This window comes from Thalassospira sp. A3_1 (assembly GCF_017744215.1).
Classification (GTDB): domain Bacteria; phylum Pseudomonadota; class Alphaproteobacteria; order Rhodospirillales; family Thalassospiraceae; genus Thalassospira; species Thalassospira lucentensis_A.
The window spans coordinates 977832-1035502 of sequence record NZ_JAGHQQ010000002.1; the positions used below are offsets into that span (position 1 = coordinate 977832).

Annotated in this window: 57 protein-coding genes, 2 tRNA genes and 1 riboswitch (2 of these 60 cut by a window edge); of the genes, 31 read left to right on the plus strand and 28 right to left on the minus strand. The window is 54.8% G+C overall.

The features are described from left to right. Positions 1–699: the 3' portion of a phytanoyl-CoA dioxygenase family protein gene (locus J7395_RS11595; RefSeq protein WP_209221579.1), read on the plus strand. 186 nt of this gene lie to the left of the window's left edge; only the last 699 of its 885 coding nucleotides appear in the window; its start codon lies beyond the left edge, outside the window; its stop codon occupies positions 697–699. 79 nt (positions 700–778) lie between these two features. Continuing rightward, the gene (locus J7395_RS11600) at positions 779–3214 is read left to right on the plus strand and encodes an ATP-binding protein (protein ID WP_209221580.1); all 2436 of its coding nucleotides are present in this window, start codon (positions 779–781) and stop codon (positions 3212–3214) included. 67 nt (positions 3215–3281) lie between these two features. Here the strand turns inward: J7395_RS11600 and J7395_RS11605 are convergent, their stop codons facing one another. Next, positions 3282–4433, minus strand: coding sequence for a Xaa-Pro peptidase family protein (locus tag J7395_RS11605; RefSeq protein WP_209221581.1), 1152 nt, complete (start codon positions 4431–4433; stop codon positions 3282–3284). A gap of 300 nt (positions 4434–4733) precedes the next feature. Between J7395_RS11605 and J7395_RS11610 the strand changes: the two genes are divergently transcribed. From J7395_RS11610 to J7395_RS11625, 4 genes are all read left to right on the plus strand, one after another. Beyond that, entirely contained in the window at positions 4734–4919 is a 186-nt protein-coding gene (locus J7395_RS11610; protein ID WP_082824839.1) for a hypothetical protein, read from the plus strand. Positions 4920–5108: 189 nt separating this feature from the next. Further along, positions 5109–5852: a glycerophosphodiester phosphodiesterase family protein gene (locus J7395_RS11615; RefSeq protein ID WP_062952625.1), complete on the plus strand. Its 744-nt coding sequence runs from the start codon at positions 5109–5111 to the stop codon at positions 5850–5852. Positions 5853–5984: 132 nt separating this feature from the next. Continuing rightward, complete coding sequence (locus J7395_RS11620) at positions 5985–7112, plus strand: ABC transporter substrate-binding protein (RefSeq protein ID WP_209221582.1); 1128 nt, start codon at positions 5985–5987, stop codon at positions 7110–7112. Between the two features lie 50 nt (positions 7113–7162). Next, complete coding sequence (locus tag J7395_RS11625) at positions 7163–8611, plus strand: GGDEF domain-containing protein (RefSeq protein ID WP_209221583.1); 1449 nt, start codon at positions 7163–7165, stop codon at positions 8609–8611. Between the two features lie 13 nt (positions 8612–8624). Here J7395_RS11625 and rodA read toward each other — a convergent pair whose 3' ends face one another. From rodA to J7395_RS11660, 7 genes are all read right to left on the minus strand, one after another. Further along, positions 8625–9788, minus strand: a complete 1164-nt coding sequence (rodA, locus tag J7395_RS11630; RefSeq protein ID WP_062952623.1) for a rod shape-determining protein RodA — start codon at positions 9786–9788, stop codon at positions 8625–8627. 4 nt (positions 9789–9792) lie between these two features. Further along, on the minus strand, positions 9793–11682 hold the full coding sequence (gene mrdA, locus J7395_RS11635) for a penicillin-binding protein 2 (protein WP_247742095.1): 1890 nt from the start codon (positions 11680–11682) through the stop codon (positions 9793–9795). Positions 11683–11864: 182 nt separating this feature from the next. Beyond that, on the minus strand, positions 11865–12380 hold the full coding sequence (mreD, locus tag J7395_RS11640) for a rod shape-determining protein MreD (protein ID WP_062952621.1): 516 nt from the start codon (positions 12378–12380) through the stop codon (positions 11865–11867). Further along, a complete protein-coding gene (gene mreC, locus J7395_RS11645) occupies positions 12377–13360 on the minus strand; it encodes a rod shape-determining protein MreC (RefSeq protein WP_209221585.1) in 984 nt (327 codons plus the stop codon). Before mreC ends, mreD begins: the two co-directional genes overlap by 4 nt. A gap of 124 nt (positions 13361–13484) precedes the next feature. After that, on the minus strand, positions 13485–14525 hold the full coding sequence (locus J7395_RS11650) for a rod shape-determining protein (RefSeq protein WP_007090779.1): 1041 nt from the start codon (positions 14523–14525) through the stop codon (positions 13485–13487). Positions 14526–14707: 182 nt separating this feature from the next. Then, positions 14708–15613, minus strand: a complete 906-nt coding sequence (locus J7395_RS11655; protein ID WP_247742096.1) for an alpha/beta hydrolase — start codon at positions 15611–15613, stop codon at positions 14708–14710. A gap of 113 nt (positions 15614–15726) precedes the next feature. Then, a complete protein-coding gene (locus tag J7395_RS11660) occupies positions 15727–17277 on the minus strand; it encodes a 2-isopropylmalate synthase (RefSeq protein WP_209221586.1) in 1551 nt (516 codons plus the stop codon). 627 nt (positions 17278–17904) lie between these two features. On the opposite strand from J7395_RS11660, the gene J7395_RS11665 reads away from it, so the two are divergent. Together J7395_RS11665 and J7395_RS11670 are read left to right on the plus strand one after the other, a co-directional pair. Next, a complete protein-coding gene (locus J7395_RS11665; protein WP_209221587.1) occupies positions 17905–18528 on the plus strand; it encodes a LysE family translocator in 624 nt (207 codons plus the stop codon). Positions 18529–18613: 85 nt separating this feature from the next. Next, positions 18614–18931 (plus strand): hypothetical protein, encoded by a 318-nt coding sequence (locus J7395_RS11670; protein ID WP_062952617.1) that lies wholly within the window; start codon positions 18614–18616, stop codon positions 18929–18931. Between the two features lie 85 nt (positions 18932–19016). Here the strand turns inward: J7395_RS11670 and J7395_RS11675 are convergent, their stop codons facing one another. Continuing rightward, complete coding sequence (locus J7395_RS11675; RefSeq protein ID WP_062952616.1) at positions 19017–20051, minus strand: hypothetical protein; 1035 nt, start codon at positions 20049–20051, stop codon at positions 19017–19019. Positions 20052–20226: 175 nt separating this feature from the next. Next, entirely contained in the window at positions 20227–21255 is a 1029-nt protein-coding gene (locus J7395_RS11680) for a GGDEF domain-containing protein (RefSeq protein WP_062952615.1), read from the minus strand. Positions 21256–21754: 499 nt separating this feature from the next. Here J7395_RS11680 and J7395_RS11685 point away from each other — a divergent pair, with 499 nt between their 5' ends. From J7395_RS11685 to J7395_RS11695, 3 genes are all read left to right on the plus strand, one after another. Next, positions 21755–22483, plus strand: a complete 729-nt coding sequence (locus J7395_RS11685; RefSeq protein ID WP_209221588.1) for a hypothetical protein — start codon at positions 21755–21757, stop codon at positions 22481–22483. A 683-nt stretch (positions 22484–23166) separates the two neighbouring features. Further along, the gene (locus J7395_RS11690) at positions 23167–23373 is read left to right on the plus strand and encodes a cold-shock protein (RefSeq protein ID WP_007090786.1); all 207 of its coding nucleotides are present in this window, start codon (positions 23167–23169) and stop codon (positions 23371–23373) included. A gap of 134 nt (positions 23374–23507) precedes the next feature. Beyond that, on the plus strand, positions 23508–24182 hold the full coding sequence (locus J7395_RS11695; RefSeq protein ID WP_209221589.1) for a 5-formyltetrahydrofolate cyclo-ligase: 675 nt from the start codon (positions 23508–23510) through the stop codon (positions 24180–24182). A gap of 5 nt (positions 24183–24187) precedes the next feature. On the opposite strand, the gene thpD is transcribed toward J7395_RS11695, so the two are convergent. The 3 genes from thpD to J7395_RS11710 all read right to left on the minus strand — a co-directional run bounded on the left by thpD (position 24188) and on the right by J7395_RS11710 (position 25560). Next, positions 24188–25099, minus strand: coding sequence for an ectoine hydroxylase (gene thpD, locus J7395_RS11700; protein WP_209221590.1), 912 nt, complete (start codon positions 25097–25099; stop codon positions 24188–24190). Positions 25100–25328: 229 nt separating this feature from the next. Then, positions 25329–25402 (minus strand) — tRNA-Gln (locus tag J7395_RS11705). An 84-nt stretch (positions 25403–25486) separates the two neighbouring features. Beyond that, positions 25487–25560 (minus strand) — tRNA-Gln (locus tag J7395_RS11710). 240 nt (positions 25561–25800) lie between these two features. Here J7395_RS11710 and J7395_RS11715 point away from each other — a divergent pair. The 6 genes from J7395_RS11715 to J7395_RS11740 all read left to right on the plus strand — a co-directional run bounded on the left by J7395_RS11715 (position 25801) and on the right by J7395_RS11740 (position 33198). After that, on the plus strand, positions 25801–26979 hold the full coding sequence (locus J7395_RS11715; RefSeq protein WP_231858315.1) for a Ppx/GppA phosphatase family protein: 1179 nt from the start codon (positions 25801–25803) through the stop codon (positions 26977–26979). 59 nt (positions 26980–27038) lie between these two features. After that, on the plus strand, positions 27039–27845 hold the full coding sequence (locus J7395_RS11720) for an RlmE family RNA methyltransferase (protein WP_062952610.1): 807 nt from the start codon (positions 27039–27041) through the stop codon (positions 27843–27845). Positions 27846–28123: 278 nt separating this feature from the next. Further along, on the plus strand, positions 28124–28648 hold the full coding sequence (locus tag J7395_RS11725) for a PAS domain-containing protein (RefSeq protein WP_062952609.1): 525 nt from the start codon (positions 28124–28126) through the stop codon (positions 28646–28648). Then, complete coding sequence (locus tag J7395_RS11730) at positions 28623–29951, plus strand: methyl-accepting chemotaxis protein (RefSeq protein WP_209221591.1); 1329 nt, start codon at positions 28623–28625, stop codon at positions 29949–29951. Before J7395_RS11725 ends, J7395_RS11730 begins: the two co-directional genes overlap by 26 nt. 243 nt (positions 29952–30194) lie before the next feature. After that, a complete protein-coding gene (guaB, locus tag J7395_RS11735) occupies positions 30195–31661 on the plus strand; it encodes an IMP dehydrogenase (protein ID WP_062952607.1) in 1467 nt (488 codons plus the stop codon). Positions 31662–31860: 199 nt separating this feature from the next. Beyond that, a complete protein-coding gene (locus J7395_RS11740; protein WP_209221592.1) occupies positions 31861–33198 on the plus strand; it encodes an RsmB/NOP family class I SAM-dependent RNA methyltransferase in 1338 nt (445 codons plus the stop codon). Between the two features lie 194 nt (positions 33199–33392). Here the strand turns inward: J7395_RS11740 and J7395_RS11745 are convergent, their stop codons facing one another. After that, on the minus strand, positions 33393–33740 hold the full coding sequence (locus J7395_RS11745; protein ID WP_209221593.1) for a hypothetical protein: 348 nt from the start codon (positions 33738–33740) through the stop codon (positions 33393–33395). Positions 33741–34042: 302 nt separating this feature from the next. Between J7395_RS11745 and guaA the strand changes: the two genes are divergently transcribed. Next, positions 34043–35596, plus strand: a complete 1554-nt coding sequence (gene guaA, locus J7395_RS11750) for a glutamine-hydrolyzing GMP synthase (RefSeq protein ID WP_114094949.1) — start codon at positions 34043–34045, stop codon at positions 35594–35596. A 66-nt stretch (positions 35597–35662) separates the two neighbouring features. On the opposite strand, the gene J7395_RS11755 is transcribed toward guaA, so the two are convergent. The 8 genes from J7395_RS11755 to J7395_RS11790 all read right to left on the minus strand — a co-directional run bounded on the left by J7395_RS11755 (position 35663) and on the right by J7395_RS11790 (position 39429). Next, positions 35663–35812 carry a hypothetical protein gene (locus J7395_RS11755; protein ID WP_209221594.1) on the minus strand — a complete coding sequence of 50 codons (150 nt, stop codon included), beginning with the start codon at positions 35810–35812 and terminating at the stop codon, positions 35663–35665. A gap of 109 nt (positions 35813–35921) precedes the next feature. Further along, complete coding sequence (locus tag J7395_RS11760; RefSeq protein ID WP_209221595.1) at positions 35922–36257, minus strand: zinc ribbon domain-containing protein YjdM; 336 nt, start codon at positions 36255–36257, stop codon at positions 35922–35924. Between the two features lie 103 nt (positions 36258–36360). Next, the gene (locus J7395_RS11765) at positions 36361–36771 is read right to left on the minus strand and encodes an MAPEG family protein (protein ID WP_209221596.1); all 411 of its coding nucleotides are present in this window, start codon (positions 36769–36771) and stop codon (positions 36361–36363) included. 116 nt (positions 36772–36887) lie between these two features. Further along, a complete protein-coding gene (locus J7395_RS11770; protein WP_209221597.1) occupies positions 36888–37652 on the minus strand; it encodes an SDR family NAD(P)-dependent oxidoreductase in 765 nt (254 codons plus the stop codon). 93 nt (positions 37653–37745) lie between these two features. Continuing rightward, positions 37746–37958, minus strand: coding sequence for a helix-turn-helix transcriptional regulator (locus tag J7395_RS11775; RefSeq protein WP_209221598.1), 213 nt, complete (start codon positions 37956–37958; stop codon positions 37746–37748). Next, positions 37958–38497, minus strand: a complete 540-nt coding sequence (locus tag J7395_RS11780; RefSeq protein ID WP_209221599.1) for a DUF2975 domain-containing protein — start codon at positions 38495–38497, stop codon at positions 37958–37960. Before J7395_RS11780 ends, J7395_RS11775 begins: the two co-directional genes overlap by 1 nt. 280 nt (positions 38498–38777) lie before the next feature. Beyond that, a complete protein-coding gene (locus J7395_RS11785; protein WP_209221600.1) occupies positions 38778–39050 on the minus strand; it encodes a hypothetical protein in 273 nt (90 codons plus the stop codon). Between the two features lie 115 nt (positions 39051–39165). Next, positions 39166–39429, minus strand: coding sequence for a hypothetical protein (locus tag J7395_RS11790; protein WP_209221601.1), 264 nt, complete (start codon positions 39427–39429; stop codon positions 39166–39168). Between the two features lie 133 nt (positions 39430–39562). Between J7395_RS11790 and J7395_RS11795 the strand changes: the two genes are divergently transcribed. The 4 genes from J7395_RS11795 (at position 39563) to J7395_RS11810 (ending at position 41843) form a co-directional block, all read left to right on the plus strand. Then, on the plus strand, positions 39563–40024 hold the full coding sequence (locus J7395_RS11795; RefSeq protein ID WP_062952596.1) for a metalloregulator ArsR/SmtB family transcription factor: 462 nt from the start codon (positions 39563–39565) through the stop codon (positions 40022–40024). 92 nt (positions 40025–40116) lie between these two features. After that, positions 40117–40333: riboswitch (cobalamin riboswitch) on the plus strand. A 31-nt stretch (positions 40334–40364) separates the two neighbouring features. After that, positions 40365–40538 carry a CbtB domain-containing protein gene (locus J7395_RS11800; RefSeq protein WP_062952595.1) on the plus strand — a complete coding sequence of 58 codons (174 nt, stop codon included), beginning with the start codon at positions 40365–40367 and terminating at the stop codon, positions 40536–40538. Positions 40539–40541: 3 nt separating this feature from the next. Further along, complete coding sequence (locus J7395_RS11805; RefSeq protein ID WP_247742097.1) at positions 40542–41240, plus strand: CbtA family protein; 699 nt, start codon at positions 40542–40544, stop codon at positions 41238–41240. A 78-nt stretch (positions 41241–41318) separates the two neighbouring features. Continuing rightward, a complete protein-coding gene (locus J7395_RS11810; RefSeq protein ID WP_209221602.1) occupies positions 41319–41843 on the plus strand; it encodes a hypothetical protein in 525 nt (174 codons plus the stop codon). Here J7395_RS11810 and J7395_RS11815 read toward each other — a convergent pair whose 3' ends face one another. Next, the gene (locus J7395_RS11815; protein ID WP_247742098.1) at positions 41844–42215 is read right to left on the minus strand and encodes a DUF1636 domain-containing protein; all 372 of its coding nucleotides are present in this window, start codon (positions 42213–42215) and stop codon (positions 41844–41846) included. A gap of 199 nt (positions 42216–42414) precedes the next feature. On the opposite strand from J7395_RS11815, the gene J7395_RS11820 reads away from it, so the two are divergent. The 7 genes from J7395_RS11820 (at position 42415) to J7395_RS11850 (ending at position 49419) form a co-directional block, all read left to right on the plus strand. Further along, positions 42415–44838 (plus strand): heavy metal translocating P-type ATPase, encoded by a 2424-nt coding sequence (locus J7395_RS11820; protein ID WP_209221603.1) that lies wholly within the window; start codon positions 42415–42417, stop codon positions 44836–44838. A gap of 399 nt (positions 44839–45237) precedes the next feature. Next, positions 45238–46074 (plus strand): transporter substrate-binding domain-containing protein, encoded by an 837-nt coding sequence (locus J7395_RS11825; RefSeq protein ID WP_209221604.1) that lies wholly within the window; start codon positions 45238–45240, stop codon positions 46072–46074. A 26-nt stretch (positions 46075–46100) separates the two neighbouring features. Beyond that, complete coding sequence (locus tag J7395_RS11830; protein WP_007090812.1) at positions 46101–46763, plus strand: amino acid ABC transporter permease; 663 nt, start codon at positions 46101–46103, stop codon at positions 46761–46763. Between the two features lie 11 nt (positions 46764–46774). Continuing rightward, the gene (locus J7395_RS11835) at positions 46775–47434 is read left to right on the plus strand and encodes an amino acid ABC transporter permease (RefSeq protein ID WP_062952590.1); all 660 of its coding nucleotides are present in this window, start codon (positions 46775–46777) and stop codon (positions 47432–47434) included. 10 nt (positions 47435–47444) lie between these two features. Next, positions 47445–48209, plus strand: a complete 765-nt coding sequence (locus tag J7395_RS11840) for an amino acid ABC transporter ATP-binding protein (protein WP_071240365.1) — start codon at positions 47445–47447, stop codon at positions 48207–48209. A gap of 21 nt (positions 48210–48230) precedes the next feature. Then, complete coding sequence (locus tag J7395_RS11845; protein ID WP_082824806.1) at positions 48231–48617, plus strand: RidA family protein; 387 nt, start codon at positions 48231–48233, stop codon at positions 48615–48617. Positions 48618–48660: 43 nt separating this feature from the next. After that, positions 48661–49419 carry an IclR family transcriptional regulator gene (locus J7395_RS11850; RefSeq protein ID WP_209221605.1) on the plus strand — a complete coding sequence of 253 codons (759 nt, stop codon included), beginning with the start codon at positions 48661–48663 and terminating at the stop codon, positions 49417–49419. 406 nt (positions 49420–49825) lie between these two features. Here the strand turns inward: J7395_RS11850 and J7395_RS11855 are convergent, their stop codons facing one another. The 4 genes from J7395_RS11855 to J7395_RS11870 all read right to left on the minus strand — a co-directional run bounded on the left by J7395_RS11855 (position 49826) and on the right by J7395_RS11870 (position 54974). After that, positions 49826–50965, minus strand: coding sequence for a DUF1513 domain-containing protein (locus J7395_RS11855; protein WP_209221606.1), 1140 nt, complete (start codon positions 50963–50965; stop codon positions 49826–49828). A 19-nt stretch (positions 50966–50984) separates the two neighbouring features. Then, the gene (locus tag J7395_RS11860; RefSeq protein ID WP_209221607.1) at positions 50985–52115 is read right to left on the minus strand and encodes an imelysin family protein; all 1131 of its coding nucleotides are present in this window, start codon (positions 52113–52115) and stop codon (positions 50985–50987) included. 36 nt (positions 52116–52151) lie between these two features. Further along, positions 52152–53609, minus strand: coding sequence for a di-heme oxidoredictase family protein (locus J7395_RS11865; protein ID WP_209221608.1), 1458 nt, complete (start codon positions 53607–53609; stop codon positions 52152–52154). A gap of 96 nt (positions 53610–53705) precedes the next feature. Continuing rightward, complete coding sequence (locus J7395_RS11870) at positions 53706–54974, minus strand: imelysin family protein (protein WP_209221609.1); 1269 nt, start codon at positions 54972–54974, stop codon at positions 53706–53708. A gap of 231 nt (positions 54975–55205) precedes the next feature. Here J7395_RS11870 and J7395_RS11875 point away from each other — a divergent pair, with 231 nt between their 5' ends. Further along, entirely contained in the window at positions 55206–55907 is a 702-nt protein-coding gene (locus tag J7395_RS11875; RefSeq protein WP_209221610.1) for a cytochrome b/b6 domain-containing protein, read from the plus strand. 99 nt (positions 55908–56006) lie between these two features. Here the strand turns inward: J7395_RS11875 and J7395_RS11880 are convergent, their stop codons facing one another. Beyond that, positions 56007–56471: a cytochrome c gene (locus J7395_RS11880; RefSeq protein WP_007090828.1), complete on the minus strand. Its 465-nt coding sequence runs from the start codon at positions 56469–56471 to the stop codon at positions 56007–56009. A 216-nt stretch (positions 56472–56687) separates the two neighbouring features. Here J7395_RS11880 and J7395_RS11885 point away from each other — a divergent pair, with 216 nt between their 5' ends. After that, positions 56688–57671, plus strand: partial view of an NAD-dependent succinate-semialdehyde dehydrogenase gene (locus J7395_RS11885; protein WP_247742099.1) — the 5' portion only. 531 nt of this gene lie beyond the right edge of the window; the window shows 984 of its 1515 coding nt (coding positions 1–984); it begins with the start codon at positions 56688–56690; the stop codon falls past the right edge of the window.

The window sequence follows — 57671 nt, forward strand, 5'->3', positions numbered from 1 at the left end:
TTGCCCGTTGACAGCCTGACGGATTTGCGGGCCGGTATCGAAAACCTGGTGGCGAATGGCTTGCCGCCTGCGATGATCTATCTTTACGACGAGGCATGGCAGGTGTTCAGACGGCTTCGCCCGTTGCTGAACCATTTCCTGGGGGATCGGGTTAAGCTGCTTCCGCATTTTTGGGCCTGGCATGTCAATCCCGGGGAGGACGGGCGTGGATGGCCCCCTCATCGCGATTATCAGGGGGAAAGTGCGATCGGCGATGACATGCTGATCAGTCTGTCGCTTTGGGTGCCACTGGGCATTGCAAACCCTGATAACGGCTGTATGTACGTATTGCCGCGCTCATTCGAAAAGTGTTATCATCAGCCGGTTGCTAAACCGGAAGATGTGGCTTTGCAAGACGTTCGGGCATTGCCAGCCGGGCCGGGGACTGTAATGGGGTGGCGACAGGATTTGTATCATTGGGGGGGACGGTCAAGTGCCTTTGCCAGCGAGCCACGGATCAGTCTATCGCTTGAATTCCAGAATGCTGCTTTCGATCCGATGGCGGATCGTTTGCTTGATCTGGAGCAGCCACCGGTCTTTCGTGAACGGCTTGAACTGATTGTGCAGCAATTTGCAAAATACCGGCATATGCAATCTATGGATGACAATACCCTGCGATGGGTCGACGACATTATTGTCGAACTATCGGGTCGGGCGTGACTTGGCAGGGATATTGTTCCAATTGCCGTGATGGCACACTAACAACGGTCAAAAGACCAGAACCGGGGTCGATGCCAATATGCCCAAGATGCTGAGCCTTACCGGTATCGCGTTTCTTGCGTTTTGTATCATCAGCCCTGGCTTTCTGTTTTTCACGTCTCTTGACGATGATCTGGTTTCAGCAATTACCATTTCTGTTCTGGTGGTTGTCGAGTTTATTGCACTGTTGTCGATATGCATCGGATGGATTGTTTTTGACATCACCAAGCGCAAACAGATTTTGTATGTCGCGGCCTCGATGGGACTGCTTCTTTTCAGCGATATTCTGGGTATTCCCAATCTCGTGTATGGTCGCGCCCTGCTGGGGCAGGAGCAGGCACTTGGATCCTTTACCGGTCTTTTGATCCTTGTTTTACGGCTTGGTTCGTTCTCGCTGGTGCTTATGAGTTGGTATATCGCGAACCGCCAGGAAAACAGGCCGGGTAATGATCAGGTATGGGGACTGGTACCGGGAATGATCGTGGCAGGCTGTGCCGTTCTGGCATTCCTGGTTTGGCTCTTGCCCGATGTTTCAAGTGATGTCGGCGGTGCCCTGCAAAATATCAGTACCCTGATCCTGTTTCCGACCATGGTAATGATTTTTGCCTGTGCCGCAGGGTATCTGGTCCGGTGCCACTACCGATTTACCCTTTCCGAAGCCTTGTTTTGTTTCGCGCTTCTGATCGGATGTTTTAATCATCTGGCGTTTTTTGCCTTCGGGCCGGAAAATGCCGATATTGTTGCGCGCTTTATCATTCCGTCCCGCCTGATCAGTTACAGTTGCGCGCTGGCTTTCATGTTGCTGGAACTGCGCAGCCATTATCGCCAGTCGTTTCAGGCAAGCTCTGCCAAAAGCGAATTCCTTGCCACGATGAGTCACGAAATCAGAACCCCGTTAAACGGTGTTCTGGGCATGGCGCAACTGTTACAGCAAAGCCAACTTGACGATGCGCAAAAGGAACGGGTCAGCGCGATCCTTTCGTCGGGGCGGGCGCTAATGGCGCTTTTGAATGATATCCTTGATATGAGCAAGATCGAGGCTGGTCGCGTCGAACTGGAAAAACGACCGTTTCACCCATCCGATATCACCTATGACCTGTTTCGTGCGATTGCCGATATGGCGCGCGAAAAGAACCTTTCCCTGCATTGCGATGATGTGGCCTTGGCAACGCGAATGTTTATCGGTGACGAGGTCCGGTTTCGTCAGATCCTTTGGAACCTGTTGTCAAACGCGGTCAAATTCACCCGTAAGGGATCTGTGAGACTGGAAGTCACGCACGAGGAAATTGTACCCGAACGCGTTCGACATCTGATTTCGGATGAGGAAGTATACCATTTCGCGGTTATCGATACCGGCATCGGTATCCCGCGGGACCGACAGGAACAGATATTTTCCCCTTTCAGTCAGGCCGATAATTCCACGATGCGTCAATATGGCGGAACGGGGCTTGGGCTTTCAATCGCGCGCAGCCTGACGGAGCTGATGGGTGGTTTTATGACGGTCAACAGTGCCGAAGGACAGGGCACGCGGTTTGACCTTTGGCTGCCGTTCGAAGCCCGGGAATCGGAACTGCATGCGCAGGGCGGCAGCCAGATTGCCGAGGGTAATGGTGACAGTGTGCTTTCTGGCCGTCGCATTCTTGTTGCCGAGGATAACGAGATCAATGCCAATGTGATCCGCGGCTTGTTGCAGCGTCACGGATTGGTCGTCGATATTGTTCCAAATGGTCGGGAGGCGGTGCATGCCTTCCAGAACAATTCCTATGACGCGATCCTGATGGATGCTCATATGCCGGTTCTGGACGGAGAGGGTGCGACCCGTCATATTCGTGAACTGGAACGTGTCACCAGGGGGGGACGCATTCCAATCATTTGTGTCACTGCCGAAGCATTCAGCGACCGGCATCGCGATTTTCTGGCTGCGGGAATGGATGAAGTCATGACCAAACCCGTTGAGGAACGCAGGCTTTATGGTGTGCTTTTGCGCTTCCTCAGAAGCCGCGGTGTTTCCCGTCCCGCTGTTTTGGATACGCGCGTTCCTGATCTTGCCGAGGCTGTAAATCCTATACCTGATTCGACCTTGGAACAGCCGGCGCCAAATCCGGTTGTCGAAAACATTTCAGCCAAAGAGACCAAGATGAACCTGATAGACAAGATGCGCTTTGATGAAATGAGCAGTGCATTGGGTGCCGATCAGATGGCAAGCCTGATTGATCTGCTACCGGCATCCTATCAGGAAGAACGCGAAAAGATGATGGCTGCGATCACAGATGGTGATCGCGAAAGGCTTCGCCGTGCTGCACATACAATCAAGGGAATGGCGGCAAATCTGGCTGCTGAAAAGCTGTCTGCGAATGCACGCAAGCTCGAGCTTTATGACGGCGACTTTGATACGGCAATTCACGACCAGATTGCCGAACTTGACCGTCTTGCCGAGGACACCGCCAATGCCATGCGTAAAGCCTTGCAAGACTGATTCTCGCAAATAAAAAGACCGCGCTTTATCTGCGCGGCCTTTCTTCCCGGTCGGTCACTGTGGTGATTTAGCGTATGATCAGATCCAGTTGATGGCGTGAGATCGCCTCATTCCCGGTTTCCGTAACAATGACAGAATGTCCCGGACACATGGCGATGCCGCTATCGCTATCCATCAGGATCATGTGCAGGAAATACACCATGCCCGGTTCGGCAATCACCGGATTGCCGTGATAGAACATTGGCCAGTCCATCCAGTTCGGCGCAAAGGTCGTGCCCATTGAATAACCGCATGCATTCAGGCGGTGGGCCTTCATGCCGCCTGCATCGCAAATCCGGGCATAGGCATCAAACACATTGCCGATCGGATCACCCGGTTTAAGTGCCTCGCGGCAGGCCGCCATGGCATCGGTTGCGACCTTGTGCATTTCAACATGGCGTGATGTTGCTTTGCCTACCGGAATGGTGCGCATCATCGCGGCATGGTAATGCCGATAGGCACCTGCCCATTCCAGTGTGATCTGGTCAGTATCCGCCAGATGCTTGCGGCCTGTAAAATAACGGCACAGCAGGGCATCGCGCCCGGCGCCAATGATGAATTCATTGCCGGGATAATCCCCGCCGCCTTTGAAGATTGCACTCTGCATGGCGGCAAGAATATCGCCTTCGAAGGCACCGGCATGGACGGTTTCAAGGGCGGCATCCCACGCATCATCGGCAAGGCTGGCGGCAGTGCGGATATAATCCAGTTCGGCCGGGCTTTTTACAACGCGCAGTTCCGATACCAGACGGGATGCATCGGTGAGCGTGCAGAAACCGTCAAGGGCGGCCTCAAGTTTTTTGCCGTTGGCAGCCGTCAGGCCATAGGCGTCGTATTCCACCCCAAGCTTTTTGCCGCCACAGCCAAATTCGGCCAGCATATCACGCAGTTGCAGGGCTGGGTTAATATCCGGACCATCAACCCAGATACGAATGTCATCAATGTCGGATGTGTGCTGCGCCTGACGCAAATCGGGCGCGCGGGTAATCAGGGCCACACGCCCGTCAGCCCCCAGATACAGACACTGGAAAAAGACATAACCGAACGTGTCATATCCTGTCAGATAGAACATGCTTTCCTGACGAAACATCAGCAGGCCGTCCAAGCCGGCAGCTTCGAGGCTGGCAACCGTTTTTGCCCGGCGGGCAGCCAGTTCGGCGCGTTCAAAATGCAATGCCATTGGCATATTCCCTGATTGTGATTGTTGATTTGCCGATGACGCTAACAAACTCCGTGAACGGGAAATAGAAAAAATTATGATCCGATGATGTTTTATTGATAAATTATATTTATTGCCTCAAGCCCGGTAGGAAATTCCCGTTTCAGATCATGATTTTACCGGGGAAATCAGTAAATTTTATTCGAAAACATAGACATTCTGTCATTTCCCCCCACATCAAATGTAATGGCAGTGTCATAAAGGGTTTTGTAATAGCCCAATGCCAGTTCCGCTTAAGACCATCCCCTTCAGGAGGCAAAAGTGGCTAGCTATCAGAAACTTTCTAGAACCACACCAGGAACGTCACCGCGAGACCGACAGTTCGAACCGGCCTATGAAAAATGGCGTCGCGATGATCTTTATTACCTTGCCAAACAGCATGGAATAGAGAACCGCGCAGACATGTCGACCGATGAACTGGCCCGGGCGTTGCGCGACATAAGATAGGCCTGTGCATGTTTGCCAAGATCAATCAGCATCACGCTTTTGCGGTGATGTGATGATTTGTTGTGTCCGATGGCATCTCAACATCGCTTTGCAAGGTAACAGTAAGGTTAAATTTGCCCTTCAAGCTTGCCCGTTGCCAGACGTGCGGCATACCTTCCTTGTGGCGAACCGAGCCATATGGAGGGTCCCGTGAAGCCAGTGCAACTTGTTTATCACCGTGGTGACAGTCTCAACGCGCCCGAAAATACCTTTGCCAGCGCCGAAAGCGCGATTATTGCCGGGGCGGATTATATCGAGTTCGATGTGCATCAGTCCGCGGATAATGTTCTTTATGTCATGCATGACGAAACTGTGGACCGAACAACTGACGGTACCGGTGTGATCGCAGAAATGACAAGTGCGGAAATTGACCGTCTGGATGCCGGTTCGTGGTTCAGTCCGGCTTTCGCCGGTGAACCGGTTCCACGACTGGACGACTTTCTGCGTCGCCTGAAGGGGCGTGTTAAAATCTATTGCGAGATCAAGCAGGCGGATGCGGGCCGGGTTGTGGATATGCTGGATGATTTTGCGTTCGGCAATGACGTTTTTGTCAGTTCCTTTTCCGCCGACATTCGCACCGACTTGCGTCGGATTGCCCCGGATTTGAAACGCAATGTCCAGCTTCATGTGGCCGGCTCGCTGGAGCACGCCATCCACCATGAACAGGCGCACATCTTCGAGTTTCTGGAAGAAAATGTAACCCGGGAAGCGATCGAGGAGGCCAAGCGGCGCGGTCTTGAGACCATGATCTTCATCGATACGCCAAATGCCGAACTTTTTGCCAATCTTGTTGAATGGCAGATCGACTATGTCAATCTTGACTATGCGGCACTTTTCCGTGCGGTTCAGCAGGAAGTCCTGTTGCGTTTTGATGGGGCGGGGCTGGCATCCTGATCCTTACGTATGGGCTTAGTTGATTTGACCTTATCGGCAATATTGGTTATTGCGGCGGCACTGAATATAAACGGGCGGTCGTCGTGCTAACACGGCGCCAAAGTCCTGTGACCAGTGTCGGGGGAATGATCTTTGAAGCTTGGATGTTGGCTCGCCGTATTGTGCCTGCTTTTTGTTGCTGCGCGCGCCGAGGCAAGCGGGGCAAACGATTTGGCCGAGCCGCATATTGCCTTTATCAATCCCGGCTATGGGGATCGCGGTTTCTGGAAAGATGTCCGCGATACCATGCAGGCGGCAGCCGACCAGTTCGGCTTTCAATTGACCGTTTTCGATAGCGACCGTGACTGGGCGATGATGGCCGAAAGTGCCAATCGCGTTTTTGCGATGAATCCGCCCCCCGACTATATTATCGCGGTCAACGAACATCAGCAGGGGACGCGTATCGTGCTTGAGGCGCAGGAACGCGGTATACCGGTTCTGATGTTGCTGAACGACCTGACAGAAGAGCAGAAGAAGCGATATGGTCGGCCAGGGGCGGAATTAACGACATGGATCGCCACCCTTGTCCCCGATAACGAACGTGCCGGATTTGAAATTGCCCAATCGCTGATTACGGCGGCACGCGATGCCAATAGGGGCCGGATGCCTGAAAATATCTGTCTGCTGTCACTGACCGGTGACAGCGTTACACCGGCTTCCCTGCTGCGCATTGACGGGCTTGATACCGCACTTGAACGATATCCGGTTTTGCGAGAACAGCGTCGTCTTGTCGCCAACTGGTCTTTCGAGGAAGCTTATCGTCGCACGGCCGACTGGCTTGAGACCGATGGTTGTCTTGACGCGGTTTGGGCGGCAAACGATAACATTGCCCTTGGTGCGATCAAGGCGATAGAAGAAGCTGGAAAAATCCCCGGGCAGGATGTTTTCGTTGGTGGTTTGAACTGGTCGGCCGAAGGGCTTGAGAGCGTTGCTGCGGGCAAAATGACCATGACACATGGCGGGCATTTTCTGGCCGGTGCATGGATCATGGTATTGCTAAAAGACTATCTCGAAGGTGTTGAAAGATTAAGGGACAACCCCGAAGTTTTCTTCAGAATGCAGACCGTAACGCCAGAAAACCTGCGCGTCTACCAACGTGTACTTGGGGAACGCGACTGGGACAAAATTGATTTTTCCCAGTTCAGTCTTGTCAACAACCCGGAACAAAGAGACTATCAGTTCGGGATCAAGGGGCTAAGCCCGGTATCGAAACGGGATTGAAACCAGTGGCCTTGCACTGGATAAAATGGCTGGAACAGAAAGGCTCAGGCGTGTCCAAGACAGGAAATGAGAAAGCGCAGGACCTGTCTGCACTGAAGCTTGGCAGTTCGGTGGCTGCAAGGCAGCTTAAATATTCCCTGTTTGCCGCGATATTGCTCGGCCTTATCATTACCGCCTTCCAGATTGTCAGCGATTATCGCTGGATTGGCGATGTTTATCGACAGGCCAATGAACGTGTTCTTGAAAGCAGTGTACCCGTTGCTAACGAGGCGGTGACAAAGAGGGACACCGATCTTGCCGAGGCAATCGTGCGCGGCATGATGGTGCAGCGTTCCGTTTCAAAAGTCACAATCACAAATGAGGACGGTTCGGTTCTGTATCAGCGCAAACGGGCAACGGGGGAAATTCCGGTTTCGAGGTGGGCCGAACAGTTGTTTGGCGGTTTGCAGACACGTGAAATCCTGTTGCCGGGGGATACGGGACCATCCTCCGGCTCGGTCGCGATGATGGTCGTAGAACTTAATCCGCAGGTTTTTGTGACTGTATTCATGTCCCGTTCTGCGTGGTCATTTCTGGCGAACATGGTGTTCGCCGTAGCCATGGCTGTGGTGTTTGCGGCACTCAGTTACGTTGTTTTTTCCCGACCGCTGATAAAGCTTGCGCATTACATCGTCAAATCGGACCCGACGGATGTTAAGCACCCGTTTGAAATGCCCCCCATGCACCGGCATGACGATGAAGTGCAGTTGCTGGGATCGGTTACGGTTGGTCTTTTTGGTATGATCCGTGGCCAAATCGGCCAATTGCAACGTGCGCGTGACGATTTGCTTGATGCGAATGTAAACCTTGAAGCACGGGTGGAAAGCCGGACGCGTGAACTTAATGATGCTATGGGCAAACTTGAAGTATTGGCCTCGACGGACCCGCTGACAGGTCTTGCCAACCGGCGTGTTTTCATGACGCGTCTGGAAGAAAACCTGTCGATCTGGAAACGTCGCGACACGCCGATGAGCATCCTTTTGCTGGATATCGACAAGTTCAAACTTTTGAACGACACATACGGGCATCAGGCAGGCGACGCGGTTCTGGCATCCCTGTCGAAACTTTTGCAACGCAGCCTGCGCGATATTGACCTTCCCGCCCGCCTGGGTGGCGAAGAGTTTGCTGTTCTGCTTCCGGGGGAAGAGAAGGAAGGGGCTATGATCCTTGCCGAACGCCTTCGTGCTTCACTTGAGCAGGACGCGGTTGCCTTTGGTGGCAAGCATTTGAATTATACGTCAAGTTTCGGGGTGATATCATTGCCGACACAGGCAGCGATTGCAAAGATGGATGCCGAGATTGCCCGCGATGTGGCATTGCTGAAGTCACGCGAAAACTCGGATTTGGCAGATATTCTCTATTCGCTAGCCGATGAGGCGCTTTATCGTGCCAAGGAAACCGGCCGGAACCGGTGTACGTTTGCCGATTTGTCCCATTTATCAGTGCAGGTAAAAAGCTGAGGACAGACTGGCGTTACTGCCGACCATCGTCATTACCCTGTCTGGAAATGCGTATATCACGGTGAATTGAAACGCTCATCAGCAAGCCAAAGCTGACGAGAATGGTCATCATCACCGTACCACCATATGACACGAGCGGCAGCGGCACACCCACCACCGGGATAAGCCCCATTACCATCGCGATATTGATGAAGACATACAGGAAGAATGTCGATGTAATCCCGATGGCAACCAGACGACCGAACTGGTTGCGACAACGCAGGGCGATCACATAACCATACATGATCACCATGGTGTAAAGCAGCAACAATGCCAGCCCGCCAACCAGACCGAATTCTTCACCCAGCATGGTAAAGATAAAGTCCGTCTGTTTTTCGGGAAGAAAGTTCAGGTGGCTCTGCGAACCAAGCATGTATCCCTTGCCAAACAAGCCACCAGAACCCAGAGCGATTTTTGACTGTGTGATGTGATAGCCAGCACCAAGCGGATCATTTTCAGGATTAAGGAAAGTCAGAACACGGTTTTTTTGATAGTCGCGTAAAAACTGCCAGCCAATTGGAATGATCGCCAGAGCCGCACCAAGGATCAGGGCGAATTTCCAGACCCTTACACCGGCCAGCCAGAAGATCACACCACCGCCCGCGATCAGCAAAAGAGCCGTGCCCAGATCAGGTTGGCGCAACACCAGTGCTGCAGGAGCCAGAACCATCAACAAAGGCGGAACCAGAAGCGGGATGCGCCCGGTTTCCTCGACGGTCAGACCATGGAAATAGCGCGCAAGGGCTAGCACCAGAGAGATTTTCATCAGTTCGGAAGGCTGCAACTGGAAGAAGCCAAGATTGATCCAGCGTTGCGCCCCCATGCCGATATCGCCCTTGATTTCGACACCGATCAGCAGGATCAGCGCAACGAAATAGGAGAAATAGGCGAGTTTTAGCCAGACACGAATATCTGTCACCGCAATGACGATCATCAAGGCTGCACCAACGGCAAATCGCATCATCTGGCGTTCTGCCCATGGCTCGAACGATCCGTTGGCGGCAGAATACAACATGGCAAATCCGATCCCGGCAAGGGCCGCGATCAGCATCACCAGCGTCCAGTTCAGCATCAGAAGGCGACGGCCAATTGGCACGTAATCCGGATCTTCGCCGATACGGTATCTGCGCGATGCCATGTTTCTAGCCTTCTTCTTCGTCGCGGTCGCGCAGTGCCGGATGCAGCAATTCTGCGGTCGATGCAATATTGGCCGCCGAAATACCGGGGCGGGCGGATTTCAGTTCCTGCGCCTTGAGCAGGATGTCACGTGCAATCGGGGCGGCAATTCCGGAACCCGATCCGCCGTGATCGACGACAACCGCGCAGGCATAGCGTGGATTATCCACCGGTGCGAAGGCGACAAACAGGGCATGGTCGCGGTATTTCCACGGCAGTTCATCGTTATCAAGAACCCCGGTCGTCTGTCGTTCGCGCATTGTAATGCGGCGCACCTGACTGGTACCGGTTTTACCGGCCATTTCCATGCCCTTGATGTCGATGCGTGACCGATGCGCGGTTCCGCGCAATTCATTGGTTACACCATTCATGCCGTCACGGATGCGCGTCAGATTGGCGCGGTTGACCTGCAGTTCCGGGAATTCTTCATTCTGGCGGCTGGTGATGCCTTCCGGCGTGACGTGGTCGCGGGTCAGGTGCGGTTTCACGGCCTTCCCGGATGCAATGCGCGCAACCATGGTCGCCAGTTGCAGTGGCGTTGCCAGAACATATCCCTGGCCGATTGATGAAATCAGTGTTTCCCCGCCCTGCCAGCGTTTGCCAAGCTGGATTTCCTTCCAGTCCTTCGTCGGGATCAGGCCGGAACGTTCGTTGGGAAGGTCAATACCGGTCAATTCGCCAAGACCAAGCTTGTTGGCCATGGCAGCAATGCGGTCGATCCCGATTTTTTGCGAAATTTCGTAATAATAAACGTCGCAGGAATGCTTCATCGAGTCATGCATGTCGACCCAGCCATGCCCGCCACGTTTCCAGCAATGGAACCGCGCATTGCCAAGATCAAGATGACCTGGGCAGAAGAAACGCTGATTGGCGGTAACGACACCTGCTTCAAGTCCGGCAAGGGCAACGCACATCTTGAATGTCGAGCCCGGCGCATAGGTGCCGGTGATTGCCTTGTTGGACAGCGGTGAATATTCGTTATTGACCAGACTGTTCCAAAGCTTGTGCGAGATGCCATTGGTAAAAGCATTCGGGTCGTATGTCGGGTGCGATGCCATCGCAAGCACTTCGCCATTGTGGATGTCCATCACAACTGCGGATGCACTTTCCTTGCGCGACAGGCGCTGATTGGCATAACGCTGCAACTCAAGGTCAAGGGTCATGACAACGGTGCTGCCGCTGTCGCCTTCCTCTCGGTCAAGTTCGCGGATCACCCGACCCAATGCATTGACTTCTACCTGGCTGGTGCCGGCACTGCCGCGAAGGGCAAGATCATAAATCTTTTCGATACCGTTTTTACCGATCCGGAAACCCGGAAGTTCAAGCAACGGATCACCGGTCAGTTCTTTTTCCGAAACGGCGGCAACATAGCCCAGTGTATGGGCCAGATGTGGTCCTTCGGGGTAATCACGGGAACGACCGGCATCAATGATAAGGCCGGGCAGGTCAGGCGCATTGACCCCAACGCGGGCGACTTCTTCCCATGTCAGATTGTCGCGGACCGTTACCGGGACAAAAGACCGCCTGCGGGCAACATCGCGTTCAACACGTTCAATCGTATCCGGCCCCAGTTCAATGATCTGGTCAAGGATTTCCAGGGTCCGGCGCACATCCTGCGCCTGTTCGCGAACGATCATGATGTGATAGTTCTGCCGGTTGACGGCGACAGGCGCGCCAAATCGGTCGGTAATCAAACCACGCGGTGGCGGCAGCAGGCGGTGCGATATCCGGTTTTCGTCCGCAAGCACCCTGTAGCGGTCGCTTTCCATCACCTGCAGATAATACATGCGTGCAGCAAGACCGGTCAGCAATACCCCCTGTCCCGCGCCGAGCATAAGGGCACGGCGGGTAAACATGCGAAATCTGTCTGAGTCACGGTGCCACATAGGCGTCGTCAAACCTGTTGGTCGGATTGCTCCGCCGGAATTCGGGAAACTTGTATGCCCGTTTTATCCTGTGCGGTGCTTGTTGAAAACTGTCTTTCCAGCATAGCCGCCAGCTATTGCCAAATTATCAATATTGACCGGTTTCCGTAGTTCTAAATATGGCGCAGGAGCGTATTTTGCGCACGCGCCAAAACCCACGCAACCAGCGGGAAAAGTGCCGCCGTCAATACATAGCTAATCAATGTTGCTTTGATCGGCAACAACGCCCCGATCAAAGCAGAACTCAAAAGCCATTGCACGAGTAGTGCCGGGATCGCCACCAATGCAAAGCCCCACCACATCACGCTGAATGGCTTGTTATGGAAAAAGCGTCCCTGACTGGCAGATCCTGTCTGTACCAGCAACAGAACCAGCGAACTGACACCAAGCGGCAGCCCCGTCAGCAAATCCTGCAAGAGCCCCAGAAAGAATGCCGTTAATGCCGTCAGCAGATCCGGTCGGTTTACTGACCAGTAAAAGACCGCCATTAATGGCAGCGCAGGTGACGCGGTGCTCAGCAATGGTACGCTTACCGGCAATAAATTGAGCAACAGCAGAATAAAAACGCTGAATGCCGGAAACAAGCCTCGCGCAATGATATCCAGCCTGTGCCAGACACCGGGCTTCACGGAAGTTGGTCCGAAGGCTGTGCAGGGTTTGCCGTCGGCATGTCTGTTGCCGTATCGTTCCCGTCATTGGGCACAATACCAACGCCGTTGAGGATAACGCCGTCACTTTGCATCTCGTTACGACGAATTGCCTGATCACTCAGGATCCCTTGCAGGCCATAGTCGGCAACACGCAGATATTCAAGTTGGTGGCGGCGGAACAATGGTGCAACACGTACGGCATTTTCCGAAACCGACGATACGACCCCAACCGGAATACCCGGCGGGAATGCGCCGCCATGGCCGGATGTCAGAATGCGATCCCCCGGTGCAACGGCGGCATCGGCAGTCAGGAAGGTCAGTAGCGGACGGTCTGTGTTGTCACCCGACAGGAATGCGCGGTCTCGCGAATTTTCAACAATCACCGGCACGCGCGAGTTGATGTCCGTGATCAGCAGAACACGCGATGCCTGGTACCCGGCTTCGGCGACCCGGCCGACAAGCCCTTCGTCCGACATCACAGCCTGTCCCTTGGATACGCCGTCGCGCGAACCGGCAGATACCATAAGGCTGTGTGCATAGGCTCCGCCCATATCGGCAATCACGCGTGTGGTTACAAGGCGCAAGGGGGGCGGGCTGGTATAGCCGGCAAGGTCGCGCAGACGCGCATTTTCATGCGACAGATTGCGGGCAACCTGCTGCCATGCCAGCAATTCGCGATTTTCGCGACGCAGACGTTCATTCTGTTCGTAAAGATTAAACAGGTTGGTGGCTTGTTCGGTCAGCTCGTTGATGCTGGCTGCCGGGCGGGATACGACATTCATGATCGGCGAAACCAGGTCTGCCGAAGCAGCACGTATCCGTTCGATCAAAACCGTATCGGCCTTGCCCAGAAGCATCAGGCCGAATGCAGAAACGATCAGAAGAATGAAGGCGAAGCGGTGAAGCGCCGTACGTAACGGCGAAAAGATACGCTGCTGCGGACCGCCATGCTGAGCCACTATATTCCCCGCATTAGATCAGAAAGTTGTCCCGAAATCCCCGTGGGATATTCAACCTTAACGAAATCACCGAGTCGCGTCCAGTCAGGACATGACCCGGTGAGATGTTTTTTGCCATTTCGCCTTAGTAGGCGGTGTGCAGCACGTTGCGAAGCATCTTCTTTTCTTCGAGTGCACGACCCGTACCCAGCGCAACGCAGGACAGCGGATCGTCGGCAATCGAAACCGGAAGGCCGGTCGCATGACGCAGGACATAGTCCAGATTGCCAAGCATCGCGCCGCCGCCGGTCAGAACGATACCCTTGTCGACGATGTCGGCTGCCAGTTCGGGCGGGGTCTGTTCGAGGGCGACCTTGACCGCCTCGATAATGGCGGAAACCGGTTCTGCAAGGCTTTCTGCGATCTGGCGTTCGGAAATGATCAGTTCCTTCGGAACGCCATTCATCAGATCACGGCCACGGATTTCAACCGTTGCGCCATCACCATCGTCTGGTGCACAGGCCGAGCCGATTTCTTTTTTGATACGTTCTGCGGTGCTTTCACCAACCAGCAGGTTATGGGTGCGACGGATATAGGCGATGATCGCCTCATCCATCTTGTCGCCACCAACACGTACCGAACGGGCATAAACGATACCGCCAAGCGACAGAACCGCAACCTCGGTGGTGCCACCACCGATATCGACAACCATCGAGCCAGTCGGCTCGGTCACCGGAAGACCGGCGCCAATGGCGGCGGCCATCGGTTCGTCGATCAGCCAGACCTTGCGTGCGCCGGCACTTTCAGCACTTTCCTGAATGGCACGACGTTCAACAGCGGTTGAACCGGATGGAACGCAAATGATGACTTCCGGGCTGGCGAAGTTGCGACGGCCATGCACTTTACGGATAAAGTGTTTGATCATCTCTTCGGCGATGTGGAATTCGGCAATCACGCCATCGCGTAGCGGGCGAATGGCCTGAATGTAACCGGGCGTACGCCCGAGCATCTGCTTAGCTTCTTCCCCAACGGCAAGTACCTGTTTCTTGCCCTTTTCGTCGGTGATGGCTACCACGGATGGTTCGTTAAGGACGATGCCACGCCCTTTGACGTAAACCAGTGTGTTGGCGGTGCCCAAATCCACCGCCATGTCGGAGGATAAAACCCCAAGAAGCTTGGAAAACATTCCTGCCCTATGCCCCGGTTAATAGTAAAATCTTGAATACGAATGTACCGGCTTTGATAGCGTAACGCGCCAGTCGATGCACGAATAATCTGCTCAGGGAATTGAGGAATAATTAAGACGCGTCAGAAGTCTTGAAATAAGATGCAAAAAGATGATCCGCCATATGGAGTTGGCGTTTTCATTCAAGGTTTATCACCCTTGAGAATTATTCCAGTTTTACGCAAGAAATCCAGAATCAGGGCTGTTGTGTCCTGTCCTGTTTCTACTTTCAGAAATTTGCGAGTCGCTTGTTTTTCAGGCGTTTCGTCGCTTTGAAGCATTTTAAACATTACCGGTTCGCGGTCCGGACGCAGATCGCGATCCATGCGCCATTGGCACCATGCTGGTGGATTAAGCCGATCCCCCTTCACCGCCACCAGAAGGGCCGGAACGAAATTATCCATTTCCGACATGCATTGGGCACGTAGTCCCACCATCGCAACGAACCGTTGATCAAAACGTTTGGCATGACCGTGCCGATAGATCGCAAATTGGGCGGCCGCCGCCCCATATCCATAACCGAAAATCGCAATCCGGTCCGGATCAATGCCGTCTTGAGCCACCAGATAGTCAAGCGCGCTGAGCGCATCAAATGCCCAATAGGTTACGCCATGTTTCGGATTATCAAGCGTGCCTGCCGTACAATAGCTTTGTGACGGGTGGGCCTGTCCGGGTGATATGCGAAGTACTGCAACTCCGGCATCATGCAGGATTGATATCCAGTCTTCAGGAAAGCGATCATCACAATCAGGAACGACAATCACCGCGGCGTTTTTACCGTTTGCATCCGCAGGCGGGTAATAGAGACCCGGAATATCGAATTGCAGACTGGTATCGACCGCGGGAATGTTTTTGCCAGCATCTATCAGCCGCTGACGCAATCCGCTTAGTGGATAGGGCTGAGCCGGAATATCGACTTTCTCTGCGGTATCAATCGACGCCGCACGGGCGGGTGTCACCAGCGTCGCCAAGTTTACGGCGCAAAGGATAAACAGATACAGGGGCACATATCGGCGATGACGCGGAAGAACAGGGTTTTGGGTCATCATCTGTCCTCTTCGGATTGACGCCGCATTATATCACGGAATGACTGTATTGGACTGTTCAAACAAAAAGGGGTGGCAAATTGCCACCCCTTGATCTTAAGGCCGGATTACAGCAATCAGGATGCCATGGCATCCGGTGCAGTTTTCTGGCTTTTTTCGATCAGTTTGTTAACCGCGGTGACATAGGCCATACAGGACGCAACCACCGTGTCGGTATCTGATGCGTTGCCAACAACAGTGCGGTCTTCACCATCCAGCTTGACGGTAACCGTACCCTGTGCGTCCGTGCCTTCGGTGACAGCATGAACCTGATAGAGTTTCAGTTTCCAGTCATGCGGGTAAATCGCCTTGATCGCGTTAAATGTCGCATCAATCGGTCCGTCGCCGACGGTTTTGGCGGTGCGGGTTTCGCCGTTTACGTCCAATTCCAGCTCAGCGGTCTGCGGACCTTTGGAGCCGCAGGTTACCGCCAGCGAGACGAACTTGATATGTTCGTTATCGCGCATGCCGTCATCAACCAGTGCGACGATATCGTCGTCATATACTTCTTTCTTTTTGTCGGCCAGCTCCTTGAAGCGGGCAAATGCGTCTTCAATCGCGTTGTCGCCCAGATCGGCAAAGCCCAGTTCCTTGAGCTTTTCCTTGAAGGCATGCCGACCGGAATGCTTGCCCATGACCAGACTTGATTTGTTCAGGCCGATGCTTTCCGGTTTCATGATTTCATAGGTTTCGGAATTCTTCAGGAAGCCGTCCTGATGGATGCCGCTTTCATGGGCAAAGGCGTTGGCCCCGACAATGGCCTTGTTCGGTTGGACGACAAAGCCCGACACGGCCGAAACCAGTCGCGAAGCGTTCATGATCTTGGTTGAATCAATTCCGGTTTCATACGGGAAGGCATCGTTGCGCGTTTTCAGCGCCATCACAATTTCTTCGAGTGCCGCATTGCCTGCGCGTTCGCCCAGGCCATTGATCGTGCATTCGACCTGGCGGGCACCGGCATGGACAGCCGCCAGCGAGTTCGCGACCGCCATGCCCAGATCGTTATGGCAGTGAACCGACAGGATTGCCTTGTCGATATTCGGCACACGGTTGAACAGCATGGTCATCAGGTCGGCATATTCGGTTGGCGTGGTATAGCCGACGGTGTCCGGGATGTTGATGGTGGTGGCACCTGCATCAATCGCGGCTTCGACGCAACGGCACAGGAAGTCGTGCTCGGTACGCGACCCGTCTTCCGCTGACCATTCAACATCGTCAGTGAATTTGCGCGCCAGCGTCACACTTTCAATCACCTTCTCCAGAACGCGTTCCGGTTCCATCTGCAATTTGAATTTCATATGCAGCGGGCTTGTGGAAATGAAGGTGTGGATGCGTTTGTTTTCTGCCGGTTCCAGTGCTTCGGCGGCACGTTCGATGTCACCTTTGGCAGCACGTGCCAGGGAACAGATTGTCGGGCCTTTGATTTGTTTGGCGATTTCATTGACGGACCGGAAATCGCCATTCGATGCGATGGCAAAGCCTGCCTCGATGATGTCGACTTTCATTTCTGCCAATGCGTGTGCCACACGCAGTTTTTCGTCCAGCGTCATCGACGCACCCGGGGACTGTTCGCCGTCGCGCAGGGTGGTGTCGAAAATGATGACGCGGTTGTCGTTAGCACTAGCCATTACAGTAATTCCTGATCAAGCGGGTCTTTGCCCGAAATTTGAAACTTCAATTTGGAAAGAGTGCGGGCCTTGTGGCGCGACTTGTTCCCCTGAGCTGCGGTAAATGGATCGACTTTTTGGGTGATCCGAACCGTCTTCGTACGCTCAGGGGCGGGTAAGTCGTAGCGACCCGAGCGCTGCGAGACCAAGGAGACCGAGAATTAGGTTTAGAGCAGACAGCACAAAACCGCCCGGAGCATCAGCTTCGAAGCGATCGGCAATTGCAGGAATGTTGCAAATGTCTGCGGTCATCGGTCTTCATCAAATGGTATCGAAGTGCCAGGCTGTGCTGGCGACGCACCCAATTTCGTAGGACCGCCCGTCTAGGTCAAGTAATTTTTGTATCTTTGATGTGCTTTTAAGGATGGAAATTAGCGCGATGGGATTTCCACAGACCCGTCCGGGGCCTTGCCTCATGGGATAAGGGGACGTTGATCAGTTCCGCAAATTGCAGGTCTCCCATGCCAAAGATTGCGCTTGAAGTGTTCTAATTCTTGGTTATCTGTTGTGTGATTGATGCGAAATGCCCCAGACAATTTCCGATAACGTTTCGTATCAAGTGCCGCCACCAACTTACGGATATACACGATGGTAAGCCTGTCTTTGATCGGGGCTTTTATCCCGACGGCCTTTTTTGTCTCGATTACGCCAGGGATGTGCATGACCCTGGCGCTGACCATGGGGATGACGATCGGCGTGCGCCGTACCGTCTGGATGATGATGGGCGAACTTGTGGGCGTTGGCATTGTCGTGGTGGCCTCGGCCCTTGGTGTTGCGACAATAATGCTGGAATATCCAGCCGTATTTGCTGTCTTCAAGTATGTCGGCGGGGCGTATCTGGCATGGCTTGGTATTCAGATGTGGCGTTCGCGCGGACGCATGGCATTTAGCGCTGAAATCGATGCCTCGCGCCCTGCGACCCCTTTCACGCTTGCTTCTCAGGGGTTTGTGACGGCAATTGCCAATCCGAAGGGCTGGGCGTTTATGGTGGCTTTATTGCCACCCTTCATCAGCCTTGAACATGCTATAGCGCCGCAGCTTTCAGTGCTGGTGGCAATCATTCTGGTGACAGAACTGATCTGCATGACGCTTTACGCAACTGGCGGACGGTCATTGCGCCACTTCCTCGAAAAAAGCGGCAATGTTCGTGTCCTTAACCGGATCGCCGGGACGCTGATGATCGGCGTCGGGATCTGGCTGGCTTCGAGCTAAGGGGCTATTTGTTTGTAAAACCTCTTTAAAGTCGGATTGTCCTGCCCTATATCGTTGTATAGAATTATTTGCAGGAAGAGCCATCATGCGCGAGTTGCGCTGTATCATTTTCGAGGAAAGCGAACTCATCAAGGCGCTGGTCGGATATCGTCGCCGTACCGGAAAACCTTTGCCGCCCGGTCAGATCGGAAAGCTTGAAATTGAAAAATCGCCTGAAATTGCAGCGCGGCTCAATATCATTGCCGATCATGGTGATCCGATTATCGTCCCGGCAGCGGGGGCCGAACTGGCGGCAGCACTGATTGCCTATTGTATTGATGTCCGCGTGCCCGTGCCAGCATCTTCGAAAAAGTCGATTACAATGATTGATGGCCATGTGGCGCTTAAAATCATGAAGCAATAGGGGCGGGAATACCCAAAACAAAAAGCGCAGCAGATGCTGCGCTTTTGCATTTTACGATGCCCACAAGCGAGGACAGCAATGGCTGCTACCACTGCATCATCTTGCCTTTGAGAGCGCCCATGCGTTCGTCTTCATTCTTGAAGCTTTGGCCTGCGGCAATCCCGTCCTGCACCTTGGTCATCATCAGCCATTCCTTGACCTTCATGAAGCGCGGCGCAAGGAACTGGTAGGTATCGCGTACCAGACGTACAGCCGGTGCCCCACGTTCCAGTTCCATGGTTTCCCAGCGTTCAAAAAGCGGCTCCCACGCGCGCAGGCGGCGATAAAGATCGTCGCGCTTGGTGCGGATATATTGCCGTTGCGTTGTGAAGTTACGCAGGACGGACATGATTTCGCCGGTATTGGCGTCAATCTCGTCAAAGCTGCTTTCGAACTTTTTCATCGCGTCGTCAATCAGGCGGATAACCTGTGTAACCGTTTCCAGAACGCCTTTTTCGTGGGCGTAGATGCGACGCAGTTCCTGCAGTTTCCGGTCGATCTTTTTGACGTTGCGATATTTGTCGCGCAGCGTCTCGACATAGGAAAGTTCCTCGGCCACCTGATGAACCAGATTGACGACTTCCTCGCGATTTTCACGGCCGATATTGAGCTTGTCGGCGACTTCATCAAAAGCCTGGTTGATCTTTTTCTTGGTAGCAGGGTCTTCGGCGATCTGCATCAGTTGTTCGGGATCCGTGATAAGTTCCTCGTTCCCGGACATCCATGTGACAAGCTGCATGGTCAGGCGGTTATACGCGATTGCACGGTGGTCTTCGTCGACCTCCCACGATGCTTCACCTGTCAGGACCTCCAGCGGTAAATCATCGCCGGGGCGCAGAACATTGACGAAATCCAGTGATTTGTCGACAAGGCCGATCAACTCGCCGTCATTTGAGTCTGGATCAATCCCGAATTCCTTGCACACCGCTTTAAGGGGCAGGGATACAACCGATCCTTCGGCCATCTTCAGGACAAAAAGAGCCTCGTCCGAAAGGTCGGACTTTTGGAAATGGCATTCCTCGAACGATTTAAAGACCTTGTGTTCAAGATCCAGTTTCCGTTCGCGCGTCGGTTTGTTCATTTATTTGCTCCGCCCGGATTGGCGCTGCGCGTGTGATTTTTCGTCTGAGTTCCACAATAAGGCACAGGCATTCAGTTTATCGCAGCAGGTCCGGGACTGGTAGTGTCCATCTTCTCATACCGGCAAGGTCGTTCGGGAATGGTGCTTCGTTTCCGGTTTCAACCTGACAGATATGTCACTGTATCATAATGCAGGTATTTCTGCCTTCCTGTTTGGCTTGATAAAGGGCGCCATCGGCACGGTCAACAAACTCCAGTATATTCTCGCCAAGCTTATAAGACGTCAAGCCGATTGAAACGGTTAACTTCCCGAAATCCTTACCGGTTTTCTTGTTGATAATTCTTTGACCTGAAACATTGTCACGCAACTTGTTGGCAAGTTTGGCGGCATTTTCGGCTGTTGTGTCCGGCAAAATGACAGAAAATTCTTCGCCACCATACCGGGCAACGGTATCGGCACCCTTTGTCGAATTGACCAGAACGCGCGCCACAGCCTTTAAAACGCCGTCGCCTGCGCGATGTCCGTGACTGTCATTGAAATTTTTGAAGTGATCGATATCGATCATCAAAAGGCTAAGCGGTGCACCGGTTTCCATCGTCGTGGTCACCGCATCGCGAAGCGAGGCATCAAAATTCTTTCTGTTGGCAATGCCGGTCAATGTATCGGTCAGGGCATCCCGTCGTACCAGTTCCAGTTCACTTCTAACCCGGCGAACCTCATTATGATATTCGTCAAGACATCCGTTGAATTCACTATAGCGACCATGTGCATCCCGCGTGGCACTTGAAAGTCCGCGCGTTACGTCGCGGGCAACTTCAAGCGTGACATCATCCGCGTTTAGCTGGTCGGAAGCATTATCCAGATGCTCGCAGAAACCTTCTGTTTCGCGAATAACGTTATGTACGGCTTCCTCGACGCGTTCAACAGCGGCCTGCAATCCTTCAACCCCCAGATTCAGACGCTGCTGCATGGCATGTGCGCCAAGAAACTTGTGGTAAATCCGGAAAACGGTTTCTTCGTCCAATTCCTGGGTGTTGCGGATCAATACCTTGATAAGTTGGCTTAGCTCTGGAATCTCGTCGGTCAGGTAGCTGTAAAATACGTGGTAAACCTGCGGCGTAGGCTGCAGGTTCAGCTCGGCGACCAGCGTCATGACATTGTGCGCAATGTCGCGTGGATTGGCGATCTTTGTCGTAGCAGTCAATTTATGTTTTCCGATCCGGTCTTCGGCTTAACCTTTTTTACTAACTGCTTGTGTCCCACTAGATCCGGTATTTTCCGGCTTGCTCGTTTTTTGTATATATTGTGGCTGTGTGCTGCGTTTCACACATTTATTTCTATCTTCAACCGAATTGCATCTGCTTGTCACGAGAAACCGCGTCCTCAATCATGACAAAATCGAACATGCGCAATGGAATCAAGGCGTGATGCCGAAAACCCCAACGGCTACAGGCATTTGTTTCAGTTGGTTGAATATCTCAACTTCATCTATCCGCTTTTTGCGGGTGGGAAAGTCGCGCCAGATTCTTGCAGATGCAATCAACGAAACGCTGTTTTGAGTGCACGTGATTCGTAATTCAGCGGGGAAATGAGATCGAAAGTCCGGTTACGATTTCCCGCCCCTGCACTTTGGCCCGATCTCTTGAATAGGGATACGCACAGCGCCATATCGAAGCAACCATGAACGCATTGGGGTGCTTTGGTTGAAAATGATCTGTCCGCTATTCTCCCGCATCCTCGCCTGTGCCTGTTTTGTTGCGGGATTTGTGCCGACGGTAAGTCTTGCAGACCCTGACAAGACCCGGCTTGAGATCGGCATTACAATCCGGTTGGCCGAGGAGTGGAAGGCGTCCCTGACCACAACGCAACGCCCCTTCTTTCAGGCGATGATAGAGCAGTCCGAATTTCATCTAAATGACGGAATCCCCTACAATCGTCTGATCGAAATGTTTGACAATAAAGAGCTGGATTGTGTGGTTCTGCGTGTCCCGGCCCCTTTGGAGGGGATTATCACTGCGAACGAGCATGTCACGTTTGATCTGATCCTTTATATCCGGCGCGGAGATAATCCAGAAGTTCGTGACAGTCTTCTGATCGGGCATCTTGCCAATTTGCCACCGGTATCGGTTCCCTATGACAGCAGGATCGAATTCTATGGGATGCGCAGTTTGGAGCAGGGGGAAAAACTGCTGCTTGAAGGGCGCATTGATGGGCTCATTGCCCATGATGGGCGTTACAAGGATGAACAGGGTTTGATAGCCGCTCCGATCCCTCCGATTGTTCATGTCAGACTTGGTCTCCTTTGCCATGATACGGATTATGCTCGGTTTCTGCTTGGCCAGTTTGACCAGCGCGTCCAGACAATCCGTTCTGCCGGTGGCCGTGAAGGGGCGATTTCAGAACCCGTTGAAAGTCATTCTCCGATACTTTGATCATCTTGTCAGGTGTTGGCCGTTGACGGAGAATCGGCACGGTACTTGCTTTTTTACGTGTGCGGAAATGTTTAAAAACAACCTGTATGTGCATTAAATTGTGAAAATGTTCACAATTAATTTTAGCGCAACGGATGAGGGGCCAGACGCTTTGTCGGCAGTTGCTGACGGCTTGATCAAGTTGAACGAGCCCGCCCCTTTGAAGGATTTGCTGTGATTAGTGACCGGTACTGATCCTCTGTCTCTGGCATATGCGGTGAATATTGTGGGATCTATCTGAAACCAAGAGGAATCCTTGCTTTCCGGGGTGTTCCCCTGTCGGGGATCAGTCTGCCTTCACGCGGCTTGCTGTTACAGGTGCGAACACAATTAAAAATTCGTTTGAAATCAACGGGCCTCCCGGTGCGATCTGGTTGTGCCAAGAGTTGACCGCTGATCAGCAAGCAATATTCGCGAAATACCGGCTAACCATCAGCGTTGAATAAAGAACTTCAAACATGAATTCGTTGCGTGAAGGCCGAAATTCGCGTAATTGTTGAAACGATGCAGTGTATCTTCGGGCTGCGTGGTTGCCTTCTGGTTGAGGGCTGCCAGGTGGCATTGAAGGTATAATGCAGAGACGTAACTTAAGCATTTTCCGCGCTTGGGGAATGCGATTACCAAAACTAAGGACGACTACGGATATGGCTACCGGAACGGTTAAGTGGTTCAATGCGACCAAGGGTTATGGCTTCATCACCCCGGACGAAGGCGGCAAGGATGCATTCGTGCACATCACCGCTGTTCAGCGCGCTGGTCTGCAGGGACTTGATGAGGGTCAGAAGGTTCAATTCGAGCTGATTGAAGGTCGTAACGGCCGCATGTCGGCAGAAGAACTCTCCATCATGTAATTTGATTTTGGATTGCAGCTTTTGCTGACAACCGTTAACGCGCCGGTCTCCGGCGCGTTATTCGTTTCAGGACCATTTTTGCGATAGGATTGCTATCGCATCTGTTTACCCACATCGCCATCAGGTTACGCCCCATGACCCGGATCATTTTGCCTGCCCCACCTGAAAAGTCTGACGATATTGCCATATCCGGGTGGCGAAAGGCGGTGCGCAGGCAACTTCTGGCGTGGCGCAGTCAAATGGATCCGGCGATTTACGCGGAACGATCGGCTGCCGTTTGCGCGGGACTTGCCGATATCCTTGCCGTGCGCCCCAACGCCACAATCGGTTTTTACTGGCCGATCCAGAATGAAGTCGACCTGCGTGCTGTGGTTACCGATCATATTGATCGCGGTGGAAAGGCCGCCTTGCCAATTGTACCGGGCAAGGATCAGCCGATGGTCTTTCATGACTGGACACCGCAAACAGAAATGGCGCCCGGCTTTGCCCGTATTCCTGAACCGGTCGGAACGGCGGTCGTGCCCGTCCATGTCATGATTGCGCCATTGGTCGGGTTTGATGGCCGTGGTTATCGTTTGGGATATGGCGGCGGGTTTTTTGATCGGACACTTGCCGCGATGGCGGTTCGTCCACTTGTCATCGGTGTCGGATTTGAAGCGACGCGCATCGCTGACATCTTTCCGCACGAATATGACATTCCGGTCGATATCATCCTGACCGAGGCGGGCATGCGGCCGATAAGCGAAAAGGCCACTAGCGATATCAACAGGGCGGAAGGATCATCGCCGCCCTGTTTTCTGTCATCCTGATCGGGTTATTCGGCGGCCCGTATTTTGTGCCGGCCGGTCCGTACCGGAACAATATCTTTGCGCGTTGCCAGAAAGTTCGGGCGCGGCTTCGTACCGCCAAATGGCGCAACCAACCGGTTTGACATCGCATTATAAACGAAAAACAGGTTCGATCGCGGGTAGGGGGTAATGTTGTTGCCTGACCCGTGCAATGTATTGCAGTCGAAGATCAAAACCGAACCGGCCGGGCCGACCGGCGCGACAATCCCGTTCTCGTCGACCATCTGCGACAGGTTACCCTGATCAGGGGTGCCGATTTCCTGTATTTTCAACGAGCTTTTATAGTTCTGGTCGGGCGTTTCCCCGACGCAGGAAATGAACTGCTTATGCGATCCCGGGATCAGCATCAGTGGGCCATTATGGGCCGAGTTATCAGTCAATGTGATTGACATCGAAAAGGCACGCATGCGCGGCATGCCGTCTTCGGTGTGCCAGGTTTCAAAATCCGAATGCCAGAAAAATTCCTTGCCCTTGAAAGCCGGTTTGAAATTGACCCGCGATTGATGAATGTAAACATCGTCATTCAGGAAATGTTCGGCAATCGCGACCAGCCGGTCATCGGATATCAGGCGGGTGAACACGTCACTTTTATCATGGACGCGGAAAACGCTGCGCACTTCGTTGCTGCCGGGCTCTGAAACAACCTCGTCATCGGTCGGATCCGAATTTTCAACCTGATCGGCTTCACGGCGCAGCTGCGCGACCTCTTTTTCGCTGAAAACATTTTTCAGAAACAGAAAGCCGTTCTTTTCGTAAAATTTCTCATCCTCGGCCGAGATCATCGGGCAATGGTCCTTGTTGGACCAGATTACCGGATCAACACGATCGATGATTGTCGGACGGGAAGAGTGTCGGGATCGGTACATATCGGTAAGCATCTCATGCTCCTTTGTTGCCAAATGTGCATTTGCTGCCTGTGATTTGTCACAGATCGTATGACCACCAACGTAAAACGTGGTGGCTGGTTCCCCTTAAAGGCAAAATATCTCGTCATCCTTTCAAGAATTGTCTGCCGATGCCGGAAAATGACTGTTGTGCCAAAGGCGACAATCAGCGTGCCTTGCCACACGAAAAATCAAAAATCTTGGAGTGGGAGGGGGAGAAAGATGGCTGGGGAACCTGGACTCGAACCAGGACTAGCGGAGTCAGAGTCCGCGGGTCTACCATTAACCTATTCCCCAGCAGGGGTATGTTTGGTGTGATTTTCTGATCGGTCCGAAATGGCTGGGCCGTACATCACCAAAGCTTGCAAGGCAAGCAAAGGCTGGCTGGGGAACCTGGATTCGAACCAGGACTGACGGAGTCAGAGTCCGTAGGTCTACCGTTAACCTATTCCCCAACATAGCCTTGAGCGCCGTGTGGCGTGGGCCGCTATTTATAAAACCGGTGGCACTTTGGCAAGACCTTTTTTCCCCGCCATGTGGTCAGACGCACACGCCTATGTGTTAAATGCATACGGGATTTGCCTTGTGCTACATTGTCGGTAAACTCATATGGATGATTCGCAAGACCGTCATATAAATGTCGTCTTGATGTGATCATTGGATTGGCATGTAACAGGCAAGGCAGGTTTACAAAGGTGAAACAGGTATCTCCCCATAGCGACACGCACAGGGCCATCCGCCCTGATGGCGGTGCTGCCATGGTCGGAAGTGCCGTAATGGATGCGCCGTCAGCGGCGGCATCTTCAGGCCTGTCTGGTGACAGTCTGGTTGCAGAACGCCCTGTAACTACCGCGACCAGCCATCCCCCGCTTTATGCCGCCATTGATCTGGGTAGTTCGAACTGCCGTTTGCTGGTGGCGCGCCCGTGCAATGACGGGTTCAAGGTGATTGATGCCTTTTCACGCGTTGTACGCCTTGGCGAAGGTGTCCGCGAAAAGGGATATCTTTGTCAGGCGGCGATGGATCGTGCGATTGACGCGTTAAAGGTCTGCTCAAAGAAACTGCGCAAACATCCCGGTGCAAAGCTGCGTGCGGTGGCGACCGAAGCCTGCCGTACCGCTGAAAACCGTGCCGAATTTGTTCAGAAGGTTTTTGAAGAAACCGGTATCGAACTTAAAATCATCAATCCGGATGAAGAAAGCCGTCTCGCTCTTCAGGCCTGCTCGGCCTTGCTTGATGAACGCCCCTATGCGGTGGTGTTTGACATTGGTGGTGGCAGTACGGAAATCTGCTGGATCAAGGTCGATAATATGGGCCAGACCCAGTGTATCGAAACACTTTCGATGCCGTGCGGGGTTCTGTGTCTGACCGAACGTTATGCTGGCATCGAGCAGCGCCGCGAACGGTTCGAGGCAATGCGCACCGAAATCCGTGACCGGCTTCGTGATTTCGCCAGCCGCAATTGCTGTTCGGATATTCTGGATGACGGCAAGGTGCAGATGGTTGGTACATCGGGCACCGTGACCACATTCTGCGGTATCGCGCTTGGTCTTGAACGGTATGAACGTCACAAGGTCGACGGGTCGGATTTACGGTTCGATGATGCGGAACGCGTCACCGAATTGCTGCTGCGCATGGAAGCTGACAAGCGCAAAGGCCATCCCTGTATTGGCAATCAACGGGCTGAACTGATGGATGCGGGGGCGGCGATCTTTGCCGCGATTCGCGATATCTGGCCTTTGGCGACGCTGAAAGTGGCTGATCGTGGCCTCCGCGAGGGCATATTGGTCGATTTGATGCGCGCGGATGGTCATGCTATTGACCCGTGCGACGCGCGACGTCATACAGTGTCCCATATTTCGGCCAATCCATGATCGGCGTCATGCCATCGGATCGTACTGGCCTTTAACACGTTTCAGTTCAGGTAAAGAACATGACCGACAATAGCAGCGGAAAAGGCGGGACGCGCCGCCGCAAGGGTTCAGCCATTGCCGCGATCGATACCGGCGCGCGGCGCGGGCTTCGGACGCGCGTCAAAAGTGCGAAGGGGCGCAAGATTTCCTCGACCCGCTGGCTCGACCGGCAGTTGAACGATCCTTACGTGCAGGAAGCCAAGCGCCTTGGCTATCGTTCGCGCGCGGCCTTCAAGCTGATTGAAATCAACAACCAGTTTGACCTGCTGCGTCCGGGCATGCGCATTGTCGACCTTGGGGCGGCACCGGGCGGCTGGACGCAGGTTGCGGTTGATATGGTCGGGTCGAAACAGGGCCGTGGCCAGGTCGTCGGTCTTGATATCCTTGAATGGGAAGGGCTTCCCGGCGCGACCTGTCTGCAGGCGGATTTCCTTGATCCAGCGGCCCCCGATATGATCAAGCAGGCCCTTGACGGGCCGGTTGATGCGGTGATTTCCGATATGTCGCCCGAAACCACCGGCCATCGCCAGACTGACCATATCCGTATTATCGATCTGGTCGAACATGCCCTGCTGTTTGCCGAGGAAGTCCTTGCACCGGGCGGCATTTTCATCGCCAAGGTGTTTAAGGGCGGCACGGAAAATGACCTTCTGAACCGGGTTAAAAAGAATTTCCGCGTTTCCAAGCATGCCAAGCCGCCGGCATCGCGCCCGGAAAGCCCGGAAGCTTATCTGATTGCTACCGGATTCCGTGGGCAGAACAATGCCGCTGATGACATTGCCAATGCAGAGTTGCGAAAAGATGATGGCTGGTCACCGGTCGAATAAAATACCCGAACGGTAAAATGCAAAGCGCGCCAGAAGATCGGCGCGCTTTTTTATTTGCAAAAATTCATATCCGTATCGTCGGGGTTGTATCGGCTGCGAAATATTCATGAACCCGATTGCGCTAAGTCAAGAAGTACCCCGCTGGCATAATCTATACATTGGTCTAGCAAATAGTCTCCGCACCGGATGAAACTGACGCAAAACTGCGCGCCCCGGGCGGGGTTTCGCTATGTCAGGATCGGTTGTGGGACCATTGATCCTTAAACGGGGTGCAATTCATGAAACAGGATCAGCTTTTTCTGACCGGTGTTGAACGTCATTTTGGTGACAATGAAATTATCGTCAGCAAGACCGACACCAAGGGGCGTATCACCTACGCAAATGACGTCTTTCTGCGGGTCGCAGGATATCGTGAAAAGGATATTCTGGGGCAACCGCACAGCATTATCCGTCATCCGGATATGCCGCGCTGCGTGTTCGCCTTGCTGTGGGACACGATTTCCAAGGGGCGCGAGATTTTCGCCTATGTGATCAACCGTTCGGCAAATGGTGATCATTACTGGGTTCTGGCCAATGTCACGCCGACTTTCGGGCCAAACGGTAACATCATTGGCTATCATTCAAACCGTCGGGTGCCGCGCCGCGAAGCAGTCGAACAGGTTATTCCGCTTTATGCCGATCTTCGTGCCGAAGAAGAACGCGAACGCAATCGCAAGGACGGTATGGCACGCAGTGCACAAAAACTTGGCAACCTCCTGGGGCAGGCAGGCATCGACTATGATCAGTTTGTTTTCACTCTCTAATCTGCGACGGATTTTGATTTCTGGCCTGGTTCTGGCCTTTGGGCTGATCGGCACCCTTCTGTTGGCTCCAAGCCATGCACCGCTTGTTTCCGTGATTGCGATTATCGGCCTTCTCGTACTGGCTTTGATTGGCACGGTTGCCATTACCCGCCACAAGCGGATCATTGATGAACTGCACGATATCGTCCATGACGCTGCTGATGGGAAAATGGGTGTCAGGGTCAATAATCGTCAAACGCAGGGCTATCTTGCGCCCTTGCAAAATGCGGTGAACCAGTTGCTTGACCTGACCGAGGCGTTCGCCAAGGAAGCTGCAGGGGCCATGGGCCACGCGTCACGCGGATCCTATTATCGCAAAATCCTGCCCAAGGGATTGCGTGGTGATCTGATCGGCTATGCCGGAACGGTCAATGCGGCCCTTGATGCCATGTCTGAAAAGACCAGAAGCTTTACCTATAGTGCGGGGCGAATTGGCGAAGATATCCAGTCAGTCGTCGGTTCGGTGTCAAGCAGCGCAAAACAGCTTAGCGACAGTTCCGATTTCCTGTCCCGGCAGGTCAGCCGCATTGCCGAACAGGCCAATGATATGCGTCTTGCTGCCGACGACAGCACCGAGGCCCTGAACGGCATCGCGGTTGCCACCGAACAATTCAGTGCATCCATCCGTCAGATCGGTGCACAGATCAATGGTTCGGCCGAACTGGCCGAGGCAGCGGTCAGCCGGGCCCGTGTTGCAGATGATCACATCACGCGCCTTGATGACATGGCGCTTCGTGTGACCAAGGTGGTCGAACTGATCACCGATGTCGCCGATCAGACCAATCTTCTGGCCCTGAACGCCACCATAGAGGCCGCCCGTGCCGGCGAAGCAGGCAAGGGTTTTGCCGTGGTCGCGACCGAAGTCAAAAATCTGGCGTCCCAGACATCGCGGGCCGCCGAACAGGTGATTGGTGAAATCGGCGAAATGCAATCCATGACCCGCGAGGCGGTTTCATCGGTGCGCGAGATCAATGAAAAGATCAGCGAGATTGATAGTGGTGCCCGTCTGGTTGCCGAGGCCGCCCGCGAACAGACCGAAGTTGTCGGTGCCATCAGTGACCGGATCGATCAGGCGGTTCGACGGATGCAGACCATTGCGGCGATCCTCGCCGACGTCGCCAGCGGCACGACCGAGTCCGGCTCTGTCGTTCTGCAGCTTCATAGCGAGGCGACAAATCTTCTGGGGCAGGCCGATTCACTGGATGGCGATGTGCGCCGGTTCATAGACAAGGTGCTGAAGGTTCCAGATGCTGCGCCCGCGTAAAACAGGGGCAGGGCGGCTTTCGCGATTGCGGCAAAAGCTTGCTATGTCTTGCAAAACAGCAGCATGATCCGGGCATGAAAAAGGGGCTGCGCCAGATAGCAGCCCCATCTACCAGTTTCTAACGGAACTGCCCGGATAATGCAGCAATAAAATAACAGGGCTGCTATGGGCGCAGAAAACTTGGCATAAAGGCCATAACGTGTATAAGTTCCGCGCCAACTCAGATTAACGAGGTGGCCCCATATGACCCGCATTGCAGAAGCCCTGACGTTTGACGACGTTTTGATCAAACCCGCCGCCAGCGAAGTGCTGCCGGCGCAGGTGCAGACCAACACCCGCATTACCAAAAATATCGACCTGCGCATTCCGCTTCTTTCGTCCGCAATGGACACGGTGACCGAAAGCCCGATGGCGATTGTTATGGCGCAGCATGGTGGTATGGGGGTCATTCACAAGAACCTCGATATCGCACAGCAGGCCGAAGAAGTTCGCCGCGTAAAGAAATTTGAATCCGGTATGGTCGTCAACCCGATCACCATCCACCCGGATCAGACGCTGGCCGATGCGCTGGACCTGATGGACATCAACCACATTTCCGGTATTCCGGTTGTTGAACGCGCCAGCAACAAGCTGGTTGGCATTCTGACCAACCGTGATGTGCGTTTTGCATCCAACCGTTCGCAGCCGGTTTCCGAACTGATGACCCACGAAAATCTGGTCACGGTGACGGAAAACGTCGACACTGAAGAAGCCAAGAAACTTCTCCACCAGCACCGTATTGAAAAGCTTCTGGTGGTTGACGAAGCCTATCGCTGCACCGGCCTGATCACGGTCAAGGATATCGAAAAAGCCAAACTGCACCCGAATGCCTGCAAGGACGAAAGCGGTCGCCTGCGTGTTGCCGCGGCAACCGGTGTCGGCGAAAGCGGCTTTGAACGCGCAATGGCGCTGGTCGAGGCTGGTGTTGACGTGCTGGTCATCGATACCGCACATGGCCATTCGGCCGGTGTGATCAAGGCAGTCGAATATATCAAATCAAAGATCGGCAATACCCAGATCATCGCCGGTAACGTTGCCACCCCCGAAGCCGTAAAGGCACTGGCCGAAGCCGGTGCGGACGCGGTCAAGGTCGGCATCGGTCCGGGGTCGATCTGCACCACCCGTATTGTTGCCGGTGTCGGTGTCCCGCAATTGACGGCAATCCTGGAATGCGCGGAAATCGGTCACAAGCTTGACGTTCCGATCATCGCCGATGGCGGCATCAAGTTTTCGGGTGATATTGCCAAGGCAATGGCTGCGGGTGCCAGCACCTGCATGGTTGGCTCGCTTCTGGCCGGTACCGACGAAGCCCCGGGCGAGGTCATCCTTTATCAGGGCCGTTCGTACAAATCCTATCGCGGGATGGGCTCGGTCGGTGCCATGGCACGCGGGTCGGCAGACCGTTACTTCCAGCAGGACGTTCAGGATAACCTGAAACTCGTCCCCGAAGGCATCGAAGGCCGCGTTCCTTACAAGGGCCCGGCTGGTCAGATCATCCATCAGATGGTTGGCGGTCTTAAGGCATCGATGGGCTATACCGGTTCGGCAACGCTTGCCGATTTCCGCGAACGTGCCCAGTTTGTCCGCATTACCAATGCGGGTCTTCGCGAAAGCCATGCCCATGACGTGACCATCACCCGCGAAGCGCCGAACTATCGGCCGGGTAACTGATCGCGGGCGCGCTGATCAATTGGCTGGGCTGCCTTGCGTGTGTCGCTGTTGGCGAATGGCCCAACCCGTGATATCAGCGGGCACAAATTTCAGATGACGGCAGGCAATCCTGCCGTCATCGCCTTTTTTATCGTATGGTGTTCGGGCAATTCCCATATCGGGACAGGAACATCACACTCAGACAGGTTGGACATTCGTTTTGAAACCCGGTGCACGTATCGCGGCAGTCATTGAACTTTATGATGGCTGGACCCAGACCAGAGACGACGCAGACCGCGTCATTTCCGGCTATTTTGGCAATCGCCGTTATATCGGTGGTGGCGATCGTCGCGAGATCAGCGAACGTTTCTATAACCTGATCCGTCATCAGGCGCGTCTGGGCTGGTGGCTTGCCGAATGCGGATACGAGTTTCAGGACGGTCGTGCGCGCATGATCGCCGAACTGGTTTTGCAGGATAACCGCAGTGCCGATGACATTTCCGACATGTTCAGCGGTGAACAGTTCTGCCCGAACCCGCTGCATCCAGCAGAAAAACACCTGATCAACAAGCTGAGCGGCAAAACCCTTGACCATGACGGGCAGCCGGGTGCAGTCAAAACCGAATTGCCGAAATGGCTTTATGCCGAGCTGCTAAAGCTCCATCACGAAAACCTTCCGGCGGAAATGGCGGCCTATAATCAACCCGCCAAGCTTGATCTACGCGTCAACCGCCTGCGTGGTACGGTCGAGGACGCCATCAAATCGCTTCAGGCCGATGGCATCCACAATATCGAAAAGCTTCCTTATGCGCCCAATGGCCTGCGGTTGCCGCTTGGCGTCAATATGCTGGTCACGGCGGCCTACAAGGACGGTCTGATCGAAATCCAGGACGAAGCATCGCAGATTTGCGTGCGTCTGGTCGATGCCAAGCCGGGTATGCATATTCTTGATATGTGTGCGGGCGGTGGCGGCAAGACGCTTGGCATGGCATCCGACATGCGCGGCAAGGGCCGTATCCTTGCCTGCGATACCCATGGCGGTCGTCTGGATAATTCGCGCAAGCGTGCCAAACGTGCCGGTGCCGGTGACTGCATCCAGCAGCGCATCATTTCCGATGAACGTGATAGCTGGCTTCGCAATAAATCCGGTTTCTTTGATCGTGTTCTGCTTGATGTCCCCTGTTCGGGGCTTGGCACCCTGCGCCGCAACCCGGCGCTGCGCTGGCGCATCGGGCAGCGCGATATTCGCACCCTGATGGCCAACCAAAGCAAGATTTTGAAGGCCGGTGCGGCAAAGGTCACCAAGGGCGGGCGTCTGATTTACGCGACCTGTTCGATCATGCCCGAAGAAAACGAACGCCTGATCGAAACCTTCATGCGTGATCGCAAGGATTTCCGACCGGTCCCGGTCAGTGAAATCTGGCCCGACGCCCCGAAATCCGTTCCGGTCCCCGGTGGCAAGGACAAGCCGTGGCTTCGCCTGTCCCCGAACGAGCATGGCACGGACGGTTTCTTTGTTGCGGTGTTTGAACGCACGGCCAAAGGCAAGGTGAAATAATGACAATGGCGGCCATGGTCATCGCAAACAACCCGATGTCCGATGCCGCCCTTGGTCTGCTTGCAAACTGTAAAATTGCGGCAAGAAAAATGGCCCTGTCCCGAATGGGGACAGGGCCAGTTCTTTTCACAAGTGCATTTTACCGTGAACGCTATGTGAAGATTGGATCTTCCACAGTTTACCCGGCCGGTTTTTTATTCCGTCTTGGGGGCAGCTTCGCCACCGGTGGTGCCGCCATCATCCTGCGGCATCAGTTCCAGCGGACTGCTATCTTCGCCTGCATTGCCATCAAGACCCTTCATGCCGGGAACTTCCTGATTGTCGTTCGGCAGGACAGTGTTCGGCGCCTCGCCGGTTTCGGCTGCCGGGGCATCAGGTGCCGGGGTCATGGTATCGCTGTTCTCGGTACCGGTTTCAGTGCCAAACATCGAAGCCGGGTTATTGCTCTCGGACTGGGTCATCGCAATGGCCGTTGCCGCACCAGCGACCAGAAGAAGGCCAGCGACGGCAAGCGCGATTTTACTGCCTTTGTTCTGTGTCATTTGTCTGTGTCCCTTTGCATGGTCAAACTTGATTTGCTCATGATTTCTAATTTTGTCGGACGCGGTTATCTCCGTGCTCCGTTGGAAACCAAGTTACAGACGCATTGCGCAGGAAAAAGGGACCAATTGTGCTCTTTTCGGGGGCGTTCCGGCAGGAAAAGGCCGCAATTGTTCCCAAATGCCGGAATTCGGCATCAGAATTTCATGAATGCATCCCAAGGTAACCGTTTGCGCCGGGTTGCCGAGACGGATGGTTTGGCGTATGTACGGCGCAACCCCATACTCGACGGAGATACGGCCCGATGACAGATCGCGTGCTGATTATTGATTTTGGATCGCAGGTCACCCAGCTGATTGCACGCCGCGTGCGCGAAAGCGGTGTCTATAGCGAAATCCACCCCTTCAACAATGTCTCGGATGCTTTCCTTGACGAATACGCGCCCAAGGCCGTGATCCTGTCTGGTGGCCCGGCATCGGTCCATTGGGACAAGGCGCCCTCGGCCCCGGCAAAGGTTTTTGAACTTGGCGTGCCGGTGCTTGGCATCTGCTATGGTCAGCAGACCATGGTCAACCAGCTTGGCGGCAAGGTCGCAACGTCCGATCACCGCGAATTCGGTCGTGCCTTTGTCGATGTGATCGAAGACTGCGCGCTGTTCACCGGCATCTGGGCCGAAGGTGCACGCGAACAGGTCTGGATGAGCCACGGCGACCGTGTCGATGCTCTTCCTGACGGGTTCCGCGTTGTTGGCAAATCCGAAGGCGCACCGTTTGCCGCCATCGCCAACGACGACAAGAAATTCTATGCCGTGCAGTTCCACCCCGAAGTGGTTCACACCCCGCATGGTGCGCAGCTGCTTAAGAACTTCACCCACGGTGTCGCCGGTTGCTCTGGCGACTGGACGATGAACGCCTACAAAGACGATGCCATCGCCAAAATCCGCAAACAGGTCGGCGATGGCAAGGTCATTTGCGGTCTTTCGGGCGGTGTTGACAGCTCCGTCACCGCGGTTCTGATCCACGAAGCGATTGGCGATCAGCTGACCTGCGTGTTCGTTGATCATGGTTTCATGCGCTCGGGCGAAGCCGATCAGGTCGTCACCCTGTTCCGTGACCATTACAACATTCCGCTGGTCCATGTGGATGCCTCGGAAACCTTCATCGGTGCGATCGAAGGCGAAATCGACCCGGAAACCAAACGCAAAACCATTGGCCGCCTGTTCATCGAAGTGTTCGAAGAAGAAGCCAAGAAAATCGGTGGTGCTGATTTCCTTGCACAGGGGACCCTTTACCCGGACGTTATCGAAAGCGTGTCTTTCACCGGTGGTCCGTCTGTCACCATCAAATCGCACCACAATGTCGGCGGCCTTCCGGAACGCATGAACATGCAACTGGTCGAACCGCTGCGCGAATTGTTCAAGGACGAAGTCCGTGACCTTGGTCGTGAACTGGGTCTACCCGACAGCTTTGTTGGTCGTCATCCGTTCCCTGGACCGGGCCTTGCCATCCGCATCCCCGGCCAGCCGATCACGCGCGAAAAGCTCGATATCCTGCGCAAGGCCGATGCGATCTATCTCGAAGAAATCCGCAATGCTGGCCTCTATGACGCCATCTGGCAGGCCTTCGCGGTGCTGCTGCCGGTCCGGACCGTTGGCGTGATGGGCGATGGTCGTACCTATGACTATGCCTGTGCACTTCGTGCCGTCACCTCGACCGACGGTATGACCGCCGACTTCTTCGCCTTCCCGCCGGAACTGCTTGGCCGTATCGCCAACCGGATCATCAACGAGGTCAACGGTATCAACCGCGTTACCTACGACTACACCTCGAAACCACCGGGAACGATTGAGTGGGAATAAGTTTTCCGATCACCGGAAACAACAAACGGCGCGTCCATTGGGCGCGCCGTTTTGTTTTGGGCTGTTTTAATAGCCCGGCCCATCCGAGCCGCAATCCCCTGTCGAATTGCATGCATTCGATAAAACCTGCTGAACGCTGCGCTGCCAGTTAAAGGTCAGGCAGGAGGACAGGGACAGGGTCGCGACTATTGCGGCGATAAGGGCAAGGTGGCGCATGGTGGCCCCCGTTTCCTTTGGATGGTTCAAGCCGGTATCAGACGACAACATTATACCAGAATCCGGTCGCAATGTCGTCGGCAGAGGGTTTACGCGGCGAAGCCCGCAATCAGATCTTTTTGACGAATTCGGATTTAAGCTTCATCGGGCCAAATCCGTCGATCTTGCAATCGATATTGTGGTCGCCTTCGACAAGGCGGATATTCTTGACCTTGGTGCCGACCTTAAGCGGCTGTGACGCACCCTTGACCTTCAGATCCTTGATGATCGAAACCGTATCGCCATCGGCAAGGATATTGCCATTGGCATCCCTGTATTCGGTTTCGTCTCCGCCTGTTGCGGCTTGCTGCGACCATTCATGGGCGCATTCCGGGCAAATCAGCAATTCGCCATCTTCGTAGGTATAGGGCGACTGGCATTTCGGGCAGGGGGGCAGCGTGCTCACGGCAAATCCTTGGGTAAAAGCTTGATAAAGACCCACCCGTTCCGGTTTGGCCGCCTATCTCGTAACGCCCGAATTCCCGATTGTCGAGAGGTTGCGCCGATATTTAAGTCCCAGATAATTGCGAGCCAAAGATCAGCATCGCAAACAGGCTGACAAAGTAGGCAATTGATCGCACGCCATTGATGCCCGGAAGGCGCGTGATCCCGGCAAAGTAGAACCCGGTATGGGCAAGGCGTGCGATGGTAAAGACAACTGCACAGGTTACGGTGACAGTGTTTGAAATATCGATGGCGTGCGCGACCAGAACGATGATCGCAAACGGCACCAGATTTTCCAGATGGTTCTGGTGGGCACGAAGGCCGCGCGCGGCCAAGCCCTGCCGTTCGGGCAGGTTGTCGCGATTGCCCATCAGGCGTTTGCCGCCGACCTGCCTGCCATAGGACCAGTTGTAAACCCAAGGAAACGCAAGGCAGAAAAGAGCATTGAAGACGAGAAGGGCAAGTTCGATTGGCAAGGAAATACCTTTGAGTGATGGTGTTTCCCTGCCATACGCAGGAAGAAGGGAAAGCGATCACACTTTTGCGCAACGGAGTTTGCGCATTCAGCCAAAGGTGGTCGCACTCAAAGTGATTATTCTTCTGCAGCCTTGCGAAGGGCCGGGAGCCCGACACCAGCCGTTTCAAACCCGCCATCGGCGGCGATCACCTGACCGGTAACGTAGCTCGCCTTGTCGGAACATAAAAACGCAATCACTTCGGCGATTTCGAGTTCGCTGCCATACCGGCCAAGCGGCATGGCATCAAGATAGGCCGATATGATTTCTGGCGAATGCACGGCCATGGCAAGCTTGGTTTTGACCGGGCCGGGGCAGACGCAATTGGCCCGGACACCAAAATCACCAAGCTCGATCGCTTGCTGTTTCGTCATGTGAATGACGGCCGCCTTCGATGTGCCATAGGCCACCCGAAGGGTCGATGCCCGAAGTCCGGAAATCGAGCCGATATTGACAATCGCACCCTTGGTCTGCTTGAGTGCTGGGATCGCCGCCTGCGAAACAAGAAAGGTCCCGTCAAGGTTGGTTTCCATGATCCGGCGCCACGCGCTGAAATCGGTTTCATGGATCGGCAGGAAATCGGCAACCCCGGCATTGTTGACAACCGCATCGATCTGTCCGAACTCGATCAGGACGTCGTCGATCATCAGATCGACCTGCTCTGGGATCGATACGTCATATTCAAATGCCTTGGCATTTGCGATATCGCGACATGCGTTGCGAAGTTCCGCGCTGTCGCGATCAATCATCGCAACCTGCCAGCCCAGTTCAATAAAAAGATGCGTGGTGGCAAGTCCGATGCCACGTGCGGCACCTGTTACGAGGGCAACCTTGTTTTCCATTCACGTCTTCCCTGATAACAGCCGTTAAATTGGCTGCTTTGTTTCTTATGAAGGACGGCCCCGTTTTAACCGGGCCGCCATGATCACAAGAGCTTACAGGTCGTCGGCAACGAATTCCAGAAGATCACCGGGTTGGCAATCAAGTTCCCGGCAAATCGCGGCAAGTGTTTCAAACCGCACACCGCGCACCTTGCCTGATTTCAGGAGCGACAGGTTCTGTTCGCTCACCCCGATCCGGTTGGCAAGGTCCTTGGACTTCATCTTTCGCAGGGCAAGCATCACGTCAAGCCGGACAATGATCGCCATCAGACGAAGCTCCTGTTCTCGTCCTCGATCCGGGTGGCTTCTCCCAATACCCACGCAATCACCAAAAGCAACCCGCCCAGAAACAGGGTGCTGGCCTCGGCATCGCTGAGCCCGATAGACAGCATCCGTTCGCCTTCGGGGCGGGTAATAGTCGCCAGCACGGAGGTCAGTGCGCCTGAAAGCGGCTTGATCAGGGTTTGCGCCATAAGGGCCACGGAAAATGCTTTCAGGTGGGCAATCGGGGCAGGCTGGAAAATATGGTTTTCGGCAAAGGACAGGAACATCTTGCGCAACCGCCAAAGCCCATAGGCCATAACAAGTGTCGGCAGCATCATCGATGCCATCACGGCATATTTCTGCCAGCCGGAAAGGGCGCGCAATTCTTCAAGGCTGATGGTCATCTGGCTGGCGCTGGTATCGATCCAGCCATCCACGTGCCAGATCAGCGGCACGAGGCAGATTTCAAAGACAACAGCGATAAGGCATACCCAGCCAAGAATGCGGCTGACAATGCGGACATTTTTCAGGGTGTCGGACATGACGGGGCTCCATCCGGAAGCACTCGGGTGACGTTTAAATAACGAATCGAATTTATTAATTAAAATAAAACATGAATTTTTTATTGAAATGAGTCAATCCGGATTTTTGCCCGTAACCGGGATTTGGACGTTAGGCGGGCGACACCTGGCCAAAATCCAGACAAAAAAACAGCCGGGGCGGTTGAAACACCCGGCTGTAGAAGGATGGCGGGGAGGGGAGGAAAACCCGCCACGGAAGAGAGGGAGACGAAAAAGTCTGGCTGCTTCCAGCGCGGCGTCGTTAATGCCGTTCGGAAGAGATCATCGCATCCCACGCTTCCTGCAAACGTTGCTTTGCTTCACGGAAACGCTGCAGGGATTCTTGCGGGATATCGTCGCTATGATCCTTTATCTCGCTCCAGGCGGCATCCATGTCATCCCACGCCTGAACAACCTCACTTGGAAGTTTTTCAAGGCCGCTTTCGGATTCCCTGCAATGTGCTGCAAGACCGAACTCCCAATCCTTGAATTCCTGATGGAGCTTGGCGTGCTCCGGAATGGGGCGGGCTGTCATGGGAGCCTCCTTTTGCTTTTCCAGACAGTTTCAATCTGGCGTGTAATCGTGTCATCGATTTGCAATGAAAAGGCGATTTTGGGGCATTTTAACCACAAGGCATAAAATCCCGGGCTTACTTGCCCGTCATATCGTTCCACGCCTTTTCAAGCTTTGCGGTTGCCTTGTGGAACTGCTCTGCAGTGGTGTTGCTTGCCGCATCACCTTCGGCCTTAAGCTTTTCCCATGCCTCGTTCATCTCGTTATAGGGGCCGGTAATCTCTTTGGGCAGATTTCCGATCTGCATGTCGTTTTTCGCGCAGTAACCGGCCACATTCCGTTCCCAACTGTCACGGGACTGGCGCAGATTGAAAATGTCGAGTGCTGTTTGCTCTTGCATCGGTGCGTCTCCTTGCTCTGGTTGGCACTTTCGATGGTGTGTCATACCTGTAACGTTCCCTGCGGGGCGGAGTTCCATGCGCGCAAACATCAAGTCCCCTTGCCAAGTGCAGCTGGGCATGGAAAATAGGGGGATGTCACAAAGCAAAACGAAATCCCGCAAGGTCGAAATTGCCTCGGCGCGTCCCGTGATCGCCGGGGCTGAAAACGGCAACGATTGTCAGGAATGCGATACGGCCGCACGTCTTGGCCTTTCCACCGAACAGGGCGAGGCCGTAACGCGTGACGCATCACGTGCGACCGGTCATAACCTGTCGCTTCCTGATATTGAGGCAGCAGCAAAAATCTTTGCGCTTCTGGGGGATGCCGGGCGGCTGCAGCTTGTTCTGCGTTGCATGGAAAAACCGCAAACCGTTGGCGAACTGGCCGAGGCATCGGGCATGTCCCAATCCCTGACCAGCCATCACCTGCGTCAGTTGCGCGATCAGCGCATTCTGGCATCGGAACGAAACGGGCGTCATATCTTCTATCAGATTGATGACGAACATATTTCCCGTGTTGTTCGTGATGTCTTTGCCCATGTGACCCACGACTGAAATACGTCTTTTGCGTTGTCGTGAAATTGCCACATTCGACGAATGAACCCGCGTCGCGTCCGGTTTTCACATTGCGCTTGCGGGGAATTACCGTCATAAACGAACTGCTTGGTTTTTACCTGTCTGCTCGGGGCAGGTAAACGAAGAGGGAATTTGGAAGACCGTTTGTTTTGGGCGGTCAAAGCCAAAGCCGCCCCCGCGACTGTATGCGGAAAGTGCCCGCCATCACGCCACTTGCGAAAGCAGGGAAGGTCGGCGACGCATGATGACCCGCAAGCCAGGAGACCTGCCAGGCATGGACCCGAACCGACTGTCGGGTGTGACAGCATAGGAGAAGTTTATGACCACGCAGACCGCGGCATTTGCCGCTTCAAAAAAATCGGTTCTTCTGCCGATCATCGTTTGTGCCGTTTTTGGCCTCGCGATCATCTTTGTGACCGGCCATGTTCAGGCTGAATTGTTGCACGATGCGGCACATGATGTGCGCCATGCAACCGGCTTTCCGTGTCACTAAGCCATGATGTCACGCATTTTCACCAGCGCATTGTTCGCTGGTGCTGCAGCAGGTCTTATTGCGGCCCTGCTTCAGCTTTATTTTGTGCAACCGGTTCTGTTGCATGCGGAGCTTTATGAAACCGGCGAGCTGGTTCATTTCGGCGGTGCTGCGGTTAGTGCACATCAGGATGTCGGCGGCATTGATCTTGTCCGCGACGGGTTAAGCGTCCTGTTCACCATGCTGGTCTATACCGGGTATGCGCTTATTCTGGTTGCGGCCATGGCGCTGGCTGAAAGCCGCGGTCACGAGGTCGCTGGTCGTCAGGGTATTATCTGGGGCATTGCCGGGTTCTGTATCGTTCATTTTGCACCGGGCTTTACCCTTGCACCTGAAGTGCCCGGTGTTGCAGCCGCAGACGTTTACGCACGGCAGGTCTGGTGGTTTGCCACCGTCGGGACGGCGGCAATTGCCGTCTGGCTGATTGCATTTGGTCGCAATTGGGTTTCGTGGGGGATTGCTGCAGTTCTGCTGCTTGCCCCCCATGTCATTGGCGCGCCGGAGCCCGATGCCTTTACCGGGCCGGTACCGACTGAAATCGGGGCGCTTTTTGCTGCCCGTGCATTTGGTGTCGGTCTTGCTGCCTGGGTGCTGGTTGGCCTGTTTGCCGGATATTTCTGGCAACGCGAAGGACAACGGGCCGCACAGGCGCAGACCGCCTGATCGCGGTCAAAGTACGATCCTTTTCGGGCGTGCCACGGGCGCGCCCGATTTATTTTCAGGGTTTTCACGAGGAATAAAATGTCACGTTCACTTGCCCTTTTCGGGATTGGGCTGGTTTTCGGCGGGGGGATCGGTTTTCTGGTGGCGGCTGGTAACGGCATCACCCTTGACGGGCACGATCACGGTGATCCGATGGCGCATGGCGTTGCCGGACATGGTACCGCACACGGTGAAATGAAGATGGGGGCGGCACATGCCAGTCACGACGCCATTATTTCATTACCTGCGGGCACTGATGCACCACGTCTTGATGTCGCGATGATACCGGACCCGGTCAGTGGCTGGAACCTGCATCTAATGGTGCAGAATTTCCGGTTTGCCCCCGAACATGCCAGCAGCACGCATGTCCCGGGAGAAGGTCATGCCCATGTCTATGTTAACGGCACCAAGATTGCCCGCCTGTATGGCCCGTGGTTCCATATCACAGAGCTTCCGGCGGGCGATAACGAGGTCACGGTAACGCTGACGGCCAATGATCACAGCCAGCTTGCCGTCGGCGATAAGCCGCTGCGTCAGACAATGACTGTTTCGGTGGCACCTTAATCAAAGGGCCGGAATTCTGGCCTTAAGGCAAAAACGAAGACGCCCGCAGCCGCGTGCGTCTTCGATCCATCCATCCGGGGCGTTCAGATATTCCCGGCAGGTGGCAATGATATCGTCAATGTCGTGACGCGCCGATAATCCGGCAAAAAGATAACTTGCCCGCCCGGTTCCCTGAAGTGCAACCGATGTCGGGTCGCTGCATGATCCCATGCAGTCAACCTGTGTGACTTCAAACGTTTCGGGCAATTCCGCCTGATCAAGTGCCGTGCCTAACTGCCGCGCAAAACCATCCGCATCGACAAAATCCACCTTTGAGGCCGGATCAGCATCGGGTGCTGGCTGGCAGGTTTTGCAAATGACAATACGGGGCATCGGGCGGTTGGCCTTGGTTCTTAAATCGGGTGGTCACTATGGCCGCAGTGCTGGCGTAATTCATCAACTTTTTCGGGGCGTCGGGCATTGTGTGTGATAACATTCAAATCATGGTTTGAATGTTCTTGACTCCACAACATATGAATTGTTATTTGAATGTAACGCATGAATATAAATTTGAATGTTGGCGAGGTCCAGAATGTCCGTCATCGCAAAATGGGATCAGTTCCCGGCCATTGGAAATTGTGAAAGCTGCAAGTCATCGCTGATTGCGGCTCTGAACGACGCCGTACCGGGGCAAAGCTTTCTTGCTGCCGCCGATGGCCTGCACGCGCAATCCGAACTGAGTGGCAGGGAACAGGGCGCGGTTGACGATGTGCTGGCCCGCCATCGCGACGGCATTTCGCATCGTCATTGGGCTGTATCGGGCATGGATTGCGGGTCCTGTGTGGCGAAAATTGAAACCGCGCTTTCCAAACGTGATGGCGTGCAATGTGTTGATGTATCGATGATGCGCGAAATGGTGACGCTGGGTCTTCGCGACGACAGTGCCGAAACGCGTTCCGATATCAGCACCATGCTGACCAAACTGGGTTATCCGGCAAGTGAAAAGGTAATGCCGGGGGCAGCGAAATCATCCGAAGCCGCTTGCTGCGCTGGCGGTTCCTGTGGTTCTGGCAATCTGGCTGCGACGGATAATGCCGCGTCGCAAGATAGCGATGCCAAAGAACAGTCCCTGCTGCGCAAGCTGGCCCCCTGGCCGGAAGCCGGGGACGAAATTGCATGGGCAGCGGCCTGGCTTTTGTTGGGTGGGCTCGTTGGGTGGTTGATACCCGCAACAGACGCCTATGCAATGTCCATTGCCTCGATCATCGCAGCATTTCCGGTGATGAAAACGGCGTTCCGTCTGGCGGCAAGCGGCGCATTCTTTTCCATCGAACTGTTGATGAGTGTCGCGGTTCTTGGCGCGGTTACAATCGGTGAAAGTCTTGAAGCCGGTATGGTCGTCCTGCTGTTTGCCATCGGCGAAAGCCTTGAAGGTGTTGCTGCGGGGCGGGCACGCAGCGGGGTTAAATCGCTGATGAAACTGGCCCCGGAAACCGCAAGGCGGGTTTCGGCATCGGGTAATGTGTTTGAAACGGTCGCCCCGTCCGCGCTTGCACTGAATGATATTGTCGAAGTCCGTCCAGGCGAACGTATTCCGGCCGACGGTGTCCTGACCGACGGGGCCGCCGAAATTGACAACAGCCACCTGACCGGTGAATCCGTGCCCGTCCCGTCTGAACCGGGGGACGAGGTTTTTGCCGGTGCCATTGTCACCGATCGGCCCGTACGCCTGCGCGTAACCCGTGCGGCGGGGCAAACCATGCTGGATCGTGTGATCGATCTGGTTGAACAAAGCGAAAAGCACAAGGCACCGGTCGAGCGTTTCGTTACCAAATTTGCCCGTATCTATACGCCAATCATCATGGCGCTTGCCGCCCTGACGGTCGTCATTCCACCGGTTCTGTTCGGGCAGGGCTGGGAAGAATGGATCTATCGCGGGCTGGCCCTGCTTCTGATCGGCTGTCCCTGTGCCTTGGTGATCTCCACCCCGGCGGCGGTCACGTCGGCCCTGGCTCGTGCGGCCAGAATTGGTCTGCTGGTTAAAGGCGGTGCCGCGCTTGAAGCCATCGGGGCGGTTCGTACCATGGCGTTTGACAAAACCGGCACATTGACCGAAGGCAAGCCAAAGCTGACGGCAATGATGTCGGTGGGCGATATGGACGAGGACCGGCTGCTTGCGATTGCTGCCGCGCTTGAAACCGTGACCTCCCACCCGCTGGCAAAGGCGGTGGTTCATGCCGCGACGGAAAGGAAACTTGATCTGCCGGAAATCACCGATGCGCGCACCATTGCTGGTGCCGGGGTCGAAGCCCGGATTGATGGCACGCTTTATCGCGTCGGGGCGGCCAAACGCCTTGATATCGAACCGGCTGCAAAAGTTGCCGACTGGCTTGCCGCACAGGAAGACGCCGGCAGCACGGCCGTTGTCATCCTGCGTGATGGCGATGTCATTGGCGCACTTGCGCTGCGGGATACCGCGCGTGCGGATGCCCGGGATGCGCTTGCCAAACTGAACGCCTTGGGCATCAGCCCGGTGATGCTGACGGGTGATGCCGAACGCGTTGCCAAACGCATGGCGGGTGAACTTGGTATGGAGTACCGGGCGCAGCTTCTGCCTGAAGACAAGCTGAACGTGCTGGCTGATTTGCGCAATGATCCGGCGCGGAAGGGGCCGATTGCCATGGTTGGTGATGGCATCAACGACGCCCCGGCACTGAAATCGGCGGATGTCGGCATCGCAATTGGCGGGGGCACCGACATTGCCCTTGAGGCTGCCGACGCGGTGGCGGTTAAGGACCGGCTGTCGGATGTCGTTAATTTGGTAAAGCTGTCCCGCACCACGCGCCGCGTGATCCGCGAAAATATCGGGTTGGCACTGGGGCTTAAGGCTGTCTTTCTGGTCACCAGCATCACCGGTCTGACGGGACTTTGGCTGGCGGTGATGGCCGATACCGGTGCAACCGTTCTGGTGACGCTTAACAGCCTTCGTCTGCTGATCGCGCTGCGCAACCGCTGATCCCTCAGCCGCGCAAGCTACTCCAGAAAATTATCGAAAGTCGGCCGCTATTGCATCTCGTGATAGCGGCCGAATTCTTTTTTGCTACCTCGCGCGCGGCGACTCCCGATCTTCTCCGTGTTCGTGTTCGCCGTTTCGCGCAGAAATACTCGGAAAACGCCCTGCTCTGACGGGATGTGCAGGTCATCACTTCCATAAAAGTCCGCACATCAGATCGTCCGGGTGCCGAGGTCACTACATTTCGAAAGCCAAGGAAAACTGCGGGTTTCGCAAAAGCGAATTGACATGGCTAGATTTTGGTTTCAAGTTAAATCCGTAACAACGATATTGATTCCGGTATAACGGAATTAACCGGGACTCATCAAAAACGGTTGGCTCTTTTCATCAGCGGAGACAAACATGACCTTCTTAAAAACAATCTCAGTCGCGGCGCTTATGACCGCAACTGCCGGATCGGCCATTGCACAGGAAGCCAGCAAGCTTCAGCAGGTTCTTGATCGCGGTCACCTGATCTTGGGGACCGGCTCGACCAACCCGCCATGGCACTTCATTGACTCGGATAACAAGCTCAAGGGCTTTGACGTTGATATGGGCCGCCTTGTCGCCAAGGCCCTGTTTGGCGATCCCGATAAAATCGAATATGTCCAGCAGTCCGGCGATGCCCGCATCCCGAACCTTGTGACCGACAAGGTCGATCTTACCTGCCAGTTCATGACGGTGACCGCCGAACGCGCCCAGCAGATCGAATTCACGATCCCCTATTACCGTGAAGGCGTTGGTCTGTTGCAGATGGAAGGTGGCGACTACGCCGATTACGAGGCGCTCAAAGCTGCCGGATCGGACGTTACCGTTGCCGTTCTTCAGAACGTCTACGCCGAAGAAATGGTTCATGCTGCCCTGCCAGAGGCAGAAGTCGATCAGTATGACAGTGTGGATCTGATGTATCAGGCGCTTAATTCCGGGCGTGCGGATGCTGCCGCAACTGATCAGTCGGCATTGCGCTGGTTCATGGTCAAAAACCCGGGCCGTTACCATGACGCCGGATATGGCTGGAACCCGCAAAGCTATTCCTGTGGCGTGAAGCCGGGCGATCAGCGTTGGCTGAACTTTGTAAACACGGTTCTGCACGAAGGCATGACCGGTGTTGAATTCCCGTTCTATGCCGACAGCTTCAAAACCTGGTTCGGTACGGAACTGTCGGTACCGCAGATCGGCTTCCCCGTCGAATACAAATAACCTAGCAGCATCCGGGAAGAACCGTTTTGAACTACGATTTCAATTTCAGCGTCATCTGGCGCAATTGGGAACTGCTGGCGCAGGGCCTTGGCCTTGGCTTGTTCCTTGCCCTTGTTTCGATTGCGATTGGTTGCGGGATCGGACTTCTGGCGGCTTTCGGGATGCTGTCCCGTCACCGGGTTTTACGCTGGATCGCAGTGGCTTATGTCTCTGCGATCCGCAATACCCCGATCCTTGTCCTGATCCTGTTCTGTTACTTCGCATTGCCCCAGCTTGGCATTGCACTCGACAAGATACCGTCCTTCATTTTTACCCTGTCGATTTATGCCGGTGCCTATCTGGCGGAAGTTTTCCGTTCGGGCCTTGTCGCCTTGCCAAAGGGCCTGCGCGAAGCCGGGCTTGCCATCGGTCTGACGGAACTGAAAATCAAAATCCACATCATCATTCCGGTGATGTTGCGCAATGTGTTGCCGTCGCTTTCGAACAATTTCATTTCGCTGTTCAAGGACACGTCGCTCGCAGCCGCCATCGCGGTTCCCGAACTGACGTTTTATGCGCGCAAGATCAATGTCGAAAGCTTCCGTGTGATTGAAACATGGATGGTTGCGTCACTGATTTACGTGGTGGCCTGCTATGTCATCGCGTGGTTCCTGCGCCAGCTTGAACAACGTCTTGCGGTTCCGCGCTGAAAGGCTTTCACATGAATTTTTCTCTTTTCCTGACCGAATTGTGGAATGCCCGCATGAACCTGCTGGCTGGGCTTGGCGATACGGTTCTGATTTCCGTCGCATCCGTGCTGCTTGGAACGTTCCTTGGCGTTTTCGTCGGTCTGGCGATGACATATGGCAATAAGCCGACCCGGTTTGGGGTGCGCCTTTATATCGACTTCCTGCGGGGAACTCCGGTTTTCGTTCTGATACTTGCCTGTTTTTATATTCTTTCGGTTGTCGGGCTGGATCTTAGCGCGTTTCAGGCTGGTGTGCTTGCGCTGACGATGTTCTGTTCATCCCATGTCGGGGAAATTGTCCGTGGCGCGTTAAAGGCGATCCCGGCCGGTCAAACCGAAGCCGCCAAGTCAATCGGGCTGACTTTCGGGCAAACCTTTGCCTATGTCCTGCTGCCCCAGGCCCTGCGCCAGATACTGCCGACCTGGGTCAATACCGCGACCGAAATCGTCAAGGCATCAACGCTGCTGTCGATCATTGGTGTGGTCGAATTGCTGCTGGCAACCCAGCAGGTCATTTCGCGGACCTATCTCAGCCTCGAATTCTATCTCTTCGTTGGTTTCGTCTATTTCATTCTGAACTTCCTGATCGAACAGGCCGGCCGTGCTGTCGAACGCCGCATCTCGATCCCATAATGAGGCCGCCATGTCCCCCATTCTGACAATTACCGATCTTCACAAAAGTTTTGGTGATCTCGAAGTCCTCAAGGGCATCGATATGACCATGCAAAAGGGTGATGTCGTCTCGCTGATTGGATCATCGGGTTCGGGCAAGACAACCCTGTTGCGCTGTGTGAACCTGCTTGAAGATTTCGAACGCGGTTCCATCGAACTGGACGGCGAAGCCATCGGCTACAGACACGACGGTGGTGAACGCCGCCGTCTTTCCGAACGTCATATTGCGCGTCAACGCGCCATGACTGGCATGGCGTTCCAGCAGTTCAACCTGTTTCCGCATATGACCGCCATTCGCAATGTCATGCTGGGTTTGACCAAGACCAAGAAAATGGCAAAGGACGAAGCCTATGCCATTGCCGAAAAATGGCTTGAACGGGTTGGCATGATTGAACGACGTGATCATTTCCCCGGTCAGTTGTCAGGTGGACAGCAGCAGCGTGTCGCGATTGCGCGCGCGATTGCGATGAACCCGCGCATCATGCTGTTTGACGAGGTGACATCTGCCCTTGATCCGGAACTGGTCAAGGAAGTTCTGGCCGTTGTCCGCGATCTTGCCGATGACGGAATGACCATGCTGCTTGTCACCCATGAAATGCGCTTTGCCCGCGATGTTTCAAGCAAGGTCGTGTTCATGCATCACGGCCGTATCCACGAAGAAGGTCCCCCCGAACAGATTTTCGGCGCACCGGAAACAGACCGGTTGCGGGGCTTTCTTGCAAATTCTGAAATGTGATTGAATACCAGGAGATATTGAATGACCATCAAAAGACACGGTGTCGGTGAAGCAAAAGGAAACGGTCAGAAGGCACTGCCTTTTGCAAAGGCTACGGAAGCGGATGGATGGCTTTACGTGTCCGGACAAACGCCGATGCGTGATGGCGAAGTTGTTGGAAACGGGATTGTCGAACAGTCCCGTATCGCTATCGAAAACATGCTAAAAATCGTCGAGGATGCCGGATATAGCGCAAGCGATATCATGCGCATTGGCGTCTGGCTTGATGATGCCCGCGATTTCTGGAGCTTCAACGGCGTCTTTCAGGAATATTTCGGCGATCATCCGCCTGCGCGCGCTTGCGTTCAGTCTTCAATGGTGGTGGATTGCAAGGTTGAGGTCGACTGCATTGCCTTTCGCAAGGCATAAGAACCTCTATCCAAAGAACTGATCACCAGCGAAGAGGGGACTTATGAAAGAAGGGCAAATACGGAAACGGGCGCGCGGCATTGATCGGGCGTTTGATATTCTTGATCATTTGCGCTCTGTCAAAGTCTCGCAACGGCCTGCCGAGATCGCCCAGGCGCTCGGCGCGCCGACCTCTACGATCTATGATCTGATCAGCGTTCTGCTGGAACATGGCATGCTCGAGGTCACCGATGCCAACGGATCGGTGTTCCTTGGGCGTCGTGTCTATTTCCTTGGGCTGGCCTATCGCGAATATTTCGATCTGACCCGCGAAGCCGGTGTCGTGTTAGATGAAATCACCGCCACCACCAAGGAAACATCGCAGTTCTGCATGCTGGACGGCAACAAATACACCGTCGCCCTGCAACGCGAAGGCAGCCGTCCGTTCCGCATCAGCGCCAATGTCGGGGAACGCACTCCGATCCCGTGGACGGCATCGGGGCGGCTGTTGCTGGGCCATTTTTCCGATGATGAAATCCGCGATCTGATTCCGGCAAACGATTTTGTTCTGCCCGATGGCAGCCATACCGATTTTGATGCCTATATCGCCGAAATCCGGCAGGCGGCAAAAGACGGGTTCTTTTCCTTCGACAGCATCGTCGACACCTTCACACATTGCTTCGCCGCCCCGATCCGCGATCAGAACGGTGTGTGTGTTGCAACAGTATGTATTGTCGCACCCAAGGATGACGCCCGCAAAAACTATGCGCAATATCGCGATGCGCTGAAATCCGCCGGGGACAAACTATCCCATAACGTCTGATGTCTTCTCCGTCCGCGCGCAATATCTGTGCGTGGAGCAATGTCGGTTTCTTTGTGCTGAAAAGAGAAAGCGGCGGTTATCGTTTCCCGCATCGATAACCACCGCTGTTCCACCTTGAGAGGCCTGCGGGGAGAGAGACCCGCAGGTGAGAGACAAGCCTTTTGGGGACAAGTGCGAATGGGTTGCATTCGCGGGCTGTGTCGAGACCCGTTATAGGTCAGGAAAAATTACTGCGCAAGTGAAAATCGTTCGCATTTGCATAAAATTTTTGGTTGAGAGTTTGGCCGTGTTTCTATCCCGACTAAAATGGTTGGTTAATATCGCGGTTTTCTGCGGATTTCAGGTCGAAAATGCCAAAAAGGCCGCACGATCAGTACGGCCTTTCAGGTTGGATTAAAGACGGTATTTAGATGGAAATACGCCGCAGATGATTGTCCCAATGAAGCGATTTAAGCGAATCGTCGGGTAATTCGACGCGTTTTCGGCGAATCGCATCCATGCGCCACCCATTGCCAAGCCCGCTGGTACCAACGAACTGGCCTGCTACATTTGTCGCGGCAAGGCCGCAGCCGTCCGGCGCGGCGATATGGGTCAGGAAGCCCGATGTTTTGACATCCCAGAACGTGATCAACCCGCCGCGCGGGCAGGAAATGCCAAATACCTGTCCCGATGCATCAAAGCGCACCGACCCGCAATATTGCCGCATGCGCAGCTGGACATTATCCGGGGCTTCGATCGGGCGGATTTCGCTACCCGGCTGCCATAGCCCGACCAGTGGCACCTGATCGGTCAGTTCCCCCTGATACTGGAAGCCCGCCGCAATTGTCCCGTTGGGGGCGACATCAAGATGGCGGATCGATAATTGATGCCAGTCGGCTTTAAGTGACGCCTGATGGATCAGTTTTCCGGTATGGCGATCAATGATCGACAGGTTTGGTTCCATACTGTCGATATTAAGAGCGGTGCGACCATCAAAGTCCGGGTGGGTGTGCAAGCCACCATTGGCGATGACAAGGCTTTCGCCGTCGGGCATCAGGTGCAATTCGTGCGGTCCGGTGCCAAAGCTGTCAAATTCGGCAATGCGGCGATATCCGTCTTCGGCATCCCAGACGGAAACAACCCCGCGGGCATGATCAAAATCATTCTCGGTGACGTAAAGGAACCGGCCATCATTGGAATAAACCGCGTGCCCGTAAAACCGCCGATCTTTCGGGCAATGCAGCTTGGCGCGGACCTCGCCGCTATGGCGATCAAGGATCAGGCCATAAAGACCCGGCCTGCGTTCAACTGCGGCCACATCGACATGGTTCGGGCGCAGGCCAAGGTCATGCCCCCGGCCGGGCAGGGCCTGTTCAAACAGGATCTTGCCATTGGCATTAAAGGCGCTGACATAAAAATCATCATGATCCCCGGCACTGGCGGAAATATAATGCGCCCGGTCTTCAATAGATGTTGGTGCGGCCGCGCGCGCAATGCTGATCGGCAACAGGGTAAAGGCCCCGCCAACACCCATGAGTTTCAAAAACTCGCGTCGTTGATGTTTCATTTTCCGGCCTCCCGTTCGCCTAGTCACCGTCAAGTGCGTTAAACCCGCCGCCCAACTGTGTTGTGCCGCCAACATCGCCCTCGACCAGCGTATTGACGAAGCTGACCTGCCCGGCAAAGTCGGCGAGTTTCTGATAACCGTCTGGCTGATCCAAAAGCTCGACAATCGATGGTGGCAGTTTATCAAGCGTATCCACCATGGTTTGCCAGTTCAGCCTGAAGGACCGATCCAGAAGGCTGCTGTCGATCAGAGCTGACAGGCCTTTGCCTTCTTCGCCGGTATCACCCCACTTGCCGTCATAAATCGCAAACAGCCCGGTAAGGTTATGGGTGATATTGCGCAGGGACCGTTTGGATGTCGGGCTTTCGGCCCGGCTGGCTTTGCCGTCCTTTGGTCCGTCGCCAAGCGGACGGCCAAGTTTCTGACTAACAATGATCAGAAGTCCTTCGTGAAGCGCACGATAAAGGTCGGTCGCGGCAAATTTGGCATCCGGGTAATCCATGCTGTCCGGACCGGCTTCCATCATGCCCTGGGCAAAAGCTGGCCATTCGTCAACCAGTTCACCGGTCATGCGTTCCAGATTGGCGCCAATGGCCCCGCCATAACCGCACAGGAACACGCCATCTTCGTCATCATCCAGAAGCTTGGGTGACAGCTTGTCGTCAAACAGGACCTGCTCAAGCGCCGGAAAACCCTGCAAGGCGGCACTGGTTTCGGCGACTTTTTCCCGGTCGGTATAAATCGCGGGCTTGTCAAACATCAGCTTGCGAAACTGCCTTGTCGCCGTACCATGTTTGTCAGGCCAGTATTCGATATGCTGATCGCGACCATTGGCCACCATCGGCCCCATGCGCCACGGCTGCACTTCCTGCCACACATCCATGGCCGCGTGGAAATCCTCGCGCACCTCGTCAAGGCCATCCTGATCGGGTTCGGCACAGAAATCATCAATCCCCTCAGACAGATTGTCCGTTGCATCATGCAGCGCATCAAGCTTTGGCGGCATTACCACGCCCAGAAGATGTTCAAGTACCGGGCGGTAATTTTCATCGGGGATATCGGCGCGTGCACCGGGCGGTGCCAAGCCCACCGTCAGCAAGGCAGTTGCCCCTAAAAGGGCGGCTTTGCGAGTGCGACACAGGAAAGGCATGATATCCCCCGAACAGTAAGGCGTCTAAAACAAGGCTTACAAAGACTTCAGAAACGCGAGCAACTTGCTGCGATCCGATGATGGCAAGAATGTGACGGCGTCGCGCGCGGGTTTTGCCTCACCCCCGTGCCACAATACGGCTTCCAGAATGCTGCGCGCCCGCCCGTCATGCAAGTAACCGGCACGCGGATCGATTTCCTGCGCCCGGCCCAATCCCCAAAGGGGCGGGGTGCGCCATTCCGTGCCGCTCGCCTCGGCTTCGGGCCGATGATCGGCAAGCCCGTCACCCATGTCATGCAAAAGCAAATCGGTATAAGGCCAGATCATTTGCCCGGATTGTTCCGGCATATCGGCACGTTCTGGCAATTGATAGCTTGGCGTGTGGCAGGATGCGCATCCGATTGAATTGAAAATCTCTCGCCCGGCCATGACATCCGGATCGGATGCGTTTTGTCGCATCGGGGGGGCGATGTTCCGCGCGTAATAAAGCACAAGGTCGGTAATCTGGTCATGGGCCTCAAGATTATCGAATTCGGGATCGTTGCCATCCGGCGCGCCGCGACAAAGGCTCTGGGCTTCGGTGCAGTCGCTGTATCCGTTCGGATAAAGCGGGGTTGAAAGGCCGATATCGAACTGGAATGCGTTCTGGTTCTGCTGATCAAGGCTTGGCATTCCGGCCTTCCAGCCAAACCGCCCGATGGCGACCTCGTCCTTTGCAATATCCCAAACCCGGTTGACCCGGCCCGATATGCCGTTCCCATCGCGATCCTGCGGATCAGCGTTGGCAAGCAGGACCTCATCTGGAATGGCTTCCAGCAATCCCAGCCCGATCATTGGCGGGGCAATGCGCGGTGAAATCATTACATCATCATGCAATGGCCCATAGGCCAGATCAGCCATGCCGTAGGTCGGATGACGCAATTCGACCATACTGCCATCGGCAAGCTCGATGGTCTGGGTATCATAGCGGACTGTAACCTTGCCCTCGGCCGGGACGGACGGGACCGAAAAATCCTGAAACTGTCCGCCATAAACCGGATCGGGCAGGGTCGATACACGCCCCGTTGCCAGCAATTCCCGATCCGTATCATTTTGCGGCGGGATCGACAGGCGCAGCAACATGGATGTTGCCCCCGCTGATGGATCGTTTGCATCGACCGGATGGCCGCGACCATTGCGGATATGGCACCCGTTGCACGCGCGCGAATTAAACAGCGGTCCCAAACCGTCTGCAGCCTTGGTGCGCGTCGGGGCGGTTACCCAAAGCCTTTGAAAAAGGGCCTCGCCAAGCTTGAAATCAAGCCGCTTTTCAAAGGTCATATTGGCCGAATGATGGGTGAATGCCATCCGCCCGGTTTTCTTTTGCCATGTCGTTGCCCCGCCCGGCAGGGCATCGGCGGGCAATGTTTCGTCGGCAAATGCCGGTGTCATTGCCCCGAAAACAAGGGTGGTCGCAATCATGAAACGGGAAAGGCGCATGGCGGGAAGCTGCATGGAATTCTTCTAATCGTAAAAGCGAAACGGCGGGAGAAAATTTCCCCCGCCGTCGGACTCATTTGGGGCATGACCCCGAATGCGGATCGTATCTGATCAATTGATCGAGGTCGGATTGTCAAGGCTGTCCGACCCTTCGAACTCGATCCCGTCGACGCCAATCGCGGCAACGATCTGTTCGATCGATTTGGTCTGATCGACAAGCGCATCGACAAAGGTCTGAACAACGGCATTGCCGTCTTCATTGTCCATCGCGATGAGCTGGTCGAAATGCTCGCCCGCCTGTGCGCGGCTGACCATGGCTTTACCGGCCAGAACCGATGCCGCCAGTTTGGCACGCAGTTCGGTATCAAGGCCTTCATCCTTGGCGGCAACCATATCCGAAAGCGATGCGCCTTCGACGACCGAACCGTCAACACGGGTATAGCGGCCAAGATAAACGTTCTGGATACCCAGCGCGTCATAGTAGTGCGAATTGTGGGTATTGTCCGAGAAGCAGTCATGCTCTTCTTCCGGATCATGCAGCAACAGGCCAAGCTTGGTGCGCTCGCCCGCCAGTTCACCATAAGAAAGCGAACCCATGCCGGTCACAATCGCGGTCAGGCCCGGAACGCCATCACCTTCCAGAACGGTTGCGCGTGCTTCGCCACCATCGGCCCACTGTGCGGTCATCCATTCCAGATCGGAAACCAGAAGATCGGTTGCGGCTTTAAGATAAGCGCCACGACGGTCGCAATTGCCATTGGTGCAGGCATCACCCGCAGCATAATCGGTCCAGGCGCGTGCACCGGCACCGGCTTCGGTTCCGTTCAGGTCCTGGCCCCACAGAAGGAATTCAATGGCGTGGTAGCCGGTGGCAACGTTGCTTTCAACGTCGTCAATTTCATGCAGGCTTTCGATCAGCGCGCCATCGATGGTCGACGCATCAAGGGTTTCACCGGAAATGCTCAGGCTCGGATTGGCAACGACATTGGCGGTATAAGCCGGGTTTTCTTCGTTTTCTTCGCCGTAAAGATCGGTTTCGACATAGTCGATCAGACCTTCGTCCAGCGGCCACGCGTTAACCTTGCCTTCCCAGTCGTCGACAATCGCGTTGCCGAAACGGTAAACTTCGGTCTGCTGATAGGGCACACGTGAAGCCAGCCATGCGGATTTCGCTGCATCGAAAGTTGCCTGCGACGGATCAGAAACCAGCGCGTTGACAGCAGACTGAAGCTGCATGGCGGTGGTAACCGAGTCTTCGTAACCGGCATGTGCGATATCGGCATAGGTGGTCAGGACGTCTTTTGCGCCCGGCGCGGCATAGGCCTGTGCGCCAAGGGTGGATGCCAGTGCAGCCATCCCCAGAATTTTAACGAGTTTCATAGGAGTTCCCATCTGTCCCTGAAGGTGAGCCAAGGGCATAGCCCATCATGCTTCCGCATAATAGTTACTGCTTGTGATAATGATTTGCAAACTTCAAATATCTCAACAAGCAGATTTTCCACATTTTTTGCTGTGATAACCGGAATTTGACCTGCACTTTCGGCCGGATCGGGGCATCATCACAATCTTGCATTATTTGCCCGCGCAAAAAGCAGAAAAGGGGACCTGCGTATGAGCGATCAGATTGAACCGCAAAAAAACGTCCGGCTTTGGGATTTTCCCGTGCGCCTGTTTCACTGGGCGCTGGTGATCGCGATTGTGACATCGTGGTGGTCCAATCAGGAAGTCATGATCGATATCCATGCGATTTCAGGATACAGCGTGCTCGCACTCGTACTTTTTCGCATCATCTGGGGATTTGTCGGCAGTTCGAACGCGCGCTTTGCCGGTTTTGTCGCCGGACCGCGCAAGGTGATCGGCTATATGCGCAAACTTCCAAACGGCTCGGCCCGCGACCTGACTTACCCGGGGCATAATCCGGCGGGCGGCTGGATGGTTGTGGTGCTGATCCTGCTCGTGGCGATACAGGCAATAAGCGGCCTTTTCACCAGCGAGGATACCTTCCTGTTCTTTGACGGTCCGCTGGTTGCCTATGTCAGCTCCGATGTCGCCAGCACGATGAATTTCATTCACCACACCAATATCAATCTGATTTACGCCGCGGTAGCACTGCATGTTCTGGCAGCGATCTTCTATCTGATGATCAAACGCGAGAACCTGATCGGTGCAATGATCACCGGCATGCGCAAAGTCCCCGAAAGTGTCGCCACCGGTTTCATGCAAATCCGGTTTGCTTCCCCGGTCCTCGGGATCGCGATTCTCGTGGTTTGTGGTCTGGCGGTGTGGGGGATGGTCACGCTGGCGCGCGGATAAAGAAATCCCCGAAAGGCTTTTCTTGTCGTGCTGCCGGGGGAGGGCAGCAGGGGGGATGACAGGGCCTTTCGGGGACGTCCGAGCGGTATCTTCGATCTGTTACTTCGAACGGTATTCGTCGTGGCAGCCTTTGCAGGATTTGCCAAGTTCGCCAAGGGCGGCACCCATTGCGCCCTTGTCACCGGCTGCGGCCGCAAGGTTCATCGCTGCGGTTTTCATTTCCGGAAAACGGCCCGAAAAATCGTCCCAATTTGTCCAGACATCCGGTTTGGCGGTTGTTTTTACCGATGCGTCGGCTGTATTGGGTTCGAACGCGGCCGGGGCGGCAGTGGCAGAAAACGCAATGCCATTGGCAAGGTTGCGGATCACACCATCGGGCAGTTCGCACTGGCCCTTCATGTAGCAGCCAAGTGTCCCCATCGCACCACCGATACCATCCATCAGCATCTGACGGGTTTGAACGGTTTCGTTATCCATCGCCTCGTCGGCCTGTGCAGTACCAAATACCCCCAGACCAAGGGCAAGGGATGCGGTCATCAAACCGGCGGTCACAATATGCTTCATGGCTCTCTCGTTGGTTGTCTCTCTGAAACTCTCTGACGGATCGGGGTATTGCGAGCGACCCCGGGTCTTTTATTTCTTATATTAAGGTCACAAGCATTGTTGCCTATGACTTGTCGGTGCGCTTAGTCTCCCAATTGCGCCCCGAAATTCGGAATCACAACCGCGTGATCACCGAATAAATTATTGTAAATGACGTGCACAAGGAAACGCCCCCAAATGTCCGCTGTGTCCAACGCCGCCCCCGATGCCAGCCAAACCGCCATTTCCAATGGCAGATCGCGCTCCCGCAGGCTGATCGCCGACTGGAACCTTGATAAGGCATTTATCAATGGCGAATGGGCACGTGCTGATTCGCGCGAAGCCATTGATGTGTATGATCCGGCAACCGGCAAGGTGATCGGCGATGTGCCCTTCATGCGGACATCCGAGGCACGGCGCGCGATTGATGCAGCGGATGCGGCATTTCCGGCATGGTCGCGCATGCTGGCAAAGGATCGGTCCGGCTACCTCAAACGCTGGCGCGATCTTTTGGAACAGTATCAGGATGATCTGGCCGCCCTGATCACGCTTGAACAGGGTAAACCCTATGATCAGGCGTTGCGCGAAGTCGTCGGCGCCATTGCCTATGCCGAATGGTATGCCGAGGAAGCCAAGCGCGCCTATGGCCAAACCATGCCCGCGACCCAGCGCGACCGGCGCGTGGTGGTGCAAAAGCATCCCGTGGGTGTGGTGGCGGCGATCACGCCATGGAACTTCCCGCTGACCATGGTCGTGCGCAAATGTGCCCCGGCGCTGGCGGCGGGGTGCACAATTGTTGTCAAACCGGCCGAAGATACCCCGATTTCCGCCCTTGCCGCCGCCAAACTTGCCGAAATGGCCGGTTTCCCGGCGGGGGTGTTTAACGTCGTGACCGGCCAGCCCATGCCGATTGGCGAGGCCCTGACAGGGGATCCGCGCGTGCGGATGCTGTCCTTCACCGGCTCGACCGAGGTCGGCAAACGGCTGATGGTGCAATGTGCGCCGACGGTCAAGAAACTGTCGCTGGAACTGGGCGGCAATGCGCCCTTCATCGTGATGGATGATGCCGATATTGATGCCGCCGTGGCCGGGGCCATGATTTCCAAATTCCGCAACAGCGGCCAGACCTGCGTCTGTGCCAACCGCATTTTCGTGCAGGACGGGGTTTATGAAAGCTTTGTC

Coding starts and splice junctions, on each gene's coding strand:
- J7395_RS11600 (WP_209221580.1), top strand. CDS start 779: ATGCCCAAGATGCTGAGCCTTACCGGTATCGCGTTTCTTGCGTTTTGT.
- J7395_RS11605 (WP_209221581.1), bottom strand. CDS start 4,433: ATGGCATTGCATTTTGAACGCGCCGAACTGGCTGCCCGCCGGGCAAAA.
- rodA (WP_062952623.1), bottom strand. CDS start 9,788: ATGGCATCGCGCAGATACCGTATCGGCGAAGATCCGGATTACGTGCCA.
- mrdA (WP_247742095.1), bottom strand. CDS start 11,682: ATGTTTACCCGCCGTGCCCTTATGCTCGGCGCGGGACAGGGGGTATTG.
- J7395_RS11650 (WP_007090779.1), bottom strand. CDS start 14,525: ATGTTTTCCAAGCTTCTTGGGGTTTTATCCTCCGACATGGCGGTGGAT.
- J7395_RS11655 (WP_247742096.1), bottom strand. CDS start 15,613: ATGATGACCCAAAACCCTGTTCTTCCGCGTCATCGCCGATATGTGCCC.
- J7395_RS11660 (WP_209221586.1), bottom strand. CDS start 17,277: ATGGCTAGTGCTAACGACAACCGCGTCATCATTTTCGACACCACCCTG.
- J7395_RS11665 (WP_209221587.1), top strand. CDS start 17,905: ATGGTAAGCCTGTCTTTGATCGGGGCTTTTATCCCGACGGCCTTTTTT.
- J7395_RS11670 (WP_062952617.1), top strand. CDS start 18,614: ATGCGCGAGTTGCGCTGTATCATTTTCGAGGAAAGCGAACTCATCAAG.
- J7395_RS11675 (WP_062952616.1), bottom strand. CDS start 20,051: ATGAACAAACCGACGCGCGAACGGAAACTGGATCTTGAACACAAGGTC.
- J7395_RS11690 (WP_007090786.1), top strand. CDS start 23,167: ATGGCTACCGGAACGGTTAAGTGGTTCAATGCGACCAAGGGTTATGGC.
- J7395_RS11695 (WP_209221589.1), top strand. CDS start 23,508: ATGACCCGGATCATTTTGCCTGCCCCACCTGAAAAGTCTGACGATATT.
- thpD (WP_209221590.1), bottom strand. CDS start 25,099: ATGCTTACCGATATGTACCGATCCCGACACTCTTCCCGTCCGACAATC.
- J7395_RS11720 (WP_062952610.1), top strand. CDS start 27,039: ATGACCGACAATAGCAGCGGAAAAGGCGGGACGCGCCGCCGCAAGGGT.
- J7395_RS11725 (WP_062952609.1), top strand. CDS start 28,124: ATGAAACAGGATCAGCTTTTTCTGACCGGTGTTGAACGTCATTTTGGT.
- J7395_RS11730 (WP_209221591.1), top strand. CDS start 28,623: ATGATCAGTTTGTTTTCACTCTCTAATCTGCGACGGATTTTGATTTCT.
- guaB (WP_062952607.1), top strand. CDS start 30,195: ATGACCCGCATTGCAGAAGCCCTGACGTTTGACGACGTTTTGATCAAA.
- J7395_RS11745 (WP_209221593.1), bottom strand. CDS start 33,740: ATGACACAGAACAAAGGCAGTAAAATCGCGCTTGCCGTCGCTGGCCTT.
- guaA (WP_114094949.1), top strand. CDS start 34,043: ATGACAGATCGCGTGCTGATTATTGATTTTGGATCGCAGGTCACCCAG.
- J7395_RS11755 (WP_209221594.1), bottom strand. CDS start 35,812: ATGCGCCACCTTGCCCTTATCGCCGCAATAGTCGCGACCCTGTCCCTG.
- J7395_RS11770 (WP_209221597.1), bottom strand. CDS start 37,652: ATGGAAAACAAGGTTGCCCTCGTAACAGGTGCCGCACGTGGCATCGGA.
- J7395_RS11775 (WP_209221598.1), bottom strand. CDS start 37,958: ATGGCGATCATTGTCCGGCTTGACGTGATGCTTGCCCTGCGAAAGATG.
- J7395_RS11780 (WP_209221599.1), bottom strand. CDS start 38,497: ATGTCCGACACCCTGAAAAATGTCCGCATTGTCAGCCGCATTCTTGGC.
- J7395_RS11785 (WP_209221600.1), bottom strand. CDS start 39,050: ATGACAGCCCGCCCCATTCCGGAGCACGCCAAGCTCCATCAGGAATTC.
- J7395_RS11790 (WP_209221601.1), bottom strand. CDS start 39,429: ATGCAAGAGCAAACAGCACTCGACATTTTCAATCTGCGCCAGTCCCGT.
- J7395_RS11795 (WP_062952596.1), top strand. CDS start 39,563: ATGTCACAAAGCAAAACGAAATCCCGCAAGGTCGAAATTGCCTCGGCG.
- J7395_RS11800 (WP_062952595.1), top strand. CDS start 40,365: ATGACCACGCAGACCGCGGCATTTGCCGCTTCAAAAAAATCGGTTCTT.
- J7395_RS11805 (WP_247742097.1), top strand. CDS start 40,542: ATGATGTCACGCATTTTCACCAGCGCATTGTTCGCTGGTGCTGCAGCA.
- J7395_RS11810 (WP_209221602.1), top strand. CDS start 41,319: ATGTCACGTTCACTTGCCCTTTTCGGGATTGGGCTGGTTTTCGGCGGG.
- J7395_RS11815 (WP_247742098.1), bottom strand. CDS start 42,215: ATGCCCCGTATTGTCATTTGCAAAACCTGCCAGCCAGCACCCGATGCT.
- J7395_RS11820 (WP_209221603.1), top strand. CDS start 42,415: ATGTCCGTCATCGCAAAATGGGATCAGTTCCCGGCCATTGGAAATTGT.
- J7395_RS11825 (WP_209221604.1), top strand. CDS start 45,238: ATGACCTTCTTAAAAACAATCTCAGTCGCGGCGCTTATGACCGCAACT.
- J7395_RS11835 (WP_062952590.1), top strand. CDS start 46,775: ATGAATTTTTCTCTTTTCCTGACCGAATTGTGGAATGCCCGCATGAAC.
- J7395_RS11840 (WP_071240365.1), top strand. CDS start 47,445: ATGTCCCCCATTCTGACAATTACCGATCTTCACAAAAGTTTTGGTGAT.
- J7395_RS11845 (WP_082824806.1), top strand. CDS start 48,231: ATGACCATCAAAAGACACGGTGTCGGTGAAGCAAAAGGAAACGGTCAG.
- J7395_RS11850 (WP_209221605.1), top strand. CDS start 48,661: ATGAAAGAAGGGCAAATACGGAAACGGGCGCGCGGCATTGATCGGGCG.
- J7395_RS11855 (WP_209221606.1), bottom strand. CDS start 50,965: ATGAAACATCAACGACGCGAGTTTTTGAAACTCATGGGTGTTGGCGGG.
- J7395_RS11860 (WP_209221607.1), bottom strand. CDS start 52,115: ATGCCTTTCCTGTGTCGCACTCGCAAAGCCGCCCTTTTAGGGGCAACT.
- J7395_RS11865 (WP_209221608.1), bottom strand. CDS start 53,609: ATGCAGCTTCCCGCCATGCGCCTTTCCCGTTTCATGATTGCGACCACC.
- J7395_RS11870 (WP_209221609.1), bottom strand. CDS start 54,974: ATGAAACTCGTTAAAATTCTGGGGATGGCTGCACTGGCATCCACCCTT.
- J7395_RS11875 (WP_209221610.1), top strand. CDS start 55,206: ATGAGCGATCAGATTGAACCGCAAAAAAACGTCCGGCTTTGGGATTTT.
- J7395_RS11880 (WP_007090828.1), bottom strand. CDS start 56,471: ATGAAGCATATTGTGACCGCCGGTTTGATGACCGCATCCCTTGCCCTT.